Origin of the sequence: Actinocorallia longicatena, assembly GCF_039534125.1 — a bacterium.
Classification (GTDB): Bacteria; Actinomycetota; Actinomycetes; order Streptosporangiales; family Streptosporangiaceae; genus Actinocorallia; species Actinocorallia longicatena.
In genome coordinates this window covers 1-55,163 of the sequence record NZ_BAAAUV010000004.1, presented here as the reverse complement: position 1 = coordinate 55,163, position 55,163 = coordinate 1, and the positions used below count along the sequence as shown (strand labels likewise).

Genomic DNA, 55,163 nt, shown 5'->3' with positions numbered 1-55,163 from the left:
ACCGGGCTCGCGCATGATCCCGCCGACGACGCCGAAGAACCCGGTGAGGCCCTTGGTGAGCACGGGGAGGTTGCCGAGCTGGGCGTTGAGCACCGCGGCGGCGCGGGATCCGGTGTCGACGACGGCCGCGGTGTTCCTCCTGTTGTCCCACAGGAAGGTGCTCGTGCGGTCTCCGAACCCGGAGGCCTGGTCGAGGAGGTCGGTGTAGCGCTCGGGATGGGCGCCCGCGACGTCCAGGAGGCCGCTCGCGTCGGTCGCGGTGGTGGCGAGTCTCCCGCCCTTGCCGCCGAAGGTGTCGCCGAGCGCCGCGGTGTCCTTGATCAGGCCGCTGGTGACGTCCCGGCCGCCGACGAACAGGTCGAGGAGCTTCGCGGAGTTGTCGACCGTCCGCGAGAGCTGCTTTCCGCGCCCGGACACGACCTGGGAGAAGGTGTCGAGGAGCTGGCCCATCTCGACCGGGTCGAAGGCGTCGGCGAGTTCGTAGGCGGGCGACGCGGTGTCGGCGGGGTCGATCGGGTCGACGGTTCTGGAGATCGCGGTGCCGTCGGCGAGGAAGGGCCCCGTGCCCTCGGCCGCGCCGGGCTCGATGACCACGTCCTTGGGCCCGAACACCGACACCGCCTCGACGGTCGCCTCGGCGGTCGCCGGGACCCTGACCCCGTGGTCGATGCGCAGCCCGACGACGGCCCTGCCGTCCCGGTCGAGCGCGACGGAGACGACCCGGCCGACCCTGATCCCCCTGATCTTCACCTCGGAGTGGGTGTCGAGGCCCTGCCCGGCCCGGCCGAAGGTGGCGTGCAGGGTGCGCGCTCCGCCGTCGTCCGGGGTGGCCGCGAGGACGCCCGCGGCCACCGCCGCGGCCATCAGGGCGAACCCGCCCGCGGCGAAGGCCGACTTGGCGCGGAGCGAGAGATCTTCCTGGCTCATCCGGTCAGCCTCACCGTTCCGCCGTCGCCCCAGAAGATGAAGGACAGCGCGAGATTGATCATGACGATGGCGACCATCGACTCGCGGATCGCGCGGCCGGTGGCCTGGCCGACCCCGACCGGTCCGCCGCTGGCGAAGAAGCCCCGGTAGCTGTGGATGACCATGACGACCACCGAGAACACCGCGACCTTGACGACGCTGTAGACGATGTCGCGGGTCGGCAGGAAGAGGTGGAAGTAGTAGTCGTAGATGCCGCTCGAGAGACCGAAGAACTGCGTGGTGATGAACTTCGCGGCGAAGAACGTTCCATACAGGCCGATCAGGTAGAGCGGGATCAGGGTCAGCAGGACCGCGGCGATCCGGGTGCAGACGAGGTAGGCGAGGGAGTTGATGCCCATCACGTCCAGGGCGTCGATCTCCTCGGAGATCCGCATCGCCCCGATCTCGGCGGTGAACGCCGACCCGACCTGCGCCACGAGCGCGACCCCCGCGATGACCGGCGAGACCTCCCGGACGCTCGAGAAGCTGACGACGAGCCCGGTGAACGACTCGATGCCCAGCCGCTGGAGCCCGGGGAAGCCCTGGAGCCCCACCTCCGCCCCGGTGGCCATCGACAGGAAGAACATCACGAAGACCATGCCGCTGCCGAGCACGACCGCCCCGACGCCCATGGTCAGGTCGCTGACGTGCCGCATCACCTGGGAGAGGTACTTCCGTCTGAGGACGAGCTCGACGACCAGGAAGTAGGACAGCCGCCCGAGGAACACGGGGAAGCGGAGGGACGGGGCGCGGAACCGGAGTTCGCGGCGGCGCAGGACGCGCAGGGACTGGACGGCGGTCATCAGATCCTCGGGGGGACGAGCACCAGGTACAGCGTGGTGATCACGTAGTTGACGGTGAAGATGAGCAGGGTCGCGGCGACCACGGCGACGTTCACGGCCCGGCCGACGCCGCGCGGTCCCATCTCGCAGGTCATGCCGAGGTAGCAGGCGACCGTCGCGGCGATCATGCCGAACAGCCCGGCCTTGAAGAGCGTCACGAACAGGTCGGTGGGCTGGAGCAGCAGGGTCGCTCCGTCGAAGTAGGCACCGGAGCTGACGCCCTGCCTGACCACGTTGAAGTAGTAGCCGCCGGCGACGCCCGCCAGGATGATCAGTGACACCAGGAGCACCCCGACGACGCTCGCCGCCCACAGCCGGGGCGTGACGAGCCGGTGCACCGGGTTGATGCCCATGACCTCGAGCGCGTCGAGTTCCTCGCGGATGCGGCGGGCGCCCATGTCGGCCGTCATCGCCGAGCCCGCCGCGCCGGAGATCAGCAGCGCCGAGGCGAGCGGGGCGACCTCGCGGACCAGCCCGAGCATGACGGCCGAGCCGGTCGCCGACTGGGCGCCGATCTGCCGGGAGATGTCGCCGACGTGCAGGGCGATGGTCGCGCCGAGCGGCAGGGCGATGAGCAGGACCGGCCAGGCGGTGACCTTGGCGATGAACCAGCACTGCTCGACGAATTCGCGCCACCACTGACGGACGTCCCAGGAGCGGCGCAGCCCCTCGAGCAGGGTCGCGAACAGTTCGCCCGTGCGTTCCAGCGCCCGGTCCCCCATGGACCAGCCCCTGCTGATGGCCTTGTCGACCAGGGCCATCAGCGGGCCCGACAGATCTGTCGGGTAGTTCCACGAGTCATGAGCGCACCTCTCGAGATCGTCTAAGCAGCGTTCGGGAGGCTACTGGGAGGTAAGTCACGTAAGCAAGGGCTTACTTCCGACAAGTGTGTTGGGTAGAACTGGGAGGGACCGGTTCCGCTCGGAGAAGGCAGGACGTATGAGACCCGGGCTCTTCGACGACTCCACCGCGATCCGCGACATCGGCTCCGAACCGTTCGCGATCCTGGGCGGCGGGCCCGCGCTGCTCCTCCAGTTCGCCCACCCGAAGGTGGCGCTGGGCGTGGCCGAGCACAGCGGATTCCGGTCGAGCCCCTTCCCCCGGCTGTTCTCCACCCTCGACTACCTGTCCATGGTCGTGTTCGGCAGCAAGGAGGAGGCCCACCGGGTCGCCTGGTCGGCGATGCGCGCCCATGACGTCGTCCAGGGACCGACCTACTCCGCGCACGATCCCGACCTGCTTCTCTGGGTGCAGGCCACGCTCTTCCAGCTGTCCAGGGAGCTGTACGAGCGCGTGTTCGGCGAGCTGGCGCCCGAGCGGGCGGAGGAGTACTACCAGCAGTCGGTCACGCTGGCCGAGCTGCTGGGAGCCCCGCGCGAGGCGCTCCCCGCCGACTCCCGGGCCTTCGCCGCCTACTGGGCCGGGATGGTCGAGACGCTGGAGGTCGGCGACGTCGCCCGCGAGCAGGCCCGCGCCGTCATGTTCCCCCCGACCCTGCGCTGGCTGCTCTATCCGGCGATGCTCGTCTTCCGCCTGGTCACGACCGGGCTCCTGCCCGAGCCGATCAGGAGGCAGTACGGTTTCCCCTGGAGCCCACGGCGTGAGCTGGTCTTCCGCTACCTGCTGTGGAACGTGCGGCTCGTCATGAACCTGACCCCGCGTCCGCTCCGCAAGCTCCCCGCGAAGCTGGGAGTCCCGCTCGCGCGCCGCCTGCGCTGGAACCGCTACCAGCGGCCGGTGCGCCCCGCCCGGCAGGTTCCCGCCGGGGAAGGAGAGAAGGCAGGATGACCTCAGGCCGCATCCCCGGGCCCGGCTCCCTGACCCACCGCTACGCCGCCGACTGGCGGCTGGGCCTCGTCAGCCGCGCCACCCTCCTGCTGCAGGTGGCGCATCCCGTGGTCGGCGCGGGCGTGGCCGAGCACTCCGACTTCGTCAACGACCGGTGGGGACGGCTCACCCGGACGGTGAACTCGACCCACGCCTTCTTCGGCTTCCACGGCGAGGAGCGGGGCCGCGAGGAGGCCGCCCGGCTCCGCGAGGTCCACAAGCACCTCAAGGGCGTCGACGCCCAGGGGCGCCGCTACCACGCGCTCGACCCGGAGGCCTATCTCTGGGTCCACGCCACCCTCCACCACGGCATGTCCGAGGCCCAGCGCCTGCTCGGCCGCCCCCTCGACCGTGGTGCGCGGCTGGGCCTGTTCTCCGAGTGGCGGGCCCTGGCCCTCGCGCTCGGCATCACCGAACGCCATCTGCCCGCCGATCCCGACGCCTTCGACGCCTACTTCGCGAAGACCGCCTCCGAGCACCTGGAGGACAACCCGACGGTACGGCTCATCATCGCCCTCGACGAGAAGCCCTATCCGCCGCCGCCCTCCTGGCGGCTGCCGTCACCCGTGTGGAACGTCCCGGCCCTGCCGCTGGCCGCGGCGCTGCGCCTGTGCACCGCCGCCGCGCTCACGCCCGAGCTCCGCGAGCGTTTCGGGCTCTCCTGGTCGCCGGCCCGCCGACGCCGCTTCGACCTCTTCGCCGCCGCGGCGCGCAGGCTCCCCGAGCGGGGCGGCCCCCGCCCGCGAACGGACGGGGGCCGCTGACGCGCCCGGCCGAGCGGTGCGTTCCCGGCCGGGAGTCCTCGTTTCGGGCACCGGAGTGCGCGTGCGCCTGAGGAAAGCGTAGACGCGAATTGTCACTCTGCCAAGTATTGTTGGCAACACGCCAATAGTACTTTGCGGTCCTGCGAGGACGGCGGTTCGGCCGCAGGCACTACCGTCATCGGCACGGACTCGAGACGGGGAGCGCATGACGGCACGACCGCGCGAGCGCAAGGACGGCGACGAGCGCCGGGAGCAGATACTGGCCTGCGCGCGCGAGCTCTTCCGGGAACGCTCCTACGCGGACGTGTCGTCGGTGGAGATCGCGGCCGCGGCCGGGGTCAGCCGGGGCCTGCTCAACCACTACTTCGGCACGAAGCGCGACCTGTACCGGGCCGCGGTCGAGGAGATGCTGAAGATCCCGCCGATCCCGGTGCCGGCGTTCGTGGCCGGTGCCAGCGTGCGGGACCGGATCGCCGAGAGCCTCGACGGCTGGCTGGAGCTGCTGGAGCGCAACGCCGAGACCTGGCTGGCCGCGCTCGACCGCTCGGCCCCCGGCGGCGACGCCGAGCTCAACCGGCTCCTGGAGGAGGCACGGGAGCGCGCCGTCGAGCGGATCACCGAGGTCGTCGGCCTCACCCGGACCGCGGAGGAGCACCCGCAGGTCAAGGCCGTGCTGCGGGCGTTCGCCGCGATGGCCGAGACGGCCTCCCGCGAGTGGCTGGAACGTGGCAGGCTCACCCGCGAGGAGGTCGGGCTGACCCTGGAGAGCGGGCTGACCCATCTTCTCGAGGTCGTCGTCCCCGCCCTCACCTCCGGGCGAGCACCCCGGTCAGCGCCGTGAGCGCGGGCCCGAAGGCGTGCTCCGGCGGCGTCGCGTAGCCGATGACGAGCCCGCCGGGCGCGTTCTCCGGGTCGGCGTAGTAGCCCGACAGCGCGTCGCAGGCGACCCCCGCGGCGTGCAGCCGCGCCAGGACCTCCTGCTCCCCTTCGGCCAGCCGCACCACGGCGTGCAGGCCGCCCGCCGGCAGCGGCCCCAGCGCCTCGACGAGCCGGTCGTGCCTGCGCCGGTAGCGGCGCCGGGACGCGGCGAGATGGCGGTCGAGCGCCCCGCTGGTGATCAGGTCCGCGAGGACGAGCTGGTCGAGCGCGTTCACCGGCGACTCGTCGTAGCGCATCACCTCGCGCAGCGGGCCGAGCAGTGCGTCGGGAACGGCCATCCACGCCAGCCGCAGCGCGGGGGCGAGGCTCTTGCTCGCGGTGCCGGTGTAGACGACCCGGCCGGGGGCGAGCCCCTGGAGCGAACCGGCCGCCGCCCCGAACTCCCCGTCGTAGTCGTCCTCCACGACGAGGACTCCGGTCGCGAGCAGCGCCGCGCGGCGGCGCGGCGCCAGCGTCACCCCGAGCGGGTACTGGTGGGCGGGCGTGACGACCACGGCGCCGACGTCCTCCGGGAGCGCGCCGACGACCAGGCCCTCCCCGTCGACGGGCACCCGGACGGTCGCGAGTCCCGCGCTCTCGACCAGGTCGGGGAAGTCCGGCGGCGCCGGATCCTCGAACGCGACCGCGGTCGCCCCGTGCCGCCGCAGGACCCGGCCGAGCAGCCGCAGCGCCTGGGTGTACCCGGCGCAGACCACGATGTGGTCGGCGGAGGCGATTACTCCCCTGGCCCGGCCGAGATAGGCGGCGAGCGCCTCGCGCAGGAGGTGGTGACCGGCCCGGTCGCCGTAGCCGAGCGCCGCCGAGGGCACCTCCCTCAGCACCCGCCGGGTCGAGGCCAGCCAGGCGGCGCGCGGGAAGGCCGACAGGTCGGGCATCCCGGGACGCAGGTCGAAGCCGGGGAAGGGCGGCAGCGTGGTCCACGGGGCCGAGCGGACCCGCGCGGGCGGCGCCGGCCGCGCGTCCGCGACGCGGGTGCCCGATCCGCGCCGGGCCACGAGGAGACCCTCGGCGGTCAGGTGCTCATAGGCCCGGGACACGGTGCCGCGCGCCATCCCCAGCTCCGCGGCGAGTTCCCGGGTGGACGGCAGCGGGCCTCCGGGCGCGAGACGTCCCGAGCCGATCGCCTCGCGCAGCGCCCGTTCGAGGCCGTCGCGCAGGCCCAGCGCGGGATCGAGGACGAGGTGCAGGTCCACTCCATGATCATAGGCCGCCGAGCGCCCAGAGCCCGGGGGCGGCCCACTCCCCGACGATCGCCACGTCGGGATCCTGCCCGCGCAGCACGGCGAAACGGGCGGCCAATGACTGGAGCCTGACGGTCATCGGGATCTGGGCGAGCAGCGGATGACCGCCGGAACCGCGCAGCCGGGTCACCGCGAGGCCCTCCCCCGCCGCGGCCCCCGCCAGCCCCTCGGCCAGCCCGTCGGGGTCGGCCTCCGGCGCGAGGACGATCAGCCCGTCGGCGGCGGTGAAGGGGACCGCGCCGCCGTGCAGGAGGTACTCGGAGTCGAATCCCTCGGCGAGGATCCTGGCCCCCTCCCTGATCTTCAGTGCTCCTTCGCGCGCCGTCACCGCGTAGGGTCCCGAGCCGACGATCGCGAGCGCCCTGGCGGGCACCGGGATCCGGTCGACGCGCGGTTCGGCGCTCAGCCCCCGCACCTCGGCGGCCAGCCCGCGGAGCCCGGCGGGATCTCCGAACGGGGCTCCCAGCTCGTGGGCGAGCCTGGCCAGCACCGCGAGCGCGGCGGTGTAGCTCACGGTGTAGGTCTCCGACTCCTCCGCCGCGACGGTCTCGATCGCCTCGGGCCAGCCCCTTCCGATGCCCGTGATCGTGACCAGCGGAAGGCCCCGGTCGAGCGCGGTGCGCCTGACACGGCGCGCGAAGGAGGTCTCGGCCGTGTGGCTGATCAGCACGACGGCCTCGTCCGGGCGGGCGGTCCAGCGCGCCGAGGCCGACCACCGTGCGTCCGTCCCGGCCTCCTCGAGCATGAGCGCCCCGAGCTCCGCCGCGTGCTGGCTGGTCCCGGTCCCCACGACCGCCACCCGCCGGGCTCCCCGCAGGACCGCCGCCTGCTCGCTCACGTCCAGGCCCGCGAGGCGCTCGAGCGCACCGGCCTGCTCATCGATCATCGCTGCAAGTCGCATGAGGAGAACCTAGGAAGACGGGCCGCCGCGTGCGTGGTCCACTCGCCTGCCGGAAGGGTGATCCACCCCGCGCCGGCCCGTTAACCGGATCTTCACACATTCGGGCCTTCCATCGTCATACGTATGATGCGATCTTTCTTTTGCCCGAATGTGTCCCGTTCTGACCCGGTTCCCCCCACCGGGGCGGGACACAGGCAGAAGGAGAAGGCTCGTGAGACGAGTCATCACCGTCCTGTCCGCGCTGCTCCTCACCGCCGGTCTCACGGCCGGCGCGGCGCACGCCACTCCCCCCGGTGTGCCGACCAAGGCCACCGCCACGTCCCAGCTCGCCGCGCTGACCGTGGCGGCCGAGTCCCACTCCACCACCTACGACCGCGCGCTGTTCCCGCACTGGATCACCGTCTCCGGCACCTGCGACACCCGGGAGACCGTCCTCAAGCGCGACGGTTCCGGCGTCGTGACCAGCTCGGCCTGCGCGGCGACCTCAGGATCCTGGAAGTCGCCCTACGACGGAGCGACCTGGACGGCCTCCTCCGACGTGGACATCGACCACATGATCCCGCTGTCGGAGGCGTGGAAGTCCGGCGCCTGGGCGTGGACCACGGCCAAGCGCCAGTCCTTCGCCAACGACCTGGCGAGCCCGCAGCTGTGGGCCGTCACCGACAACGTCAACCAGTCCAAGGGCGACAAGGACCCCGCCGCCTGGAAGCCCCCGCTCAGCTCCTTCTACTGCACCTACGCCAAGAGCTGGATCACGGTGAAGTACAAGTACGCCCTCACCCTCCAGAGCACGGAGAAGACCGCGCTCACCAGCATGCTCGCGTCCTGCTAGGGGATCATCTGAGGTAGCGGACCAGGCTCTCGGCGACGCACGCGGGCCTGGTCTCCCCCTCGATCTCGATGGTGATGGTCCGGGTGATCTGGAGGCCGCCGGGGACCTCGTGGGCCTCGGTGAGCCCGACCCTGCCCCGCACCCGGCTGCCGACGGGGACCGGGGTGATGAAGCGGACCCTGCCGAGGCCGTAGTTGATGCCCATCGCGACACCCCTGACCTCCATGACCTGGAGACCGAGCTGCGAGATCAGGGAGAGGGTCAGGAAGCCGTGGGCGATGGTCCGGCCGTAGGGGCCCTCGGCGGCGCGCGCCTCGTCGACGTGGATCCACTGCTGGTCCTCGGTGGCGTCGGCGAACTTGTCGATGCGCTCCTGGTCGATCGTGATCCAGCCGCTGGTGCCGAGTTCGGTGCCGACCGCGGCGGCGAGGGCGTCCAGGTCTTCGAAGATCACCGGGCTCCTCCGTTGATGTGGAGCGTCTGACCCGAGACATAGGACGCGTCCTCGCTCGCCAGGAACGCGATGACCGAGGCGACCTCCTCCGGCCGGCCGACGCGGCGCAGCGGGGTCCTGGCCGCGACCTCCCGCTGGTAGTCCTCGGGTGTGGAGCCGACCCGGACGGCCGTCGCGTCCGTCATCGCGGTGATGATGTAGCCGGGGGCCACGGCGTTGACGTTGATCCCGAACGGCCCGAGCTCGATCGCGAGGGTCGCGGTGAGCGCCTGGATCCCCGCCTTGGCCGCGGCGTAGTTCGCCTGGCCGCGCGCTCCGAGGGCCGACCGGCTGCTGAGCGAGACGATCTTGCCGGAGCGCTGGGCGACCATGTGCTTCTGGGCGGCCTGACAGCAGTGGAAGACGCCGGAGAGGTTGACCGCGATGACGGCGTCCCAGTCGTCCTCCGACATCTTGAACAGCAGGTTGTCGCGGGTGATGCCCGCGTTGTTGACCAGGACGTCCAGGCTTCCGTGGTCGGCGGCGATCCGGTCGAAGACCTCGGCCACCGCGGCGGCGTCGGTGACGTCGCAGTCGTAGGCATGAGGATGATCCGTGCGTTCCGGTGCGTCCAGGTCGACGACGGCCACGGTCGCCCCCTCCTCGGCGAACCTGCGGACGGTCTCCGCGCCGATGCCCTGCGCGCCGCCGGTGACGACGACGACCTTGCCGGTGAACCTGCCCATGGGGGTCTCCTTAGAACGCGCTGATCCCGGTCAGGGCGCGGCCGATGACGAGCTTCTGGATCTGGCTGGTGCCCTCGTAGAGGGTCATGACGCGGGCGTCCCGCAGCATCTTGCCGACGGGGTACTCGTCGATGTAGCCGTAGCCTCCGAACACCTGGAGCGCGTTGCTCGCCGCCCGCACCGAGGCCTCCGAGGCGAACAGCTTGGCCATCGAGGACTCGGTCGCGAACGGCAGCCCCCGGTCGATCAGGTCGGCGACCCGCCAGACCAGCAGCCGGGCCGCCTCCACGTCGACCGCGATGTCGGTGAGCAGCTCCTGGACGAGCTGGTGCGCGGCGATCGGCTTGCCGAACTGCTCGCGCTCCTTGGCGTACTCCACGGCCACGTCGAGGCAGCCCTGGGCGAGCCCGACGCATCCGGCGCCGACCGACATCCTGCCCTTGGCCAGAGCGGCCATCGCGACGGAGAACCCCTTGCCCTCGTCGCCGAGCCTGGCCGAGTCCGGCACCCGCACCCCGTCGAAGGACAGCTCCGCCGTCGCCTGGCCGCGCAGCCCGAGCTTTCCGTGGATCTCCCGCCGCTCGATCAGGCCGGCCGGGACCAGGAACGCCGTGACGCCCTTGGGTCCCGGTCCGCCGGTCCTGGCGAAGACCAGCGCGACGTCGGCCCAGGTGCCGTTGGTGATGAAGATCTTCGTTCCGGTGATCAGCCAGTCCGAACCGTCGCGGACCGCCCGGGTCGTGAGGCTGCCCGCGTCGGAGCCGGTGCCGGGCTCGGTCAGGGCGAAGCACGCCAGCGACGCGCCCGAGGTGAGGCGCGGCAGCCACGCGTGCTTCTGCTCCTCGGTGCCGTAGGTCAGGATCGTCTTGGCGACCAGGCCGAGGGTGACCGAGACGATGCCCCGGATCGCCGAGTCACCGCGCCCGAGCTCCTCCAGCACCAGGCAGTAGGCCAGGTGGTCGCCGCCCGAGCCTCCGTGCTCCTCGGGGATCGTGACGCCGAGGAGCCCCAGCTCGCCCATCCGGCCGACGATCTTCCGGTCGACCGACTCGGCCCGGTCCCACTCCGTGACGTTCGGCAGCACCTCGCGGTCGATGAAGCCGGCCGCCATCTTCCGCACGGCGGCCTGCTCATCGGTCAGTTCCAGGTTCATGGCGTCCTCACACGGCCGGGCAATAAACTAGCAATGCCAGTTTTAGCCCACGGAAACTAGCAGTGCAAGTTTCTTGGGCGCTGGCACAATGACCGGATCCCTGGACGTCAGCGACCGTGAAGGAGCCCCTCCGTGGCCCGGCCCCGCCATCCCCTGCTCAGCCGCGAGCGCATCGTCGCGGCGGCGCTCGAGCTCGCCGACGCCGAGGGGCTCGAGGCCGTCTCGACCCGGCGGCTGGCCACCGAGCTCGGCGTCAGCGGCCCCTCGCTCTACAACCACGTGGCCACCAAGGAGGAGCTCCTCGACGCGGTCGTCGACGCGGTGATGGGCGAGGTCGACCTGTCGATGTTCGCCTCGCCGTGCACCGACTGGCGGGCCGCCCTGGAGGGCTGGGCCCGCTCCTACCGCGCCGCCCTGGCCGGGCATCCGAACGTGGTGCCGGTGCTGGCCCGCGGTCCCGGCCGCCGCCCGAACGCCCTGCGCCTGGCCGACGCGGTCTTCGGCGGCCTGGTCGAGGCGGGCTGGCCGCGCCGCGAGGCGACCAGCGTCGGCGCCCTCATGCGCTGGTTCATCACCGGCTCGGCCCTCGGCTCCTTCGCGGCCGGGTTCCCCGCCGACTCCGCGCTCTACGACGGCGACTATCCCCACCTCGCCCCCCAGGCCCATCTCCTGGCCGAACGCCGCCAGCGGATCGACACGACCGCCTTCGAGACCGGGCTCGAGGCCCTCCTCGACGGCCTCGCCCTGCGGTTCGCTTCCTTCTAGCGCCGGAGTTGCGCAAAGCACGGGTGTCGGCGCGTTCGCCTCGCCGTCCGCCGGGCAAGGTGCTCGAGTGGATCAGCTCGCGCTCATTTTCCTGCTGGCCGTGGGGGCCGTCGCATTCGTTCCCGTCGGCAAGCGTTTCGGGGTGCCCGCGCCCGTTCTCATGACGCTCGGCGGGATCGTCCTCGCGCTGCTGCCGTTCGTGCCCAACGTCGCGATACCGCCGGACTTCATTCTTCCCCTGGTCCTGCCGCCGCTGCTGCACGCGGCCGTCCAGCGGACGTCATGGCGGCAGTTCCGCGACAACGCGAGGCCGATCCTGATGCTCGCGGTCGCCCTGGTCTTCGTGACGACGGCCGCGGTCGCCTGGACCGCCCACCACATCATCCCCGGCCTGCCCGTCGCCGCGGCCGTCGCCCTCGGCGCGCTGGTCGCCCCGCCCGACCCGGTGGCCGCCACCAGCGTGGCGGGCACGCTCGGGCTGCCGCGCCGGATGGTCTCGATCCTCGAGGGCGAGGGCCTGTTCAACGACGTCACCGCGATCGTGATCTACCACGTGGCCGTCGTCGCCGCGATGACGGGCGAGTTCTCCTGGGCCAAGGCGGGCGGGGACTTCGTGCTGTCCGCCGTGGTCGCGGTGGTCGTCGGCGCCGGCCTGGGCTGGCTGACCCAGCGGTTCATGAACTGGCTGGGCGAGCCGACCCTCCAGACGGCGCTCTCGCTGCTCGTCCCCTTCCTCAGCTACACCCTCGCCGACGAGCTGCACGGCTCCGGCGTCCTCGCCGTCCTGGCGACCGCGCTGTTCCTCTCGGAGCGGGGATCCGACCCCGACGACGTCCAGGGACGGGTCATCGGGGCGAGCTTCTGGGAGGTCATCGACACCCTCGTCACCGGCATCGCGTTCGGAGTGATCGGCCTCGAGCTCGCGACCGTGCTGCGCTCCCTCGACGGCGACGACCCGTGGGAACTGCTGCGGCACGGCCTCGTCGTGACCCTGGTGGTGATCCTGGTCCGGCTGGTGTGGATGCTGCCCGTCTCCTGGCTGAGCCGGTGGCTCCACCGGCGGTCCGGCAACGAGGACGAGGACCTGCCGACGACCTGGCAGGAGACCATGGTCGTGTTCTGGTCGGGGATGCGCGGCGTCGCGACGATCGCCCTGGCCCTGGCGCTGCCGCTGAAGTTCCCCGGCCGCGACGCCATCCTTGTGACGGCCTTCACCGTCATCATCATCACCCTGGTCGTGCAGGGCTTCACGCTGCCGTGGGTGGTGAAGGTCCTCGACGTCCGCAAGGACGCCGAGGCCGAGACCCGCCAGGAGGACGAACTGCGCGGCCGGGCCAGGACCGTCGCCCGGCACCGGCTGCGCGAGCTGATGGACCAGATCGACATGCCCGACGAGGCCGCCCGGATCCTCTACGGCCGGTTCGGCCGCTGGGCCGACGGCAGCCGGATGGACGAGAAGCAGCGCCTCGCGCTCCGCAGAACCGTCCGCAAGGTCCAGGACGAGGTCAACTCGGCCGCCCGCCACGAGATCCTCGGCGCCCGCTCCGAACCGGGCGTCGACCCGGAGATCGCCGACCGGGTCCTCCGCGAACTGGACCTGCGCGGCCTGCACTGACGACCCGGGCCCGGGACCCGGGAATCTAGCGGACGATCCGGGCGGCGGTGGTGGGCAGCGTCAGCGACCACATCTGCTCGCGCGTCTCGTGGGCGAGCGCGCTGTCGTGGTCGCGGCCGTCGCCCGCCAGCCGCAGCGTCTCCTTGGTGCGGCGGACCAGCTCGGGCTCGACGGCGGCCAGCCGGGAGGTGAGGACCGCGGCGGCGTCGAGGAGCCCGGCGTCCGGGACCGCCCGCAGCGCCAGTCCGGCCGCGACCGCCTCGGCGCCGCCGACCCGCTCACCGAAGAGGACCATCGCGGCGGCGGTCTGCGGGCCGACGAGACGGTCCAGCATCCAGGTGTGGCCGCCGCCCGGATGAATGCCGATCTTCAGGAACCGGGTGTCGAACCACGCCGACTCCGCGACGATCCGCACATCGCACGCCAGTGCCAGGTTGAACCCGGCGCCGACGGCCGGGCCGTTGACCGCGGCGATCGTCGGCAGTGGCGACCGGGCGACCCGCAGGAAGCCCTCGTAGACCAGCTCGACCCCACGGGAGTCGCCCCTGGTGGCCGCACGGAGGTCGTCGAGGTCGGCTCCCGCGCAGAACGCCGGTCCCGCGCCGGTGATGACCACGCTGCGGACCTCCGGGTCGGCCTCGACGGCGTCGAAGGCGGCCAGCACCTCCCGGACCAGATCTCCGGAGAGGATGTTGCGTCGCTCGGGGTCGTTCAGCGTCACCCGCGCCGTCCCGCCCTCGACCAGCACGTCCACCAGGCTCATCAGGTCCTCCTCGTTGATCGGCGGCCCACGATACCGGCGGCGGTCGATCCCGCTCCGGGCGCCGTGCCCCGATCCCTACCTGACGTCGTGCGGCCTGAACTGCACGCTGATCCGCGGCCCGGCGGCCCGGACGGACTTGGGAACGGCGTGCTCCCAGGTCCGCTGGCAGGAACCGCCCATCACCAGCAGGTCCCCGTGGCCGATCTCGAACCGCAGCGCCCTGCCGCCACCGCCGCGCGGGCGCAGGAGCAGCGCGCGAGGCGAGCCGAGCGAGACGATCGCGACCATCGTGTCCTGAGTCCTGCCGCGGCCGATGGTGTCGCCGTGCCAGGCGACGCTGTCGCTCCCGTCGCGGTACAGGCACATCCCGGCGGTGACGAACGGCTCGCCCAGCTCCGGCCGGTAGTGAGCGGACAGGGCCTCGCGCATCACCACCAGCTCGTCGTCGGGCAGCGGCTCTCCCGGCTCGTAGAACTTGGTGAGCCGCGGGACGTCCACGACCCGCTCGTACATCGTGCGCCGCTCGGCGTGCCAGGGGACGCCGGCGACGAGCCGGGCGAACAGCGGATCGGCTCCGGAGACCCAGCCGGGGCACAGGTCGACCCAGGCGCCGTGGGACAGCTCGGTCCGCCGCACCGCCGAGCCGAGCGGACCGAGGTCGACGGAGTCGGCGTCACCCATCAGGGATCCCTGGAACATCATGCGCCCCACCATATCAAACACATGTTCGATCATCGAAGACTGTCGGACCCCGACCGTAGGCTTGGGTCATGGCACGGGTGAACGACGAGGCCGCAGAGGCTCTGCAGGAGTACGCCGAGCTCTTCGCGCTGACCGGCGGCGACGCCTTCAGGGTGCGCAGCTACCAGAAGGCCGTCAAAGCGATCGCGGGCTACCCGCACGACCTGCGGCAGGTGAACGTCCGCGAGGTCCCGGGGGTGGGCGAGGCGATCGCCAAGAAGATCGAGGAATTCCTCGAGCGCGGCAGCTTCCGGCAGCTCGACGCGCTGCGCGAGCAGGTCCCCGACGGGGTCAGGCGGCTCACGAAGATCCCGACCCTCGGCCCGAAAACGGCCCTGATGCTCTACACCGACCACGGCATCGACTCCGCCGACTCCCTCGCCGAGGCGATCGGGGCCGGCCGGCTGAAGGGCGTGCGCGGCCTCGGCCCCAAGACCCTCGACAATCTGCTCAAGGGCATCGAGCAGATGCGGGCCTCCGGCGGCAGGGTCCATCTCGGGGTCGCGCTCGGCCTGGCCGAGCAGGTGATCGCCTCGCTGCCGGGCGCCGAGCGGATCACCTACGCGGGCTCCCTGCGCAGGTTCCGCGAGACCGTGGGCGACATCGACGTCCTCGCGGTCGGGCCGGTCGAGCTCATGGAGGTCTTCAGAGCCCAGCCCTACGTGACCGAGATCGTCGCGGCCGGGGACAAGAAGACCTCGGTCCGCACCGACAAGGGCGTCCAGGTCGACCTGCGGGTGGTGCCCGCCGAGTCGTGGGGCGCCGCGCTGATCTACTTCACGGGCAGCAAGGAGCACAACGTCCGGATCCGCGAGATGGCGGTCAAGAAGGGCTGGAAGCTCAGCGAGTACGGGCTGTTCGAGGGCGAACGGGTGATCGCCGCGGCCACCGAGGAGGAGATCTACGCGGCGCTCGGGATGCAGTGGGTGCATCCGGCGCTGCGCGAGGACGGCGGCGAGGTCGCCGCTGCGCTGAAGGGCGAGCTCCCGGCTCTGGTCGAGCTCTCCGACCTCAAGGGCGACCTGCACACCCACACCGATCTCACCGACGGCATCGCCTCACTCGAGGACATGGTCGCCGCGGCGGCCGCCCGCGGCTACTCCTACTACGCGATCACCGACCACGCGCCCGACCTGACCATGCAGCGGATGACCCTCGACAAGGCGCTGGAGCAGCGCGGCCAGGTCGAGGCGCTGCAGAGCCGGTATCCGGCGATGCGGCTGCTGCACGGCACCGAGCTGAACATCGCGCCCGACGGCTCGGTCGACTGGCCGCTGGAGGTCCTGGAGGGCTTCGACGTGCGGGTGGCGAGCGTCCACTCCCACTTCACCCAGTCCAGGGACGAGATGACGCGCCGGTTCATCGCGGCCTGCGAGAACCCGGGCGTCCACATCATCGGCCACCCCACCACCCGCAAGATCGGCAAGCGCCCGGTGGTCGACGCCGACTGGGCCGAGGTGTTCAAGGCCGCCGCCCGCACCGGCACGGCGATGGAGATCGACTCCTTCCCCGACCGCGCCGACCTCCCGTCCGACCTGGCCCGGCTCGCCAAGCACCACGGCGTCCGGTTCTCCATCGACTCCGATGCCCACGCCGTCACCCACCTGGAGAACCCGAAGTTCGGGGTCGGCATCGCCCAGCGCGCCTGGCTCACCCCCGACGACGTCATCAACACCTGGCCTCTGGAGCGCCTTCTGCACTTCCTGGGGCGCACTCCCTAGCATGGGCCCATGGCACAGGCTCTGCTGCGGGCGATGACGGGCAGACGGCAGGACGAGGAGCACCGGGCGGCGACACCGCTCGAGCTGTTCTTCGACCTCTGCTTCGTGGTCGCGGTGGCCCAGGCGGGCACGGCGCTGCACCACGCGGTCGGCGAGGGGCACGTCGCGCACGGTGTGGGCGCCTATCTGATGGTCTTCTTCGCCATCTGGTGGGCCTGGATGAACTTCACCTGGTTCGCCTCCGCCTACGACACCGACGACGTGCCGTACCGGCTCGCGGTGCTCGTCCAGATCACCGGGTCACTGATCATGGCCGCGGGGGTGACCCGCGCGTTCGACCGCGAGGACTTCACGGTCATCGTCATCGGCTACGTCGTGATGCGGCTGGCCCAGATCGCCCAGTGGCTGCGCGCCGCGGCCTCGCACCCCGCCCGGCGCGCGACCGCCCTGAGATACGCCGCCGGCCTGTTCGCCGTCCAGGTCCTCTGGGTGTCGCTGCTCTTCGTCCCGTCCGGCTGGCGGACGGCGGCCTGGGTCGTGTTCGCGCTCGCCGACCTTTCCGTCCCCGCCTTCGCCGAGCGGGCCGGAAGCACGAGCTGGCATCCGCACCACATCGCCGAGCGGTACGGCCTGTTCACGATCATCGTGCTGGGCGAGTCGGTCACCGCCGCGACCCTCGCCTTCAAGGACGCCTTCGACGTCCATGTGACCGCCGCTCTCCTCACCACCCTCGTCGGCGGCATCCTGATCATGTTCTCGCTGTGGTGGCTGTACTTCGGGAAGGACGCCGCCCCCCGGCTCACCGGGAGCCGGGCGGCCTTCGTCTGGGGCTACGGCCACTACGTCGTGTTCGCCGCCGGGGCCGCGGTCGGCGCGGGCCTGTCGGTGGCCGCGGCCCACGCCGTCCACGAGGGCCACGCCGGACGGCTCCTGTCCTCCGCCGCCGTCACCGTCCCGACCGCGGTCTTCCTGCTGATGATCTATCTTCTGCACCGGGAGGGCGGCCGGGGCGCCGTCCTGATCACCACGGCCTGCGCGCTGGTCCTGGCGAGCACCTTCGTGCCCGGTTCCGTCCTGGTCACCGGTGCCGTCCTGGCGGGCGTCGTGGCCCTCACGCAGGTGGAACGGTCACCCGCTTCCTGAGCGTGGCGACCGCCGTCGCGTTGCGGGCGGGCACCAGGGTCACGTGCTTCATCCGGGCCCGTTCCGGGGCCTGTTCGACCGCTTCCAGATCGAGCCTGAGCAGGGTCTCGCGCAGGATCACCCGCATCTCCAGCAACGCGAGCTGGGCGCCCACGCAGTAGCGGCGGCCGCCGCCGAACGGCATCCACGCCTTCGCCGAGCGTGCCGCCTCCTCGCCGAGGAAGCGCTCGGGCCTGAACGCGTCCGGGTCGGGGTAGTGGGCGGGGTCCCGGTGGATGAGGGCGATCAGCGGAGCGGCGAACCAGCCGGGCTCGACCCGGTGGCCGCCCAGATCCAGGGGCTCGTCGACGAGCCGGGGGGCGTCCCAGATGACGGGCCGCGACCGCAGCGCCTCCTTGACGGTCGCCTCCAGGTACTCCTGGGACTCCCCCGTCTCGATCTCCTCCCGCAGCCGTGCCAGGACCCCGGGGTTGCGCAGAAGCCGCTCGAAGGTCCACGCCAGACCCGTCGCGGTCGTCTCGTGCCCGGCCTCCAGCATCGTGATGAGCTCGTCGCGCAGCTCCTGGTCGGACAGCGGCTCGCCCGCCTCGTCGCGGGCGTCCAGCAGCCGGGCCAGGACGTCGGTGGCCTCCCCCGCCGGTTCGCTCCTGCGCCGCTCGATCTCGGCGAACAGCAGGGCGTCGACCTCGTCGCGGACGTTCGCGAACCGGGTGGAGGGCAGGAAGCGCAGCGACCGGGCGATCCGGCTGGTCTCCAGCCTCCGCCGGATCCCCTCCGGCGTCATCATGAGCACGTTCGAGCCGCCGACCTCCATGAGCGCGGGCAGCAGCACCCGCAGCCGTTCGAGATGGGCGCCGTCCCTGATCCCGAAGACCAGGCGCAGCATGACCTCCAGCGTGACGGCCTGCATGTGGTCGCGCAACGCCACCGGCCTGCCGAGGGGGATCCGGTCGACCTCGGCGATCGCGATCTCCGCGATCTCGTCGGCGTAGGAGGCGATGGCCCGGGCCCGCAGCGGCGGGGTCAGCACCTTGCGGTGCCGCTGCCAGGGGTCGTGGTCCAGGCAGAGCAGCGAGTTCTTGCCGACCACCGGCTCGAGGAAGCGCCGCCGCAGCTCTCCCGCCCGCCCGCCCGACGCGTCCAGGCCGTAGACCTTCTCCGCCAGTTCGATGGTGGTCACGAAGACCTCGGGCGGGAAGCCGAGGAACCTGAGGGCGAACACCGGCCCGTGCCGCCGGTGCATCCCCTCGAGGAGCCTGCCGGGATCACGCAGGAACCGGACGGTCTGGACGATCGACGGGACTCGGGTACCGGGGGGACGCATCGAACCTCCAACGATCTATACTTTTGTGTAAGACGTTTGTATACATGGGTATCATGACCGACGTGACAAGTCCACAGGCCGTCGGCGGCCATCGCGAGAGGCTCCTGGCCGGAGCGCTGGAATGCCTACGGGAGAAGGGCTACGCCAAGACCACCGCCCGGGACATCGTCGCCGCCTCCGGCACCAACCTCGCCTCCATCGGCTACCACTACGGCAGCAAGGAGGCCCTGCTCCAGGAGGCCGTCGCCGAGTGCTTCCGCGCCTGGACCGCCCGGGTCGAGGAGGCCGTCTTCCGCGGTGAGCTCGCCACCCCGCGCGAGATGCTCGAACGCGCGCTGGTCGCGCTGATCGACGTCTTCGCCGAGGTCAGGCCTCTCATGGACGCCTTCGTCGAGGCCTACGCCCCCGCGCTGCGCGACGAGGAGCTGCGGGCCAAGCTGGCCGCCGCCTACGCCGAGACCAGGGCCGCGGGGGTCGATCTGCTGCTGCGGGCGGCGGCAGCGGCGGACGCCGAGCCGCCCTTCGATCCGGCGGCGTTCGTCTCGGTCCTCATCGCCATCTCCGACGGCCTGATGCTCCAGTGGCTGGCCGACCCCTCCGCCACCCCCGACGCCCACCAGGTCATGGACGTCCTGGCGGGCCTGTCCGCCTTCCTCCGGTAGCCCGGATCAGCGGATCTGATCAGTAGAGCGGGGCCTTCGAGCCCAGATCCCCCGAGCGGTAGTGGCGGCGGCACAGGACCTGGTAGCGGACGGGCGCCTCATCGGTGTCCGCTATCACGACCTGCTCCCCGGCGCGCTGGAGCTCCCCGCCGGTGGTCCTGGCGTTGAGCTGCCCCGGACGGCCGCACCAGCAGAGCACCTCGACCTGGAGCCGGAAGACCTCGTCGGCCAGCTCGAACAGCCGGCGGGTGGCGGGGAACAGCTCGGACTTGAAGTCCGAGGCGAGGCCGAAGGCGTAGACGTCGACGTCGCAGTCGTCGACGAGATCCGCGAGCTGCTCGATCTGCCGGACCGTGTAGAACTGGGCCTCGTCGCAGATGAGGTAGTCGAGCCGGGGCATGGTGCCACGGACCAGCGTTTCGATGTCGAGGTCGTCGACGACCTCCAGGGCGTCCCCGCCGAGCCCTATACGGCTCGTGACACGGGGACCTCCCGACCTGTCGTGCTTCGTGAGCACCATGCCCTTGCGGCCCTGGCGGGCATGGTTGTAGTTGGTCTGCAGCGCCAGGGTGGACTTTCCGCAGTCCATGGGGCCGTAGAAGAACTTCAGTACCGCGTCCCGGTGCAGGCCGCTGACGCCTGCTGGAGGCACGGAAGACAACGCCGACAAATCACTCACGGGTGACCACTCTAGAGTGAACAGCGATGATCGCGTCGGCGTCCGGGGCGTGACGAGCGCCGCGTCAGGCCGTCAGGGCCTTCCACGTCGGGCCGTCGACGATTCCGTCGACCTTCAGTTTGCGGGACTTCTCGAAGTCGCGCACGGCGCCGTCGGTGTTCTTTCCGAACACTCCGTCCACGTCCAGATTCGCTCCGTGGACGTTGAGCAGGCCCTGGAGCCGCTCGACGTCGTGACCGCGCATCATCGGATCGGCCAGCTTGAGGGTCCGGCCGAGGGGCGTCTCGACGTCGGTGCCGAGGATGTGCGCGATCTCCGGGACGATCTCGTTGCGGTACTGCTTCAGCCGGACCGCGCCGGGGCAGGTGTGGGAGGCCTTGTTCCAGGCCTTGAACTGGGAGTGCCAGCCGAAGCCCTTCTCGTCGGTGTCCGTCACGATCCGGGCCGGGTTGCCCGTGGTCCGGCACCACCAGACGCCCAGCTTGATGATCGCGTCGACCTGGCGGGCGGTCCACGGGACGTTGCTCTTGGCCCCGTCGGAGGTCTCGACGGAGGTCGCGATCCGGTTGCCCGCGTACTGGGCGTCGGCGGAGTGGGCGAGGTCCTGCCACTGCCAGATCGCGCCGTCGCGGGCCTTGCCGTCCCACGAACCGCCGATGCCGAAGTGGGACTCGGTACCGCTGTAGCCCTGCTTGCGGAACATCGCCTCGGTTCCGGCGAGGTAGCCGGCCATGGTGTGGATGATGAAGACCCGGGGGACGATCTTCTCCTCGGTCTGCTTCGTACTCAAGGGCCGCTTGTCGGCGAACGGGCACCAGAGCTGCATGGGGGACTCCCGGTGAGGGTGCGAGAAATGTTGATCATCCAAGCACACCCGACTGAACGGAATTTGTCGCGAGTATCCCCATACTCGGTCTATCGCCCCTGATACCGCTCCCGCGCCTCGGCCACCTCGGGCATCCGGCTCTCGAGCCAGTGGATCAGCGGCACGAGCCGGTCGGCGGCCTCGGCGCCCAGCGGGGTCAGGCTGTACTCGGACTTCGGCGGGATCGTCTGCTCGACGACGCGCAGCACCATGCCGTCGCGCTCCAGCGCCTGGAGGGTCTGCGACAGCATCTTGTCGCTCACCCCGTCGACACGCCTGCGCAGCTCGTTGAAGCGGTAGGTGCCCTCCGACAGCGCCGCCAGCACGAGGATGCCCCACCGGCCGGTCAGGTGCTCCAGGGTCTCCCGCGACGTGCACCGCTTGGCGAACACGTCATACACGATCCGCTCGAACTCTTCCACGACCGCAGCTTACTCGCCGGGTTGTACTTTCTAGAAGTTAGTACTAACCTTTGATCTGTCAGATACTTCGGCTTGAGGAGAGTTCGATGATCGTTGTGACCGGTGCCACCGGACAGCTGGGCCGCCTCGTCGTCGAGGGGCTGAAGGAGAAGGCCGGAGCCGACCGGGTCGTCGCCGCCGTGCGGGCCCCGGAGAAGGCCGCCGATCTGGGCGTCGAGGTCCGTGAGGCGCACTACGACCGGCCCGAGACCCTGAAGGCCGCCTTCGCCGGCGCCGAGGTCGTCCTGCTGATCTCGGGAACCGACCACGGCAACCGGGTCCGCCAGCACTCGGCCGTGATCGACGCCGCCAAGGAGGCCGGCGCCCGCGTCGTCTACACCAGCGCCCCCTACGCCGACACCACGACCGCGAAGCTGGTCGGCGAGCACCGGGCCACCGAGACCTATCTGAGGGCCTCGGGCGTCCCCTTCACCATCCTGCGCAACAGCTGGTACCACGAGAACTACCAGGCCTCGATCGCCCACGCCCCGCAGGCGGGCGCGATCTTCGGCGCCGCGGGCGAGGGCCGGGTGGCCAGCGCCGCCCGCGCCGACTACGCCGCCGCCGCGGTGGCCGTCCTCACCGGCGAGGGCCACACCGGCGAGACCTACGAGCTGTCGGGCGACACCGCGTGGAGCCTCACCGAGCTGGCCGCGGCGATCTCGGCCGCCTCCGGCACGGCGGTGACCTACACCGACCTCCCGGAGGCCGAGTTCGCGAAGGTCCTCGCGGCCAACGGCCTCCCCGAGGCCGTCGCGGGCCTCCTGGCCGACGTCGACACCCACATCGCACAGGGCTGGCTGGAGCGCACCCCCGGCACCCTCGCCGCCCTCATCGGCCGCCCGACCCAGCCGATCGGCGACTACATGAAGACCGTGATCTAGGCCTCTATGCGGGCGGGGACGCGCGCAGGGACGAGGGGGCTGAGCAGGTCGGCGGCGTCCAGCAGCCTGACCTTGGAGGCGTCCAGGCGCCAGGGATAGAGGGCGTAGACCTCGGTTCCCCCGGGGAGGTCGAGGTCGGCCTTCACCAGGGCGGCGAAGCCGGGGTCCGGGGGCGGGGGCCGGACGTCGTCGGGCTCCCCGCCCGCGAGCAGCCGTCCGGTGAAGGCGTCCGCGTCCTCCCCCGCGCCCCTCACGTACCGGACGAGCGAGCCGTTCCCGCTCCTGACCGTGACGTTCGAGGCCCTGGCCCCCGCGTGCCAGCAGGCCAGCTCCCACAGGGTGACCCGGCCTCCCTCCCCGTACACCTGCTCGACGGCCTGCGCCAGCCGGCCGAGCCTGAGGCTGTAGCCGTGCACGTTCAGCCCGTGCCCGACCCCCGACAGGTCGAGGTCGACCCAGCGCATCCGCCGAGACCACAGGTCGGCCACGAACGGCACCAGCACCTTGGCCGGGCCCGCGAGGTCGAAGCGCTGTTCCACCGCGACCGGGTCGAACTGCCGTCCGGGAGAGCTCATCAGCCCGGCGAAACCGCGCCGCAGCCGGTCGAACGGCACCGTGTTGTAGGACAGCACGACCGGCACCGCGTAGCGGCCGCCCAGCATCCGCAGCGCGCGCAGGTCGAGATCGACGTACTCGGTCGCGCCGAGCGGGGCGGGCGCGGACGTCAGGTCACCGGAGTGGACCGCCGCGCCGTCCCCGAGCCTCAGCCCGGTGTAGTCGCACACGCCGACGAAGGCCCAGGACTCGTCGAAGACCGCCACCGACAGGTCGAGGTCGATGCGGGCGCCGTCCTGCTCCATCCAGTGCAGGAACAGCCGCAGGGGCCCGCGCGGGATCGGCTGGACGCTGCCGCGCGGCATCCGGACCAGCGCCGCCGACGCCGTCCTGTCGCTGGTGGGGGCCACGAGGTCGGCGAGGCCCGCGTCGAGCAGAGCCGATCCGACCCCGGGCAGTTCACGGGCCCGTGCCCGCAGCTCACCGGCCAGCAGCCCCGTCAGCGCCGCCCGGCGCTCCTCGCCGATGGGCGGGCGCCGGTCGGGGGCGATCCAGGTGGTCCCCCCGCGCGGGAAGAACACCCTCCTCCCGCCCTCCGGCGTGCGGATCTGCCCGAGCGCGGCGACGAGCACCCCGGGCGCGACCCGGGGCACGGCCTCGGCGACGGCCGCCTCCAGCGCCGGGGTCTCGAGCCTGGCCAGCCTGCCGAGCCTGCGGACCAGCTCGCCCGGCCGCTGGGCCAGCAGCCCGGCCGCGGCCCCGCCGTGCCGCATCGCCCGCTCGGTGTGGCCGGCGAAGGTCGTGACGCGCAGCCGCTCCCCGTCGAAGACGAAGGTCGCGGGGTGTTCCGCGGCCCGCTCCAGCACGGTCCCGCCGAACGCGGTGGCCGGGTCGAGCCGGGTGCGGCGCAGCGCCGCGAAGGCGGTCGCGACGCCCGGATGCCGCCGGTGGGACGCGAACGGATGCAGGACCTCGGCCGCGTGCTTCCACTTCTCGCCGTGCCGCCGCAGATCCTCGGCCAGCAGCGGGAGCGGCAGGCGTTCCATCCGGTCGAGCAGCGCCCGGCGCAGCCACCGGGGCGGTGAGACACGGCGGGGCGGCAGAGCGTCGAGCGCGGGGTCGCCGCCGGACAGCGCGAACAGCAGCCTCAGGACGTCCGTGGCCGTGTCCACATGCGCCTCGAGCAGCGGCGCCGGGTCGTCCACTGCGGGCAGCAGGACGGCCAGCGCCGCCGCCCTGGACGCACGGACCGGAACGCGCGGGGGCAGCCAGCCGGCCGAGGCGGGCAGGTTCTCGCCGAGCAGGACCGCGACGTCCGCCCGGTCGCGCTCCGACAGCGGGGTCTGCCGCGTCAGCAGCGACCGCAGCAGGTCGCGCGAGAGGCCGGCGGCGTCGGAGCCGTGGGCCAGCAGGATCGTCCGCCGGGCCGTCCCGGACGGCGCCCGCCCGGCCCGCTCCCTCGTGGGCCGCAGGAAGGCGTCCTTGGGATCGACGCGGCGGTGGCACAGCGGGCAGGCGGTGTACTCCCCGCCGTCCCAGCAGTTGCGGCAGACCAGATGGGCGCAGGGCCGGACCGGATGGACCGAGCGGCGATCGCCGCACAGCGCGCACGGCTGCTCGCGCTCCTGGACCAGCCGGGTGAACATCCGGCGCACGTACAGCTCGAGGGTGTCCTCGGGGACCGACTCGGGAAAGTGGCGGAACAGCGGCACGTGCAGGACGTCGGCGCCGACCTCCCGCTGGGCCAGGTCCACCAGCCTGCGGCCCGCGACGGCGAGCTGGTCGCCGGTCAGGGCTCCGAGTGCCGCGCGCAGATCGGCGGCGACCACGAATCCGAGCTCCACGAGGTCGGCCTCGAGGGCCATCAGCCCGTTGGCCACCTCGGCGCGCCTGCCCCTGCGCCCCCTGGCGGGCGGCACGGCCCCGTCGAGGAGCGTCTCCGGCACGACGACGCGCAGCCTGCGCATGAGCACCCCGGCCAGCCGATCCACCGAGTCTCATCACCTCATGTCGTCCAGCGCGCGATCGAGCGGTCGAGGGGCGGAGAGCGGACGCGCTGGATTCACGCGGAGAAGAAGGAAGCACGTCCAGGAGCCGCCCCTCGCGACCACCGTACCTCCTAGACTGTTGTCCGGGAGGGGGCGGTGAGAGCAGGAGAAAGGGCGCGGACGACGATCCGTCCACGCCCCGTCCGCGGCCTATTCCTCAGGCATCCGCTCCCCGCGGTCCCTGATGGCCCGTTTCTCCTGCTTGGCGGCGCGAGTGGCCTTGAGCGAGGCCTTCTTCGCCTTACCGGTGGTCTTCGCCGGCTTCTTCCTGGTGTCGCCCATGAGATCCCCCTGAATCGTCGGGCGCGCCCGTCGCGGGCACAGGGTCCACGCTGCCCGGCGCTCCACGGAAAAGAAACCCGAAAGACCCCCGAAACCGACAAAGAGGGATTCAAGTGAGCGATCTACAGTGTTCCGCCAAGGACTGCCGCGAGGCGGCGGACTGGGGGCTGCGCTGGAACAACCCGAAGATCCACACCCCGGAGCGCCGGAAGGTGTGGCTGGCCTGCGACGGGCACAAGGACTCGCTGACGTCCTTCCTCGACCGGCGCGGCTTCTTCAAGGACGCGGTGCCCGTGGGGGAGCTCAGCCCGTCGGACGGCTAGCCAGTTCCGACAGCCGGGCCGCCAGCTCCTTCGGGTCCCCGCCGCGGCCCACGGCCACGCCCAGGAGGTAGGCGGTCAACGGCGCGGCGGGCCTAGCCACGCCGTGGGCGACGTCCCTGGCCATGTCGAGGATCAGGTTCCGGTCCACGTCGGCGGGGTCGAGGCCCAGTTCGGCGCAGGCCGTCGCGATCCACTCGTCCATCAGCTCTCCTCGACGATCTTCCTGGCGTGCGCCAGGTCCTGCGGGGTGTCGCAGTCGAACCAATCATCGGGCACCGGCACCCGGACGGCCGCCAGGGGCTCCAGCAGGCCGCGCAGCGACGCCCCCCGGTAGGCCGCCAGGGCCTCGCGCAGCGCGTCCGCGGGCCAGACGCCCGTCAGCCACTGGTCGCGGCCGTCGCGGTCGACCAGGACGGCCCGGTCGTGGCGGCGCAGCCCGTCGATCACTCCGGCGGTCAGGAACGGCAGATCGGCGGCCAGCAGCGCCACGGCGGGCGACCGTACCTCCTCCAGCCCGGCCCGCAGCGCGGGGACCGGCCCGCCGCCCCGAGGCTCCTCCCGGACGAACACCGCGCCGGGCAGATCGTCGCGCGCCGGCCCGACGACGACCAGACGGCCCGCGTCCGCGACGGCCCCCGCGACCCTGACGATCAGCGGTACCCCGCCGACCAGGGCGCCGGGCTTGTCCCCGCCGCCGAACCTGCGACCCTCTCCCCCGGAGAGGATCACCGCGTCGTAGTCCACCGGCATGTGATCAGTCCCTGTTCAGCGGCCCGTAGTCGCGCTCGTAGGCGCTCAGGTTCTGTTCGAGGGCCTTCATCAGCTCCCACACCTGTGCGGGCGGGATCCGGATGCGGGAGACCACCCGCGCCGGGATCTGCACGTACTCCTCGCCCGTCGCGGTGTCCTCGAGCCGTTCCGACAGGCGGGTCTCTATCGCGAAGTCCAGGACGAAGGCCTCCTGGGTGCGCCAGACCGAGGCGAACCCCGCGAACACCCCCGCTTCCTGGTCCTCTCCGACGACGATCTCGACCCGATGCTCCAGCGACTCCTCGTTCACGGGACCATTGTCGCCCCCCGGTGGAGGAAAGGGTGTGATCACCCGCCGATCGCGGACATCGGCCTGTCGGGCTGGAGGAAGGCGGGGTCGTTGATGCCGTGCCCCGGCAGCTTGGCGGTGACCGAGGCGGCCCAGCGTCCGGCGATCTCCTCGTCGGAGATCCCGGCGCGCATGGCGTCGCGCAGGTTCGACTCCTCGCGGGCGAACAGGCAGTTGCGGATCTGGCCGTCGGCGGTGAGCCTGACCCGGTCGCAGGCCCCGCAGAACGGGCGGGTCACCGAGGCGATGATCCCGATCCTGGCGCCCTCGACGACGAAGGCCTGGGCCGGGGCGCTGCCGCGCAGTTCCGACGGTTCCGGCTCCAGCTCGAACCGCTCACTGAGCAGCGCCAGGGTCTCGTCCGCGGTGATCATGTTCTCGCGGGTCCAGCCGTGCTGGGCGTCCAGGGGCATCTGCTCGATGAAGCGGAGCTCGTAGCCGCGGTCGAGGCAGTACCGCAGGAGCGGCACGGCCTCGTGCTCGTTGACGCCGCGCAGCAGCACCGCGTTGACCTTGACGGGAGTGAGCCCGGCGGCGGCGGCCGCCTCGAGCCCGGCGAGGACGTCGGCCAGCCGGTCGCGGTGGGCGAGGGTCTTGAAGGTGTCCCGGTCGAGGGTGTCGAGGGAGACGTTGACCCGGTCGAGCCCGGCGTCCTTGAGCGGCCGCGCGAGCTTGGCCAGGCCGATGCCGTTGGTGGTCAGGGAGACCTCCGGCCGCGGCGACAGCGCCGTGGTCCGGGCGACGATCTCCGGCAGGCCGCGCCTCAGCAGCGGCTCTCCCCCGGTGTAGCGCACCTCGGTGATGCCGAGCGTCTCGACGCCGATCCGGACCAGGCGCAGCACCTCGTCGTCGGTGAGCAGCGACGGCTTGGGCAGCCAGTCCAGCCCCTCGGGGGGCATGCAGTAGCCGCACCTCAGGTTGCACCGGTCGGTCAGGGAGACCCGCAGGTCCGTTGCCTGACGCCCGTACGCGTCGACCAGTCGCACCCGCACCCTCCTCGCAGAATCGGCCCGTTCACCGGAAAAACCGGAATACGGCCAGCTTATTCCCTCCCGTTTCGCCGGTTCGCCGTATCGGCGCCCGATCAGCCCGCGAGTTCGCGGCGCCGTGCCCGGTAGGCGGCCACGTGCGCCCTGTTCCCGCAGGTCTTGGAGTCGCAGAATCTCCGGCAGCGGTTGCGGGAGAGGTCGACCAGGACCCGGCCGCAGCTGTCGGCGGCGCAGGTCCGCAACCGCTCGATCTCACCGGCCGACGCCACCTGGGCCAGGGCCATGCCGACCTCGGCCGCCAGGTGCTCGGTGATCCTGCTGCCGGGCACGTGGTGGTGGATGTGCCAGCCGTAGCCGTCGTGGTTCGTCAGCTGGGGCGCCGTCCGCACCTTGGCCAGCAGCAGGTTGACCAGCTCGACGACGGCCCCGGTCTCCTCGGCGCCGAAGACCTCGTGGAGATGCCCGCGCAGCCGGCGCACCTCGGCGAGGTCGGCCGGGGTGAGGGCGGGCACCCCGCTCATGTGGGCCTCGTCGATGAACCGCTGGAGGGCGTCCAGGTCGGGCAGCCCGTCGGCCCCGTCCGCGGAGGTGTTCACCAGGCCCACCGCGATGCCCAGGGCCCATTCAGTGTCGTGGGAGAAGATCACATCGCACCTGACGCGGGTCTTTGATACCGATCGCTGCCCCGGACAGTACCAGGCGGGGCGGTGCGGGGAATCCGTCAGCCGGCGACGCTGTAGTGCGGGTCGGCGACGACCGGATAGGCCGCGCCCTCGTGCTGGACCCGCATCACCAGGATGCTTCCCTCGATCTCGTAGAAGGCGCGGATCGGCCGGAAGAGGGAGTCACACGCCCAGGGGCTGTAGAACCGGCCGACCGTGGCGCCGTAGCGGAGGTTGACCACGTCGAATCCGCCGGAGGGCATCGGGTCGAGGGCGAGGCCGTCCGAGAGGGTGAGGGGGAAACGGAAGGCCGTGGGGGCCTCGGGACCGTGCACGACGGTGACCAGGCGGATCCCGTCGGAGGTCGTCTGGGCGACGATGTCGGTGTCGACGTCGACCCCGACGAACACCCGCAGGCTGGGGCGCAGCACCGTCGCCGCGCGGTCGCCCGCGGCGGCGTCGATGGCCAGGTGGATCTTGTTGCCGTCCTTTGTGGCCGCCCAGACGCCCTCCCGAGCCCGGGCGCCCCACTGGACGCCCTCGTGGTCGAGCTCCTGCGGTTCGACCTTCCCACGTGCCACCAGCACCTGGGAGGCGGCGTTCATCGCCGCGGTCGCCCCGTCACGCGCGTGCCGCATCGGCACTGCCCCCTCGCCTGTTTTCCGAAGCGCCACGACCGAGTCCGGTTGGCGCTGCTTTGGTTTATCACGTGTGTTAACCGGGCGAAGAACTTTGGCCCCTTCCAGCATCAAACCGTGAGGGATCGACCACTTACAGTTGCGGAGGGGCCTCGCCCGGGCCGTCGGGGGTGGTGGAGATCACCCCTCCGACCCCCCGGTCACCATGTGACCGTCCGGGTTCCATAATGGTCTGTCCCGCAGGGACGCGGAACCGAGGGGAGCGACAAAGATGAGCGAGCGACCAGGACTTCATGACGGACCGGACGGGCCTGCCACCGTCCGCATCACCGATCTGCCCGAGGCCGACCAGGAGTTCGTCCGGACCGAGCTGCGCCGCAACACCCCGCTGCACCATCTCCTCGCCCTGGAGATCATCGAGATCGGCGCACGGCACGCGATCGTCTCGATGCCGGTCCGGGAGGAGGCGTTCAACAGCACCGCCAACCTGCACGGCGGCGCCATCGCGACCCTCATCGACGTCGCCGCGGGCACCGCGGCCGCCCGCGGCTCGGGATTCCGTCCCGGCGAGCAGTCCCTCGTGACCGCGGACCTGCACGTCCGCTACCTCGGCCGACCGCACGGCGAGATGGTCTACGCCCGCGCCGAGGTCATCAAGGTCGGCCGCCAGCTCGTCATCGTCGACTGCCGGGTCACCGACGACGAGGAGCGGATCATCGCCTCGGCGGACTTCAGCATGATGATCGTCCCGCAGCGTGAGGCGCTCCGCCCCCTCGCCGACGCCCAGCCGCACGATCCCGATCTGTAATCACCGATAAATGGTTTGAATCGGCCGCGCCTTTTCTGGCTTCATTGTCCCGGCACCACCCGGCGACGAGAAAAGGAGACGGTGTTGCCTTACGAGATTTTGCGGGGCCGCACCGTTCCGATCCGGATGTGGACCGACCCCGCCGGCGTGGAGGACAGCGCGCTCCGCCAGCTGGAGAACGTGGCCTCCCTTCCCTGGGTGCACGGTGTGGCCGTCATGCCCGACGTGCACTACGGCAAGGGCGCGACGGTCGGTTCCGTCATCGCGATGAGGGACGCCGTCTCCCCCGCCGCGGTGGGCGTGGACATCGGCTGCGGCATGACCGCGGTGCGGTCGGACCTCACGGTGAACGACCTTCCCGACGATCTGGGAACCTTGCGGTCCAGGGTCGAGAAGACCATTCCGGTGGGCCGGGGAATGCACCGGAATCCGGTGGATCCCTCGACGGTCCCGCATCTGAGGGAGCGGGGCTGGTACGAATTCTGGAAAGGATTCGACGACCTCCATCCGGGCGTCAAGGTCAACCTCGGCCGGGTCAGGTCGCAGATGTCGAGCCTGGGCGGCGGCAACCATTTCTGGGAGTTCTGCGCCGACGACGACGGCTCGGTGTGGATCGTCCTGCACTCCGGTTCCAGGAACGTGGGCAACGTCATCGCCGAGCACCACATCGAGGCGGCCAAGAGGCTTCCGCACAACCAGGACCTGCCCGACCCCGATCTCGCGGTCTTCCTGTCCGGGACGGTGAAGATGGAGGAGTACCGCAGGGACCTGTTCTGGGCTCAGGAGTACGCGCGCCGGAACCGGGCGATGATGCTGGCGATGAGCCAGGGGGCGATCGAGGCGGCCTTCGCGGGCCGCAGGATCTCCTGGGACCGGCCGATCTCCTGCCACCACAACTACGTGGCCGAGGAGACCTACGACGGCGTCGATGTGATCGTGACCCGCAAGGGCGCGATCCGGGCCGGCCGGGGCGATCTGGGGATCATCCCGGGATCGATGGCGACCGGCACCTACATCGTCCGGGGTCTCGGCAACCCGCAGGCCTTCAACTCCGCGTCGCACGGCGCGGGCCGGCTCATGAGCCGCACCCAGGCCCGCAAGCGGTTCACCGTCGCCGACCTCGAGGAGCAGACCAGGGGCGTCGAGTGCCGTAAGGACTCCGGGGTGATCGACGAGATCCCCGGCGCCTACAAGGACCTGGAGTCCGTCATCGAGGCCCAGCACGACCTGGTCGAGGTCGTCGCCCACCTCAAGCAGCTGATCTGCGTCAAGGGATGAGCGCCCGCCAGGCGAGGCAGCGGCCCGGGAACGCCCGGGCCCCCGCCGACGGCATGAAGCTGCACCGGCGGTCCCTGCGCCTGGACGGACGGCCCTACACGGTCGTCACGCCCCGGCCGGGGACCACCGCCCGGTTCAGCACGAACTTCTTCCACGAGACCTGGCACGTGCTCTCCGACGATCGTGGAGCCCGCCTGTTCGGGCGGCTGCTGTGGGGCCTGGCCTACCAGGCGCGGCCGGGCACGGTCGTGGCGATCGGACCCGCGTTCCTCGACCCGACCCCCTTCGACGCCGATCCCGCCGACCCGATCGTCCTGCTGCCCGCCTGGCACACCGGGCTGACCCCGCGGGCGATCAAAGATCTGCGGACCGGGCTGCGCCGGGGCGGCTCCGACGGGACCGTCAGATGGCGCACCCCCGGCCTCGACGCCGCTCTCGCCGACGTGCGGGGCTGGTACCGGCGCACGGTCCCGGCGCACCACCACCGGGACTCAGGAGACGTGACCAGGGCGGGCGGCGCCATCGTCCTCCGCCCGGGCAGCGCCCTCGAGGCGCGGACGTGGGCGGTGTCCGCGGCAGACCTGGACTCGGCCCGGTACGGCACGGACCACGCCTACCTCGGCGAACACGGCCGGTGGCCGACCGGCGAGGTGCAGATCTTCCGGAACTACCGCGAGAAGATCGGCACGGCCCGCAGGGCACGGGCCGAGGTGCTGCGGCGACCCGGGACCCCGGCCGGCCCCGACGCGCTGCGCCGGGCCGTCTGGGACCAGGTCGCGGTGATCCGCGCCCGGTAGCGCGCACGGCCGGAGCGGGCAGGTGACCGCTCCGGACCGGCGGGTGCCCCGCTACCAGTGATCGGTGCCGAACTCCTCGCCGCTGGAGCCGTCCAGGAGCTTCAGGTCGGACTCGACCATCATCGCCACGAGTTCCTCGAAGGTGACATCGGGCTCCCAGCCGAGCTGCTCGCGCGCCTTCTTCGGGTCGGCGCAGAGCAGGTCGACCTCGGCGGGCCGGTTGTACTTGGGATCGAGGACCACGTGGTCCTCCCAGTTCAGCCCGACGGTGTCGAAGGCGAGCTTCACCAGGTGCCGGACCGACTGGGTGACGCCGGTGCCGATCACGTAGTCCTCGGGCGTGTCCGCGACCGTCATCATGTGCATGGCGCGGGCGTAGTCCCCGGCGAAACCCCAGTCCCTGCGCGCGTCGAGGTTGCCCAGGCGCAGCTCGGTGGCGAGACCGAGCTTGATCCGTGCCGCGCCCAGGGTGATCTTCCTGGTGACGAACTCGGGGCCGCGCCGGGGCGACTCGTGGTTGAACAGGATCCCGCTGACGGCGAACATGCCGTAGGACTCACGGAAGTTCTGGGTGATGAAGTGCCCGTAGGCCTTCGCCACCCCGTACGGGCTGCGCGGGTGGAAGGGCGTCAGCTCGTTCTGCGGGGTCTCGCGGACCTGGCCGAACATCTCCGAGGAGGACGCCTGGTAGAACCGGATCTGCGCGCGCGGATCCGGGGTGCGGGACTGGCTGATGCCGCTCACGACGCGGATGGCCTCCAGCATGCGCAGCGGGCCCATGCCGGTCACCCCCGCGGTGAGCTCGGCCTGCTGCCACGACAGCGGCACGAACGAGATGGCGCCCAGGTTGTAGACCTCGTCGGGCTGGACCCGCTCGACGGCCGAGATCAGGGAGCCCTGGTCGAGCAGGTCCCCCGCAGTGATCTTGATGTCGCCGATGTGTTTCCGGAGCCGCGCGACGTGCGGATTGGCCTGGCCGCGCACCAGGCCCCAGACCTCGTAACCCTCGGCGAGCAGGTGCTCCGCTAGGTACGACCCGTCCTGGCCGGTGATGCCGGTGATGAGCGCTCGCCTGGTCAGCGGAACCCCCCTCTGATGTGCCTGAAGGCACGGCCAACAAAAACCACGTACAAAACGTGTGAAAGACGAGGTTATCGACCTTGCGGTACTCCTGAGTAGTCCGGGGCACAGGAAGACCCGAACGGGGTTCGACTCGCCTGGAAGATCAGGGTGTGTGACGCTCCTCCAATGCACGAGGACAGGCCGCTCGTGGCGGTGTGCGCGACCGGTGAGATCATGCCGGGAGAGATCCGTCCGGTACCGGGATTCCCGATCCTCGTCTGCCGGTCCGGTGACTCACTGTATGCGGTCGCGGCGGTGTGCCCCCATTCCGGGGCGCTGCTCAAGAAGGGGAGCGTGGTGGAGGACTGTCTGGAATGCCCGCTGCACGGGGCCAGGTTCGCCCTGGCGGACGGGCGGATCCGGCGGGGACCGTCGAGCAGGCGCCTCGCCACGTATCCGGTGATCGTCACCGAGGGTGATATCTTCGTCTCCACCCGCCCGCACCCCCGGCGGACGTGGTGGAGCCGGTGAGCCTGCGCCTGGGCCGGCGCGTCCTGCCGGAGTTCTCGGTGATGGCCGTGGTCAACCGGACCCCCGACTCCTTCTTCGACAAGGGCGCGACCTTCGGCTTCGACGCCGCGATGGCGGCGGTGGACCGGGCCGTCGCCGAGGGGGCCGACCTGATCGACATCGGCGGGGTGAAGGCGGGGCCCGGCGACGACGTCGACGTCGCGGAGGAACTGCGCCGGGTCGTGGACACCGTGGCCGCCGTGCGCGACCGGCATCCCGACATCGTGATCAGCGTCGACACCTGGCGGGCGGAGGTCGGCGCGGCCGTGGCCGCCGCCGGGGCCGACCTGCTCAACGACACCTGGGGCGGCCCCGATCCCGAGCTCGCGGTGGTCGCCGCCGAGCACGGCCTCGGCCTGGTCTGCGCGCACGCGGGCGCCCAGGAGCCGCGCACCCGGCCGCACCGGGTCGCCTACGGTGACGTCCTGGCCGACGTGATCGGCCATGTGACGGCCGAGGCGGAGCGGGCCGTGGCGCTCGGCGTGCGCCGCGACGGCATCCTGATCGATCCGGCGCACGACTTCGGCAAGAACACCCGCCAGTCGCTGGAGATCAGCCGCCGCCTGGACGAGATGGTCGCGACCGGCTGGCCGGTCCTGGTGGCCGTCTCCAACAAGGACTTCATCGGTGAGGCGCTCGGCCGTCCGGTGGACAAGCGGGGCGTGGGGACGATGGCCGTGCTGGGCGTCTCGGCCTGGCAGGGGGCACGGGTCTTCCGTGTCCACGACGTCGCCGGGGCCCGGGCCGCCCTGGACCGGGTGGCCGCAATGCGCCGCGCGGCGCCCTGACCCACCTGGGCCCATGCCGGGAGGGCATGGAACGGACGGAACGGGTCTTGGCCGGGACCGTGAGCCCGATCACACCATGGGCGGGTCCCTCCCCTCCCTCCCCGAGGTGATCCGTGAAGCTCCGCGCCGCAGCCCTCAGCCTGGTCCTGCTCCCGATCGCGGCACCCGCCGCCCCCGCGCAGGGCAGGGCCCCGCGCTCCCTCCGCATCCTGCTGACCAACGACGACGGCTACGCCGCGCCGGGCCTGGCGGCCGTCCGGGAGGCCCTCACCGCGGCGGGTCACCGGGTGACGGTCGTGGCCCCGCTGACCGACCAGAGCGGTGTCTCCGCCGCGGAGACCCTGAGGTTCGGGCAGCCGATCTCGGCCCGGCAGCAGTCGCCCGGCGTCTGGTCGGTGGCGGGGACGCCCGCGGACTCGGTCATGTTCGGCGTCCAGGTGGTCTTCGGCGCGGCACCGCCCGATCTGGTGGTCTCGGGAGCGAACTTCGGCCAGAACACCGGCGCCATCGCCAACCACTCGGGAACGGTCGGCGCGGCCGTGACCGCCGACGAGCTCGGCGTCCCCGCCCTGGCCGTCAGCACCGAACTGGATCTCGCGGCGGGCCAGGAGGCGACGGTCCGGGCCTTCCCCGCCACCGCCTCCTATGTGGCGTCCCTCGTCGGACGTCTCGCCGCCGCGAGCAGGGGCCGGGTCCTCCCCGCCCACCTCGTGCTCAACGTCAACTACCCCATCGGGACCCCGAAGGGCACCCGGATCACCCGGCTGGGACGCACCTCGTTCGTGGTTCCGAAGTACGTCCCGGCCGGTCCCGACAGCTACGTCATCGCGCCGGACTTCCCCGCCGTCCCTGAGCCGGTCAAGGGCGCCGACACCACGGCCCTGGCCGCGGACCACGTCAGCGTCACGCCCCTGGACGCCGACTGGACCCTGGACGGCTCCGCCGCGCTCCTCGGTCTCCTCCCCTGAATCCTCTTCTAAGCGCCGGCCTCCTTGGCGAAGGCCAGGAACTCCCGGGCCAGCGCCGGGAGCGGCCGGTGGGCGTGGACCAGGCCGATGGTCCGGGTGATCGGGGGGATCAGGGACCTCAGGCTGAGCCCTTCGACGTCCTCGACCTGGTTGCGGTACCAGAGCAGGGAGCCTCGCCCGGCCCGCACCCAGCCGAGCCAGGCGCCCCGCTCGTCCGACTCGACGGCCACCACCGGGGTGGCGCCGATCCGGACGAGCATGGCGTCCATCTCGGCGCGCCGGGCGGTGCCCCTGGTCGGCATGATCAGGCGCAGCCCGTCGAGTTCCTTCAGCGGGACGGGGTCGCGCAGCTTGAGCCCGGGGGGCGAGATGAGGACCACCTCCCGCTGCTCGAAGGGGTGGGCCGCCAGGTCGCCCGGGACCGGAAGGTCGGTGACCGCGAGGTCCGCCCGGCCCGCCCGGATGGCGGCTCCGACGGCCTCGCGGCCGTCGCACCGCACCACCCGGACCCGGACGGCCGGCTGGTCCCGGGCGAACCGGGGCAGAAGCCTCCCGGTCAGCTCGGGCTCCAGCGTCGGCGTGGTGGCGATGCGCAACTCCGCGCCCCGCCCGTTCCCCCGTGTGACCGCCTCGATCGCGTCGACCGCCTCCAGCGCGATCCGGGCCTGGCGGACCACCTGCTCCCCCGCTACGGTCAACACCACCCCCCGTCCAGACCTGGCGAACAGCTCGATGCCCAACTCCCGCTCCAGTTCCCGTACCGCTCGTGAGAGCGCGGGCTGGGCGACGTAGAGCGCCTGTGCCGCCGACGTCATCGTGCCGTGGTCGGCGGTGGCCACGACGTAGCGCAACTGCCGCAGATTCATGCTTCGACGGTATGGCAGAAGTTCGTCACGGTCCGGGACATGACGGAAAGCCACCGGTTGTAACTAGTTACGTCGGAGGTTCACGAACGGTCGGGCAGATCCGCTGCGTAGGACTCCTTGACGACGTCGAGCACATGCCAGGAGTCGAGGTGCTGCACCCCGGACACCGAACGGACGGCGTCGAGGACGTCGACGAGCGAGGACGGAGACGACGCCTCCGCTCGTCCGACCAGGTCGAAGCGGCCGAACCCGGACGCCAGGTAGCGGACGCCCTCCAGCGCCCCCAGCTCCTGCGCGACCCGGCGGACGGCGCTCCCCGCGACGACCCCGAAGGCCGCCAGCTCCAGGCTCCCCAGCGCGGCCGGATCGGCCAGCCCGGTCACCTGGATGACGCCGGAGCGCATCAGGCGGACGACGCGGGCGCGCGTGGCGGCCTGCGAGAGCCCGATGATGCCGGCGAGACGGGTGTAGGGGGCGCGGCCGTCGCGCTGGAGCTCCTGCAGGAGTCTCCAGTCGATGTCGTCGAGGGCGACGTCGCCCAGCGGGCGGACGACCGAGTGGGCGTCCTTGGCGACCTCGACGGCCCGGAACACCTCGACGGAGTGGACCCCGCCGAGCTGCCGGATGTCGTCGACGACGGTGGCGAGCGCGCTGTCGTCCTTGGCCCTGGCCTCGGCGACGACGGCGTGCGGGCCGGTGGTCAGTCCCGCGAAGCACAGCGCGGGATGTTTGGCGAGCTCTCGGGCCACTTCCCTGGCGGGGCCGCTACTGGCGATGGACAGATGCCCCACCGCGCTGGCGCCGATCACCTGGGCGTGGACGATGCCCACGACGCGGACGACGCCGTTCTCCAGCAAGCTCTGCACTCGGGCCCGCACCGCGGTGCGGGAAAGTCCTACGCGGTCGGCGAGAGCCTGAAAGGTCGCCCGGCCGTCCCGTTGGAGTTCGCGGACCAGCACGGAGTCCACTGCATCCAGCACGGAAGTTCCTCCTGTCGTGGGGGGTGCCAGGCCGGTCGTGACCTGCTGTCATCAGACGCAAGATCCTTACATTTTCCGCCCCTCGGGGGGAAATTATGATCTTGCTCGTGTTTGTCCCGTTCCACGACACGTGATGTGTTCGCGTAACGGGAGGAGACCGGCGAATGAACGGCGACGCGAAAGCCCTGCACTTTCGTACGTCGGTGTTCACGGGCCCGCCTCCTCTGTCGCGTTTCCCACTTCTGTCCTGATGGACAGGCCACGTGCGAAAGCACGGACCAGACCGGGCTGACGGAAACGCATCCGTCCGCTGTCATCGCAACGGACCGCCTCCAGCAGCCGTGCGTCCACCAGTTCCTCGATGAGATCGTCGGTTTCCTCGCGAGTGAATGACCCATCCGCGAGCCGTGCGAAAACGGTGCGCGCCGGCGCGGAGAGGCCCGCGAGGCTCGCGGCGATGCCGCGCCGGACGTCGAGGTCGCCGTGGGCGAGCTCGGCCAGCCGGTGCTGGTCATCGGACAGGCGGGCCACCAGGTCGGCGATCCGCCAGTGCGGTTTGCCCGCCAGCCGGGCCCCCGCGGCCCGGACGGTGAGCGGCAGACGATCACAGAGGTCGACGAGCCGGGCGGCCGCTTCGGGCTCGGTCCGGATCCGGCCGGGACCGGCGATCCTGGCCAGCAGCGCCAGCGCGTCGCTGACAGGGAGCGGCGCGAGGTCGAGATGCAGCGCTCCGGGCAGCGCGGTCAGCCGGGTCCGCCCGGTGACCACCACCGCCGACCCTCCGGCGCCCGGGAGCAGCGGAAGGACCTGGCTCTCCGCGGCGGCGTCGTTGAGCACGAGCAGGATCCGGCGGCCGTTCATGCGGGCCCGGTAGAGCTCGGCCCGCTCCGCCCTGGCCCGCGGCGGCACAGGGACGCCGAGGAAGCGCAGCACCCGCCCGAGCACCTCGCCCGGATCCGCGGTGAAGTGCAGGTCGGCGTACAGGCAGCCGTCGGGGAAGCGGGAGCGCAGCCGGTGGGCGGCGTGGACGGCCAGCGAGGTCGCGCCCGCGCCGGGCCGTCCGCTGATGGCGACGATCGGCGCGGAACTCGCGGCGAGCACTCCGACGATCATCTCGGTCTCGGCGATCCGGCCGGTGAAGTCGGCGACGTCCTGGGGCAGCGTCGACTCCGGGACGGGCGCCGCCGCCAGAACGTCACGCTGCAGCCGCTGCAGTTCGGAACCGGGCTCGAGGCCGAGGTCGGTCACGAGGGTGCAGCGGATGCGCTGGTAGGCCTCCAGCGCCTCGGGCCTGCGCCCCGACCGGGTCAGGGCGACCATGAGCTGGGCGTGGAAGCGTTCGCGCAGCGGATGGTCGGCGCACAGCGCGGCCAGCTCGGGCAGCAGCTCGGCGGCGCGGCCACGGCCGAGGTCGGCGGTGATGCGCTCCTCCACGGCGGCCAGCCGCTGCTCCTCCAGCACGGAGGCCTCGGCGTGCAGGCCGGGCACCCCGTCGAGGGCCGAGCCGCGCCATCCCCGCAGCGCCTCGCGCAGCAGCCGGGCGGCGCTGTCGTCGTCGCCGCCGCGCACGGCCCTGCGCGCCTCGCGCACCCTGGCCCCGAATCCGAGGGCGTCGATCTCCTCCTCGCCCATCTCCAGCAGGTAGCCGGGCCCCGAGGTCACCAGCAGGCCGCGCGATTCCCCGAAGGCGCGCCGAAGACTGGAGACGCACCCCTGGATCTGGGTGGTCGCCGTCGCGGGCGGCGCCTCCGGCCACACCGTGGCGACCAGCCGTTCCACGCTGACGGGCCGCCCGGCGTCCAGCGCCAGGGCGGCCAGTACCGCCCGCGCTCTCGGGCCGATCGGAACCGAGCCGCGCGCGTCGCACAGCTCCACCGGGCCCAGGAGCCTCACCTGCATGGCTCGCTCTCCGTCATCCACCCCGTGTCCCCCGAGGACCCTCCAGCAAGGTCCATGTAAGAAAAGTGCAATGATCTAACAAAGGAAGTCAAGTAGCCACGGCGGAATTTCCCATTACCCCCAAACCCATCGAACGGGGCACTCCTGGGTATGGATCATCATGGAGTGTTCCCGACGATTGGTACGACCTTGCAGCTCCTGAACGGTGACCGGATCGCTCACGACCTCACCTACAACGACGTCTTCATGGTTCCGGCGCGCTCCGCGATCGGCTCCCGGATGGGCGTGGATCTGTCCACCTCCGACGGCACCGGCACGACGATCCCGCTGGTGATCGCGAACATGACGGCCGTCTCGGGCCGCCGGATGGCCGAGACCGTCGCCAGGCGCGGGGCTCTCTCGGTGATTCCGCAGGACATCCCGGTCGAGGTCGTCGCGGATGTCATCTCGTGGGTCAAGAGCCGCGATCTGGTGTTCGACACGCCGATCACGCTCGGCCCGGGATCGACCGTCGGGGAGGCGCTCAGCCTGCTGCCCAAGCGGGCCCACAACGCCGTGATCGTCGTCGAGGACGGCAGGCCCGCCGGCATCGTGACCGAGGCGGACTGCCAGTCGGTCGACCGGTTCTCCCAGCTCCGGGACGTCATGACCCGTGATCTGGTGACCCTGCCCGACACCGTCGGCGCGAAGGAGGCGTTCGAGACGCTGCACGCGCGCGGCCACCGGATCGCCCCGGTCGTCGGCGCCGACGGCAGGCTCAAGGGCGTCCTGACCAAGACCGGAGCGCTGCGCGCCACCCTCTACCAGCCCGCCGTGGACGCCTCCGGCCGGCTGCGGATCGCGGTGGCCGTCGGCGTCAACGGCGATGTCGCGGGCAAGGCGAAGGCCCTGCTGGAGGCGGGTGCCGATCTGCTCGTGATGGACACCGCGCACGGCCACCAGGACAAGATGATCAGCGCGTTGAAGGAGGTCAGGGGCCTGGACCCGCAGGTTCCGGTCGTGGCCGGGAACGTGGTGACCGCCGAGGGCGTCCGCGACCTGGTCGAAGCGGGCGCCGACATCGTCAAGGTCGGGGTCGGGCCCGGCGCGATGTGCACCACCCGGATGATGACCGGCGTGGGCCGTCCGCAGTTCTCCGCCGTCCTGGAGTGCGCGGACGAGGCCCGCAGGCTCGGCCGGCACGTGTGGGCGGACGGCGGCGTCCGGCACCCCCGGGACGTCGCCCTCGCGCTCGCGGCGGGCGCGTCCAACGTGATGATCGGGTCCTGGTTCGCCGGGACGTACGAGTCTCCCGGCGATCTCCAGAGGGCCGCCGACGGCCGGCTCTACAAGGAGTCCTTCGGCATGGCCTCGGCCCGCGCGGTACGGAACCGTACCGCCGAGGACAGCCCCTTCGACAGGGCGCGCAAGGCGCTGTTCGAGGAGGGGATCTCCACCGGGCGGATGTTCATCGACCCCCAGCGCCCCGGCGTCGAGGACCTGATCGACTCGATCATCGCGGGCGTGCGCAGTTCCTGCACCTACGCCGGGGCCGACAGCCTCGAGGAGTTCCACGCCAACGCCGTCGTCGGCGTGCAGAGCCATGCGGGCTACGCCGAGGGCCAGCCGCTGCAGACCAGCTGGTAAAGCGGTGCGACACTCCGTGACGGTGCTGGCACGGAGTGCGCCCTGACCTCACTCTGATCACATGAGTGTGCAGCAGCAGGTCAGGGCCGGCGAGGAACCTCCGGCGTCGGCCGTCCCCGGTCCCGACGTCGGCGGGCTGGGCCAGGCGCTGCTCGTCACGCTGGTGTCGGTGTTCGTCCCCGGCCTGGCGCACCTGCGCGGCGGCCGGACCCGCACCGGGACCGTCCTGCTGCTGTCGGCGGCCCTGGGGCTGACCGGGCTCGTGCTGGCCGCCGCGGTGGCGGGCGGGTCGCTGGCCGCCCTGGCGGTCTCGCCCGGCTGGCTGCTCACCTTCATGATCGTCGGCGTGGCCTGGGCCGCGGCCTGGGCACTGCTGATCGTCAGGTCGTACGCGGCGGTGCGCCCGGCGCGGCTCGGCCCGGCCGCCGAGCTCGCCGGGGGCACCGCCGTCGCGGTCCTGTGCCTGCTCGTGGCGGTGCCGCCGCTGGCCCTCGCGCGTTACGGGCAGGTCCAGCGCGACGTGGTCACCACGGTCTTCCAGGCCTCCGCCCCCGAGCCGCTCCCCCGGCCCTCCGGATCCGCCGGGACGGCGCGACCCCCCGGGAGCCCGCGGGCCGGCGATCCGCTGGGCGGAGTGGCCCGGCTCAACCTCCTGCTGCTGGGCGGCGACGCCGACACCGGCAGGCCGGGGGTGCGCACCGACTCGATGACGCTCGCGAGCGTCGACACCCGCACGGGCGCGACGGTCCTGCTGAGCCTGCCGCGCAACCTCCAGCACGTCCCGGTCTGGGACGGCGACCGCCGGGTCCCGTTCCCGCGCGCCGGTCTGCTCAATGCGGTGTACCAGCAGGGCGTCGCCCATCCGGGGGCCCTGCGCGGCCACCGCAGGCCGGGAGCCGAGCTCCTCAAACGGACAATCGGACACATATTGGGTATTCCGGTCCACTATTACGGTCTGGTCGATATGCGCAGTTTCCGGCAGATCGTCGAGGCGATGGGCGGCGTCGACGTCTGTGTGGACCGGCCCGTCCCGGTCCCGCGCGAGCAGGTCGCCGCCGGGGTCATCCGCAAGGGCTGCCGCCATCTGACCGGCCGCCAGGCGCTGTGGTTCGGGCGCTCGCGCACCGGCAGCAGCGACTACAGCCGGATGAGCCGCCAGAAGTGCCTGCTGTGGGCCATCTCCCGCCAGGCCACCCCGCTGACGGTGCTGCGCAGCTTCCAGCGCCTGGCCACGGTGTTCAAGGCCTCGGTCCACACCGACCTGCCGCGCGACCTGCTGCCCCGCCTGGTCGGGCTCTCCGCCCTGACGCGCACCGCCCGCGTCACGAGCCTGCAGTTCATCCCGCCGCTCGTCGGCACCGCGAACCCGGACTTCGTCATGATCCGGCGCCTGACGTCACAAGTCCTTAACAGCGACTCTGGCAAGATCCCCTTCCGTGACGTGCATAATTTGGGCAGAACCTGCTCCTGATCGGAGTTTGCCCGTTTCTTGGGCAACCTCCCCCGCCCATTCGCGCGTCCAAAATGGTGGAAGAGGGACCTGTCCCTCGCTCGGGGGAACGGAGTCTCCATGCAGAACGATCAACCGCAGGACGAAGATCAGCCGAAGGCGCTGATGCGCACGCTGGGTCTCACACTCGCTTCGGCATTCCTGTGGGGGGTGGCCCACGTCTGGGCGGGCCGCCGCGTCACCGGCGCGCTCCTGGCCGCCGCCTTCGCCGTCATGATCGCCGTCCTGGTGGTGCTCGCCACCGGGTTCCGGCACGACCTCCTCGAACTCGCGCTCCAGCCGGAGTGGCTGACCGGCATCATCTTCGGCAGCATCGCGCTGGCCGGCGTCTGGGTCGGCGTGGTCGTGCGGTCCTACACGCTGGTCCGCCCCCGGGCGCTGGCCGCGGGACCGCGCGTGGCGGCGGTGTCGATGGTCGCCGTGCTGTGCCTGGCGATCTGCGCGCCCTTCGCGCTCGCCGCGCATCGCACCTATGTCGCCCGCGACCTCATCAACTCGACCTTCGCCGACGGCGACCACAACGGCAAGAAGATCAAGAAGAGCGATCCCTGGAAGGACCGGCCGCGCCTCAACGTGCTGCTGCTGGGCGGCGACGCGGGCCACAACCGGGTCGGTGTCCGCACCGACAGCGTGACGCTCGCCAGCATCGACACCCACACGGGCGACACCGTGATGCTCGGCCTGCCCCGCAACCTGGAGCGGATCCAGATGCCCGCTGGCCCGGCGGCCGACCGCTTCCCCGACGGCTTCACCGGCGAGGGCCCCGAGACGCCCGGCCTGCTCAACGAGATCTACGAGTACGCGGAGGAGCACCCGGAGATCACGCCGGGCAAGCCGAAGGGCCAGCGCGGTCCCGCGCTCCTCGTGCCGACCGTCTCCCAGATCCTCGGCCAGCCCATCGACTACTACATCCTGGTCGACATGCGCGGATTCGCTCAGCTCATCGACGCGATGGGCGGCGTGTACCTGAAGGTCCCGGAGAACATCACCTTCGGCAAGTACAACGAGGGCACCCTCCAGGCGGGCTACCGCCGGCTGTCCGGCACTCAGGCGCTCTGGTACGGCCGCTCGCGCACCTACAGCAACGACTACGTGCGGATGGGCCGGCAGAAGTGCCTGCTGCGCGCCATCGCCCGGCAGGCCGACCCGCAGAAGCTCCTGCTGCGTTTCAACAAGCTCGCCGACGCGGCCAAGAACACCATCTCCACCGACCTGCCCAGGGAGCTGCTGCCCGCACTCCTCAAGCTGTCGGAGAAGATGAAGAACGGCGACGCGAAGATCAACAGCCTTCAGTTCGTGCCGCCGCTGATCAGCACGGCGCATCCGGACTGGGCGCTGATCCGGCACCGGTCCGCGCAGGCGATCGCCGACAGCGGGCGGACCCCGGTCAAGACCGACCCGCCGGCCACCGCCTCCACCACGACCGCGAAGAAGAACGCGTCGAACCCGGCCGGCGCGGAATCCGACGAGCCCGACACCACGAAGGCCGTGTCGCTCGACGCGACCTGCCCGTCCTGACGGATTGGCGGCGGAGCCGGGCGGGCATGCCGCAAGCATGCTTCCGCGACACCGGCTCCGCCAGATCGTGAACTGGCTGAACCTGTCGACCCCCCTCGGCCTCCTCATCGTGCTGGCGGGAGGCTGCGGCGGGGTCCGCAGGGCCCCGGACGGCCTCCTCATCGCCGACGGCTACCGGCCGCCGGTCCCCATCGGGGCCGCGTTCACGGTCGGGAACGTCATCGTCTTCCGCGACATCGAACGGCACTCGGGGGATCTCGGGCTGATCGTCCACGAGGCGCGGCACTCCACCCAGTACTCCTGGTTCCTCGGCGTGCTGATGCTCGTCCCCTATTTCGGTTCCGTCCTGTTCTCTATGGCCGTCTGCGGGGACCACGCCTCCTACAACCCGTTCGAGCGCGGAGCCGTCCTGGAGGACGGGAACTACGTCAAGAGGCCCCCGTGGTGGCGCAGAGCGCCGTCCACGGGGGCCTGAGAGTTCCGGAGAGGAGAATCTCCCTCAGAGGCGCTCGATGATGGTGACGTTCGCCTGGCCGCCGCCCTCGCACATCGTCTGCAGTCCGTAGCGTCCGCCGGTGCGCTCGAGCTCGCCCAGCAGCGAGGTCATCAGCCGGGCTCCGGTCGCGCCGAGCGGGTGGCCCAGGGCGATCGCGCCGCCGTTGGGGTTGGTCTTCGCGGGGTCGTAGCCGGTGTCCTTCAGCCAGGCGAGCACGACGGACGCGAACGCCTCGTTGATCTCGACGGTGTCGATGTCGCCGATCGCCATGCCCGCCTTCTTCAGCGCGTGGAACGTCGCGGGGATCGGCGCCGACAGCATCTTGACCGGGTCCTCGCCGCGCACCGACAGGTGGTGGATGCGGGCGCGCGGGGTCAGCCCGTGGTCGCGGACGGCCTGCTCGGAGGCGATCAGCAGCGCGGCGGAGCCGTCGGAGATCTGCGAGGCGAGCGCGGCGGTCAGCCGCCCGCCCTCGACGAGGGTCTTCAGCCCGCGCATCTTCTCCAGGGTGGTGTCGCGCCGCGGGCCCTCGTCGTGCTCGACCCCTTCGAGCGGCGCGATCTCCTTGGTGAAGTAGCCGTTGTCGATCGCGTTGAGGGCTCGCTGGTGGGAGGCGAAGGCGAACTCCTCCATGGCCTCGCGGGAGATGCCCCACTGCTCGGCGATCATCTCGGCGCCGCGGAACTGGGAGATCTCCTGGTTCCCGTAGCGCGCCTCCCAGCCCTTGGACCCGGCGAAGGGCCCGGCGAACCCGTACTGGACGCCCACGATCATCGCCGCGGCGATCGGGATCTTCGACATGAGCTGGACGCCGCCGGCCACGACCAGGTCCTGGGTCCCCGACAGCACGCCCTGGGCCGCGAAGTGGACGGCCTGCTGGGAGGAGCCGCACTGACGGTCGATGGTCGTCCCGGGCACCTCCTCGGGCAGCCCCGCGGCCAGCCAGGCGGTGCGGGCGATGTCGCCGGCCTGCCCGCCGATGGTGTCCACGCAGCCGAACACGACGTCGTCCACCGCGCCGGGATCGATGCCGGTTCGCTCGACCAGCGACTTCAGGACGTGCGCGCCGAGGTCGGCGGGGTGCACCTCGGCCAGCCCGCCGTTGCGCCGCCCGACGGGGCTGCGGACGGCGTCGACGATGTAGGCCTCTGCCATGTCAAAACTCCTTTTACGCGTGCTGGCTGCTGACCGAGACGACTTCGCCGGTCATGTAGGACGAGTACTCGCTGGCGAGGAAGATGATCACGTTGGCGACCTCCCACGGCTCGGCGTACCGGCCGAAGGCCTCGCGGGAGGTGAGCTCGGAGAGCAGTTCCTCGCTGGTCACCTTCACCAGGTGGGGGTGCATCGCCAGAGACGGGGAGACGGCGTTGATCCGCACGTCGTGCTCGGCCGCCTCCAGCGCCGCGCAGCGGGTCAGCGCCATGACCCCGGCCTTGGCGGCGGCGTAGTGGCTCTGGCCCTTCTGGGCCCGCCAGCCGATGACCGAGGCGTTGTTCACGATCACGCCGCCGGTGCCCTGGTCCCGCATGATCCGCAGGGCGGCCCTGGTGCAGCGCATGGTGCCGTTGAGGGTGATGTCGATGACCCTGTCCCAGCGGTCGTCGGGCATGTCGACCAGGTCGTCGGTGCCGCCGAGACCCGCGTTGTTGACCGCGACGTCGATGCGCCCGAAGGTCGCGAGCGCGTGCGCGTACAGGGCCTGGACCTGCTCCTCGTCGGTGACGTCGCAGGGCAGCGCGGAGACCCGGCCGGCGCCGAACTCGGCGGCGAGTTCCTCCGCCGAGGCCTTGAGGCGTCGCTCGTGGGCGTCGCTGATGACCACGCTCGCGCCCTCCTCCAGGCAGCGGCGTGCGGTCGCGCCGCCGATGCCCGCTCCCGCGGCGGCCGTGATGACCACGATGGTGTCGGTGAGAAGGCCACGGGCACGGGGGTAGGAAGGAACCGTCATGCCCGCAGGTTACCAAGCACTTGTTTGGTTAACGAGGGGTGGGTCCGGTCGTGAGATCATGGCTGGTGGAGGGAGGGCACCGTGCCGGACATCGTGGAGTTCCGCGCCCATCGCGTCGCGCTGCACCGCGGCCGCAGGCCCGAGAGCATCCTGGTCGCGCTCACCGACGAACTGGGCACCGTCGGCTGGGGCGAGACGGCCCTGTCGGACGAGAAGGCCTGGGACGATCTGGAGCACAGGATCGGGCCCGCGCTGCCCGGTCTCGAGTGGGAGCACCCGGAGGACCTGGGCGGGCTGTCCGCGCTGGGCGTGCCCTCCGCCGTCGCCGCCGTGGAGACCGCCGCCTGGGATCTGTGGGGCCGCCGCCACGGCGTCCCCGTCGCGCACGCGCTCGGCGGCACCCGCACCTCGATCGTCACCGGCGCCCGCGTCCCCTGCCAGCCCACGCTGGAGAGCCTGGCCCCGACCGTCAACCGCTACATCGGCGCGGGCTACAGCCGGATCACCCTGGAGGTCCGTCCCGGCTGGGACGTCGAGGTGGTCCGCACCGTCCGCACCGCCTACCCCGCGCTCGCCCTCCAGATCGACGGGGTCTGCGCCTACACCGACTCCCCCGAGCACCTGGACGCGCTCGAGGCGATGGACGGATACGACCTCACCGCCATCGAGCGTCCCTTCCGCGACCTGGCTCCGCACGCATCGCTCCAGCGGTCGGTCCGCGCCGCCGTCGCCCCGGACGTCACCGATCTCGACACCCTGCACGCCGCCATCGACCAGCACGCCGGCCGCGCCCTCAGCCTGCGCATCGGCAAGCTCGGCGGCCTCACCGCGGCACGCGGCGCCCACGACCTCGCCTACGCCTCCGGCTGGGACGTCTGGTGCGGCGGCTCGGGAGTCTTCGGCATCGGCAAGGCCGCCTCCGTCGCCCTGGCCAGCCTCCCCGGCTGCTCCCTGCCCAGCGACATCACCGAGTTCGCCGGCGGGCCCGAGTACGTCACGCCCCCGGTGCGCTCCAGCGGCGGCGTCGTCGCCGTCCCTCTCACCCAGCCGGGCCTCGGCCACGAGGTCGAGTCCGCGAGGCTCACCCGCCTCGCCACCGCCGACCTCCGCTTCACCCGCGGCTAGAGCGGCGGGTATCGGGGCGGCCGCCGGGTGTCGCGGATCCTGTCCAGGCCCTCCTGGCCGAACGCGACCGCGTACCGGCCACCATCGGCGGTCAGGGCGGCGACGCGCTGGAACGTCTGCCCGGGCACCACCGAGGTGCCGGCGGCCCGGTCGGCGAGATTGCGCTGGCCCGAGCCCAGTGCGGGCAGCGCGTACGCCCAGAAGGCCACCACCGCCGCCAGCCAGACGAGGACCGAGAGCCCTGCCTCCAGGCGCAGCAGCAGAACGCAGGCGAGGCAGAAGATCCCGCTCTCCGCGGTCGCGGTGACGGCCGCCCGCCGCACCGACGCGCCCAGCGAGGGCCGCGCCCCGCCCGACAGCACCCGCAGGTCGAAGGCGGCCTTGCCGAACGTCCGCCCGGTCAGCCGGACCGCCGCGACCAGATAGAGGAAGTGGAGCACCGGCAGGGCGGCGAGCGCCAGGACGTACGGCAGCGCCACGTAGTCCCACTGGTCGGCCACCGCCCCGCCGACGGTCTCCCCCACCCCTCCGCCGCCGGGCCTGACCGCCTCGTAGGTCAGGGTCAACCCGAGGTGCCCGGCCTGGCCCGCGATCCCCGACGAGCGCAGGCCGGCCACGTAGTAGGCCATCACCAGCAGGACACCGGCCACGACCCCGACGATGACGAGGTCCAGCACCCAGGCGAGGATCCTCCGCCAGGCCGGCGCCGCCGCCACTTCCGGCACGGGGTACATGCGCCTCCCACCTCCGCCGCGGACCCGACGAACGAAGATCGTAGAGATCCGCGGCGACCACGGGAAGGCCTCCCCGGGAAACGCTCCGTTACGGACGCGAACGGACGGCCGGAAACCCGCTAATAGGACTTCGGCAGCCCCAGCGAGTGCTGGCCGACGAAGTTGAGGATCATCTCCCGGCTGACCGGGGCGATGCGCAGCAGCCGCGTCGAGGTGACCATCGCGCCGATGCCGTACTCGACGGTCAGCCCGTTACCGCCGAAGACCTGCACGGCCTGGTCGACGCAGTGGTTGGCGGCCTCGCCCGCCGCGTACTTCGCCATGTTCGCGGCCTCACCGGCACCGAAGTCGTCGCCCGCGTCGTAGAGATAGGCGGCCTTCTGCCCCATCAGCCTGGCCAGCTCCAGCTCGATCTTCGCCGCGGCCAGCGGATGGGCCAGCCCCTGGTGGGCGCCGATCGGCGTCTTGAACACCTGGCGGGAGCCGGCGTACTCGACCGCCCGGCCGAGCGCGTACCTGCCGATGCCGCCCGCCATCGCCGTCGCCATGATGCGCTCGGGGTTGAGGCCCGCGAACAGCTGGAGCAACCCCGCGTCCTCGTCCCCGACCAGGGCGTCGTAGGGCAACCGGACGTCGTCGAGATGGCAGATGAACTGCTTCTCCGGCGACACGATCTCCATCGCGATCTCCGACCAGGTGAAGCCGGGAGTGTCGGTCGGGATGACGAACAGGGCGGGCTTCAGGGTGCCCTTCTGGTCCTCCATCCGGCCGACGAACAGAACGGCGTCCGCCTCGTCGACACCGGAGATGAAGGTCTTCTGCCCGTTCAGCACCCAGCCGTCGCCGTCGCGGCGGGCCTGCGTGGTGATGCGGTGGGAGTTCGAGCCCGCGTCCGGCTCGGTGATCGCGAAGGCCATCTTCAGGGAGCCGTCGGCGAAGCCCGGCAGCCACCTGCGCTTCTGCTCCTCCGTACCCGAACGGGCGATGATCGTCGCGCAGATGGCGGGCGAGACGACCATCAGCAGCAGCGGGCTCCCCGCGGCCGCCAGCTCCTCGCAGACCACCGCGAGGTCACCGATCCCGCCGCCCCCGCCGCCGAACTCCTCGGGCACGTTGACGCCCAGGTAGCCGAGGCGGCCCGCCTCGGCCCACAGCTCGTGCGTCTTCTCACCGCTGCGCGCCTTCTCCGCGTAGTAGGCGGCGCCGTACTTCCGGCCGAGCTCGGCCACGGCCGCCCGCAGCGCCTTACGCTCGTCGCTCTCGATGAAACTCACTTCAGGAACTCTCCTCAATGACGGCGAGGACCGCACCGGCCTCGACCTGTTGTCCGGCGACGACGTTCAGTTCCGCGACCGATCCCGCGGTCGGAGCCGTGATGCGATGCTCCATCTTCATCGCCTCCAGCACGACGACGACGGCGCCCTCCCCGACCGTTCCGCCCACCTCCGCGGCGACCCGCACGACCGTCCCCGGCATCGGGGCCAGCAGCGCGCCGGGGGCCGTCCGCAGGCTCGGGTCGGCGAACCTCGGGACGGCCGTCAGCGTGACGGGACCCAGATCGGAGTCGACGAACACCCGGCCGTCCGCGGCGGCGACGGAGAAGGTCCTGCGGATCCCGGCGACGTCCAGGACGACCCGGTCCGGCTCCGCCTCGACCAGTCCCGCCCCCGCGGCGGTGCGCAGGCCGTCGCGGGTCAGCCGGTAGGCGACCTCGACCTCACCGTCCGGACCCTCGTAGACCTTGCGCTGCGGCTGCGACGGCAGGTTCCGCCAGCCGGAGGGCAGCCCGCCGAGCACCCGCGCCGTTCGCCGGTTGGCCTCGGCGTCGGCGAGCGCGGCGGCCAGCGCCGACAGTTGCACGGCCGCGGAACCGGCGAGGGGAGCGCTCAGGACGTCCAGGCCGATCTGGTCCAGATAGCCGGTATGGGTCTCCCCCGCCCCGAAGGCCCGTTCCTCCAGAACCCGCACCAGCAGATCCCGGTTGGTCGTGACGCCATGGATCCTGGCCCCGCGCAGCGCCCTGGCCAGACGCCGGATCGCCGCCTGCCGGGTCGGCCCGTGGGCGATGAGCTTCGCCAGCATCGGGTCATAGTGGACGCCCACGACGCTGCCGGCCTCCACCCCCGCGTCCAGCCGGAGCCCCGCCGTCTCGAACGCCGCCTCCGCACCGGGGACCTCGAACGCGTGGAGCGTCCCGCTGGCGGGCCGCCAGTCCAGCGCCGGATCCTCCGCGTACAGCCGGACCTCGATCGCGTGCCCGGACGGCACCGGCGGAGCGGCGGGAAGCGCGTCCCCCTCCGCGATTCCCAGCTGGAGCGCGACCAGGTCGAGGCCGTAGATCGCCTCGGTCACCGGGTGCTCGACCTGGAGCCGGGTGTTGACCTCGAGGAAGAAGAACCTGCCGTCCTCGGCGAGCATGAACTCCACCGTGCCGGCGCCGACATAACCGATCGCCCGCGCCGCCTCCACCGCCGCCTCGCTCAGCCGGGCCCGCAGCTCATCGTCGACCGCGGGAGAGGGCGCCTCCTCGACGATCTTCTGATGCCTGCGCTGAATCGAGCACTCGCGCTCGCCGAGCGCCCAGACCGTCCCGTGCGAATCAGCGAGGATCTGCACCTCGACATGGCGGGCCCGCTCCAGCAGCGGCTCGCAGAACACCGCCGGATCCCCGAACGCCGACTGCGCCTCGCGCCGCGCGGACGCGACCTCCTCGGCCAGCGCGGAGAGCTCCCGGACGGTCCGCATCCCGCGCCCTCCACCGCCCGCCGACGCCTTCACCAGGATCGGCAGATCCGCCTCCACCACCCGGTCCGGATCGAGCTCGGGCAGCGTCGGCACGCCCGCCGCCGCCATCAGCTTCTTGGCCTCGATCTTCGAGCCCATCGCCTCGATCGCCGAGGGCGGCGGACCCACCCAGGTCAGGCCCGCCGCGACGACCGCACGGGCGAATCCCGCGTTCTCCGACAGGAAGCCGTACCCGGGATGGACCGCGTCGGCCTCCATCGCGAGCGCGGCCTCGATGACCAGGTCACCGCGCAGATAGGTGTCGGCGGGAGCGGAGCCGGGCAGCGCCGCCGACGCGTCGGCCTCCACGGCATGCGGCGCCCCCGCGTCGGCCTCGGAGAAGACCGCCGCCGTCGCGATGCCCAGGCTCCGCGCCGAACGGAACACCCGCCGGGCGATCTCGCCCCGGTTGGCGACCAGTACACGTGTGATCAAAGCGCTCACATCCTGAAGACGCCGAAGCCGCCGGCTCCGCGCACGGGGGCGTTGTGGATGACCGACAGGCACAGCCCGAGAACGGTCCTGGTGTCGCGCGGGTCGATGATCCCGTCGTCGTACAGCAGGCCCGACAGCACGTACGGCAGCGACTCGGCCTCGATCTGGCTCTCGACCATGCCGCGCATCGCCGCGTCCTGCTCCTCGTCGAACGGCAGCCCGCGCGAGGCGGCCGACTCCCGCATGACGATCGACAGCACCCCGGCGAGCTGTGCCGGGCCCATCACCGCCGACTTCGCCGACGGCCAGGCGAACAGGAACCGCGGATCGTAGGCGCGTCCGCACATCCCGTAGTTGCCCGCCCCGTAGGAGGCGCCCATCACGACGGTCAGATGTGGAACTTTCGAATTGGAAACCGCATTGACCATCATCGCGCCGTGTTTGATCATTCCGTTCTGCTCGTACTCCGCTCCGACCATGTATCCGGTCGTGTTCTGCAGGAACAGCAGTGGAATATCTCGTTGGTTGGCGAGCTGGATGAACTGCGCGGCCTTCTGGGCCTCCGCACTGAACAGGACGCCCTGCGCGTTGGCGAGGATCCCGATCGGGTAGCCGTGCAGACTCGCCCACCCGGTGACGAGGCTGGTGCCGTACAACGGCTTGAACTCGTCGAAGTCGCTGGCGTCCACCAGCCGGGCGATCACCTCGCGTGGATCGAACGGGATCTTCAGATCCTCGGGGACCACGCCCAGCAGCTCGTCCTCGTCACAGACCGGCGGCACCGCGACGGGCGGCGGGTCCTTCCGCACGTTGAGCCGCCTGACGATGGCCCGGCCGATCCTGATCGCGTCCTGCTCGTCGGCCGCCATGTAGTCGGCGAGACCGGACCTGCGGGCGTGCATCTCCGCCCCGCCCAGCGACTCGTCGTCGCTCTCCTCACCGGTGGCCATCTTCACCAGCGGCGGACCGCCCAGGAAGACCTTCGCGCGCTCCTTCACCATCACCACGTGGTCGCACATCCCCGGGATGTAGGCCCCGCCCGCGGTCGAGTTGCCGAACACCAGCGCGACGGTCGGGATGCCCTCGGCGGACGCCCGCGTCAGATCGCGGAACATCCGGCCGCCCGGGATGAAGATCTCCTTCTGGGTCGGCAGGTCGGCACCGCCCGACTCCACCAGGTTGATCACCGGCAGCCGGTTGGCGCGGCTGATGTCCGAGGCGCGGAAGCTCTTGCGGAGCGTCCAGGGGTTGCTGGCGCCGCCCTTGACCGTCGGATCGTTCGCGACGATCAGGCACTCGACCCCCTCGATCACCCCGATCCCGGTGATGACGCTCGCCCCGACGGGAAAGGCGCTCCCGAAGCCGGCCAGCGGCGACAGCTCCAGGAACGGGGAGTCCGGATCGAGCAGCAGCTCGATCCGCTCCCGGGCGAGGAGCTTGCCGCGCCCGTGGTGCCGGTCGACGTACTTGCGGCCGCCGCCCTCGAGCGCCTTCGCGTGCTCGGAGTCGAGCTCGGCGAGCTTGCCGAGCATCGCCTCGCGGCGCTCCCGGTACTCCTCGCTCCTGACGTCGAGCTTGGACCTGATCACCGTCACAGAAGGCTCTCCGGAATGTCGATGGGACGCGACCGCAGCCACTCGCCCAGGCCTTTGCCTTGCGGATCGAACTTGGTGGAGGCCGAGACGCCCTCCTGCAGCACTCCTTCGATGACGAAGTTCAGCGCCCTGAGCCGGGGGAAGGCGTGCCGTTCCACCGCGAGATCGCCGATGTCGGGCAGCAGCTCACGCAGCCGCTCGACCGTCAGGGTGCGGTGCAGCCACCGCCAGCGCTCCTCCGAGTCCACCCAGACGCCGATGTTCCCGTCGCCGCCCTTGTCACCGCTGCGCGCTCCGGCGACCCGTCCGAGCGGGACGGTCCGCGCCGGCCCGGGCGGCCCGGGCGGCTCGGCCTCCGCACCCGGTGGCTCCTCGACGGGAGTTCCGCCCGCCCCTCCGCCCCAGGTGATCGACGGTTCGATCTCCCTGCGGCTGCCGTCGGGGAGGACCGCGGTGTGCACGACTACCGTGTTCGGCACGTAGGCGGGGAGGTAGACGCCGAAGGGGCTGCCGTTGCCCGGCGGGGCCGTGAGATGGAATCCGGGGTAGCTGGCCAGGGCGAGCTCGATCGCGGCGGCCGAGAAGGGTCGGCCGACCACGGCCGGGTCGGCGTCGCGGGCGCAGCCCCGCAGGAGCGCCGAGGCCCCCGCCTCGTCGGTGGCCTCCGGGTCGGGACGCCCGATGAGCGACCATTCCAGCCGCTGCGGACGCCGCTGGAGCGACGCCTCGAACTGCTCGCGGACGAACTTCTCCTTGGCCTCGAGGTCCAGGCCCGTCAGCACGAAGACGACCTCGTTACGGACGCCGCCGAGATGGTTGTTGCACACCTTCAGGGAGTCCGGCGGCGCCTCACCCCTGACCCCGCTGATCCGGACGCGGTCCCGGCCGTCCTGCGCGAGCTCGATCGAGTCGAAGCGGGTGGTCACGTCCGGGCCCAGGTAGCGATGGCCCTGGATCTCGTAGAGCAGCTGGGCCGTCACGGTGCCCGTGCTGACCACTCCCCCGGTGCCGGGGTGCTTGGTGATCACGGACGAGCCGTCGGCGTGGATCTCCGCGAGCGGAAAACCCAGCGCCTTTACGTTGTAGATCTCTTCCGCGAAGAAAGCATAGTTTCCGCCGGTCGCCTGGGGTCCGCACTCGAGGACGTGCCCCGCGACGGTCGCGCCGGCGAGGGCGTCCCAGTCGTCGCGGGCCCATCCGAAGTGCGCCGCAGCGGGACCGATCACCAGGGAGGCGTCGGTCACCCTGCCCGTGACGACCACATCGGCCCCCGCGTTCAGGCACTCCACGATCCCCCACGCGCCCAGGTAGGCGTTGGACGTCAGCGGCGGCCCGTACGGCGTCCGGCCGAAGCCGAACTCCCCTGCCCTCGGCAGCAGATCGTCGCCCTCGACATGGGCGATGCTCACCTCGAGGCCCAGGCGCTCCGCCAGCTCACGCAGCTTCGCCGCGAGACCCGCGGGGTTCAGCCCACCCGCGTTAGTGACGATCTTCGTGCCGTTCTCGACGGCCAGGCCCAGGCTCTCCTCCATCTGGCGGACGAACGCCGAGGCGTAGCCCGCTCCCGGATCCTTCATCCGGCCCCTGCCGAGGATCAGCATGGTCAGCTCGGCGAGATAGTCGCCGGTGAGGACGTCGAGCGGGCCGTCCTCCAGCATCTCCCGGACGGCCGAGAACCGGTCCCCGTAGAAACCGGACGCGTTGCCGATCCGCAGAGGGTCACGTGGCTGCATAAGTGCAGCCTGACAGCCATCCAAAGAAAAATCAAGCACGCTTGATTGTTTTAAGCGTATGCTGGTCACCATGACGACACCGACCCGCGAGCCGCAGCAAGACCGCAGCCGCGCCACCAGGCAACGCCTCCTGGAGGCCGCGATCGACTGCCTGGCCACCGCGGGCTGGGCCGGCACCACCGTGGCGGTCGTCGCAGAACGCGCCGGAGTCTCCCGAGGCGCCGCCCAGCACCACTTCCGCACCCGCGAAGAACTCGTCACCGCCGCCGTCGAGTACGGCACCGACACCCGGGTCGCCCACGCCCGCGACCTGCTCACCCTCGCCGACGGCAGAGCCGGCACCCTCGACATCCTGAGACTCCTCGCCGACCTCTACACCAGCCCCCTGTTCCGCGCGGCACTCCAGCTATGGGTCGCCGCGAGTTCCGACCCCGCCCTCCGCGACCAGGTCCTCCCCCTCGAAGCCCGCTTCGGCCGCATCGCCCACCACCTCGTCGTCGACGCCCTCGGCGCCGACGAGACCAAACCCGGCGTCCGCGAGACCATTCAAGCCACCCTCGACCTGGCCCGCGGCCTCGGCCTCGCCGACCTCCTCACCGACGACAGCGCCCGCCGCGAAAACCTCCTCCACCAGTGGGCCGCCATCCTCGACGCCATGCTCAACCAATAAACGTGCGGGTATGCGAAAGGCCCCGGACATTTGTCCGGGGCCTTTCAGCATGTTGATTGCGGCGGTGTCCTACTCTCCCACACAGTCTCCCGTGCAGTACCATCGGC

The 55,163-nt window shown here is 71.5% G+C and carries 56 protein-coding genes (1 of these 56 running past the window's edge); 23 read left to right on the top strand and 33 right to left on the bottom strand.

The genetic code is table 11. The features are described 5' to 3' along the window. The 3 genes in view from ABD785_RS08530 to ABD785_RS08520 are tightly spaced (each overlapping or abutting the next) and all read right to left on the bottom strand, a layout consistent with a single transcriptional unit that may run on beyond the window. On the bottom strand, window positions 1-927 hold the 5' portion of the coding sequence (locus tag ABD785_RS08530) for an MlaD family protein (RefSeq protein ID WP_344824311.1). It extends 96 nt beyond the left edge of the window; only the first 927 of its 1,023 coding nucleotides appear in the window; its start codon is at window positions 925-927; its stop codon lies beyond the left edge, outside the window. Beyond that, on the bottom strand, window positions 924-1,769 hold the full coding sequence (locus tag ABD785_RS08525) for an ABC transporter permease (protein ID WP_344824308.1): 846 nt from the start codon (window positions 1,767-1,769) through the stop codon (window positions 924-926). The genes ABD785_RS08530 and ABD785_RS08525 overlap by 4 nt, the downstream gene beginning before the upstream one ends. Beyond that, window positions 1,769-2,569 carry an MlaE family ABC transporter permease gene (locus tag ABD785_RS08520; protein ID WP_425547749.1) on the bottom strand — a complete coding sequence of 267 codons (801 nt, stop codon included), beginning with the start codon at window positions 2,567-2,569 and terminating at the stop codon, window positions 1,769-1,771. Before ABD785_RS08520 ends, ABD785_RS08525 begins: the two co-directional genes overlap by 1 nt. A 178-nt stretch (window positions 2,570-2,747) precedes the next feature. Here ABD785_RS08520 and ABD785_RS08515 point away from each other — a divergent pair, with 178 nt between their 5' ends. The 3 genes from ABD785_RS08515 (at window position 2,748) to ABD785_RS08505 (ending at window position 5,240) form a co-directional block, all read left to right on the top strand. Continuing rightward, window positions 2,748-3,596, top strand: a complete 849-nt coding sequence (locus ABD785_RS08515) for an oxygenase MpaB family protein (protein ID WP_344824305.1) — start codon at window positions 2,748-2,750, stop codon at window positions 3,594-3,596. After that, on the top strand, window positions 3,593-4,399 hold the full coding sequence (locus tag ABD785_RS08510) for an oxygenase MpaB family protein (protein ID WP_344824302.1): 807 nt from the start codon (window positions 3,593-3,595) through the stop codon (window positions 4,397-4,399). The genes ABD785_RS08515 and ABD785_RS08510 overlap by 4 nt, the downstream gene beginning before the upstream one ends. Before the next feature lie 205 nt (window positions 4,400-4,604). Then, window positions 4,605-5,240 carry a TetR/AcrR family transcriptional regulator gene (locus tag ABD785_RS08505; RefSeq protein WP_344824299.1) on the top strand — a complete coding sequence of 212 codons (636 nt, stop codon included), beginning with the start codon at window positions 4,605-4,607 and terminating at the stop codon, window positions 5,238-5,240. Here the strand turns inward: ABD785_RS08505 and pdxR are convergent. Both pdxR and ABD785_RS08495 read right to left on the bottom strand, forming a co-directional pair. Then, the gene (gene pdxR, locus ABD785_RS08500) at window positions 5,206-6,531 is read right to left on the bottom strand and encodes a MocR-like pyridoxine biosynthesis transcription factor PdxR (protein WP_344824296.1); all 1,326 of its coding nucleotides are present in this window, start codon (window positions 6,529-6,531) and stop codon (window positions 5,206-5,208) included. The two genes, ABD785_RS08505 and pdxR, sit on opposite strands and share 35 nt — an antisense overlap. Before the next feature lie 7 nt (window positions 6,532-6,538). Next, complete coding sequence (locus tag ABD785_RS08495) at window positions 6,539-7,480, bottom strand: hypothetical protein (protein WP_344824293.1); 942 nt, start codon at window positions 7,478-7,480, stop codon at window positions 6,539-6,541. Between the two features lie 211 nt (window positions 7,481-7,691). On the opposite strand from ABD785_RS08495, the gene ABD785_RS08490 reads away from it, so the two are divergent. Further along, entirely contained in the window at window positions 7,692-8,312 is a 621-nt protein-coding gene (locus tag ABD785_RS08490; protein ID WP_344824290.1) for an HNH endonuclease family protein, read from the top strand. A 4-nt stretch (window positions 8,313-8,316) separates the two neighbouring features. On the opposite strand, the gene ABD785_RS08485 is transcribed toward ABD785_RS08490, so the two are convergent. From ABD785_RS08485 to ABD785_RS08475, 3 genes are read right to left on the bottom strand one after another with little or no spacing between them, the layout of a single operon-like run. Then, window positions 8,317-8,766: a MaoC family dehydratase gene (locus ABD785_RS08485; RefSeq protein ID WP_344824287.1), complete on the bottom strand. Its 450-nt coding sequence runs from the start codon at window positions 8,764-8,766 to the stop codon at window positions 8,317-8,319. Then, entirely contained in the window at window positions 8,763-9,491 is a 729-nt protein-coding gene (gene fabG / locus ABD785_RS08480; RefSeq protein WP_344824285.1) for a 3-oxoacyl-ACP reductase FabG, read from the bottom strand. The genes ABD785_RS08485 and fabG overlap by 4 nt, the downstream gene beginning before the upstream one ends. A gap of 10 nt (window positions 9,492-9,501) precedes the next feature. Next, the gene (locus ABD785_RS08475; RefSeq protein WP_344824282.1) at window positions 9,502-10,644 is read right to left on the bottom strand and encodes an acyl-CoA dehydrogenase family protein; all 1,143 of its coding nucleotides are present in this window, start codon (window positions 10,642-10,644) and stop codon (window positions 9,502-9,504) included. Between the two features lie 132 nt (window positions 10,645-10,776). On the opposite strand from ABD785_RS08475, the gene ABD785_RS08470 reads away from it, so the two are divergent. After that, window positions 10,777-11,409 (top strand): TetR/AcrR family transcriptional regulator, encoded by a 633-nt coding sequence (locus ABD785_RS08470; RefSeq protein WP_344824278.1) that lies wholly within the window; start codon window positions 10,777-10,779, stop codon window positions 11,407-11,409. 67 nt (window positions 11,410-11,476) lie between these two features. Further along, complete coding sequence (locus ABD785_RS08465) at window positions 11,477-13,024, top strand: Na+/H+ antiporter (protein WP_344824275.1); 1,548 nt, start codon at window positions 11,477-11,479, stop codon at window positions 13,022-13,024. A gap of 25 nt (window positions 13,025-13,049) precedes the next feature. Here the strand turns inward: ABD785_RS08465 and ABD785_RS08460 are convergent, their stop codons facing one another. Both ABD785_RS08460 and ABD785_RS08455 read right to left on the bottom strand, forming a co-directional pair. After that, window positions 13,050-13,787, bottom strand: coding sequence for an enoyl-CoA hydratase (locus tag ABD785_RS08460; protein ID WP_344824271.1), 738 nt, complete (start codon window positions 13,785-13,787; stop codon window positions 13,050-13,052). Window positions 13,788-13,862: 75 nt separating this feature from the next. Beyond that, entirely contained in the window at window positions 13,863-14,489 is a 627-nt protein-coding gene (locus ABD785_RS08455; RefSeq protein ID WP_344824268.1) for an alpha-ketoglutarate-dependent dioxygenase AlkB, read from the bottom strand. A gap of 68 nt (window positions 14,490-14,557) precedes the next feature. On the opposite strand from ABD785_RS08455, the gene polX reads away from it, so the two are divergent. Continuing rightward, complete coding sequence (gene polX, locus ABD785_RS08450) at window positions 14,558-16,249, top strand: DNA polymerase/3'-5' exonuclease PolX (protein WP_344824266.1); 1,692 nt, start codon at window positions 14,558-14,560, stop codon at window positions 16,247-16,249. A gap of 9 nt (window positions 16,250-16,258) precedes the next feature. Beyond that, the gene (locus tag ABD785_RS08445; RefSeq protein WP_344824263.1) at window positions 16,259-17,392 is read left to right on the top strand and encodes a low temperature requirement protein A; all 1,134 of its coding nucleotides are present in this window, start codon (window positions 16,259-16,261) and stop codon (window positions 17,390-17,392) included. Here the strand turns inward: ABD785_RS08445 and ABD785_RS08440 are convergent. Then, the gene (locus tag ABD785_RS08440; RefSeq protein WP_344824261.1) at window positions 17,361-18,716 is read right to left on the bottom strand and encodes a cytochrome P450; all 1,356 of its coding nucleotides are present in this window, start codon (window positions 18,714-18,716) and stop codon (window positions 17,361-17,363) included. The two genes, ABD785_RS08445 and ABD785_RS08440, sit on opposite strands and share 32 nt — an antisense overlap. 62 nt (window positions 18,717-18,778) lie before the next feature. Between ABD785_RS08440 and ABD785_RS08435 the strand changes: the two genes are divergently transcribed. Further along, complete coding sequence (locus ABD785_RS08435; protein WP_344824258.1) at window positions 18,779-19,378, top strand: TetR/AcrR family transcriptional regulator; 600 nt, start codon at window positions 18,779-18,781, stop codon at window positions 19,376-19,378. A gap of 19 nt (window positions 19,379-19,397) precedes the next feature. On the opposite strand, the gene ABD785_RS08430 is transcribed toward ABD785_RS08435, so the two are convergent. The 3 genes from ABD785_RS08430 to ABD785_RS08420 all read right to left on the bottom strand — a co-directional run bounded on the left by ABD785_RS08430 (window position 19,398) and on the right by ABD785_RS08420 (window position 21,344). Beyond that, the gene (locus tag ABD785_RS08430) at window positions 19,398-20,057 is read right to left on the bottom strand and encodes a thymidine kinase (RefSeq protein WP_344824255.1); all 660 of its coding nucleotides are present in this window, start codon (window positions 20,055-20,057) and stop codon (window positions 19,398-19,400) included. A 64-nt stretch (window positions 20,058-20,121) separates the two neighbouring features. Beyond that, window positions 20,122-20,883, bottom strand: coding sequence for a peptidoglycan recognition protein family protein (locus tag ABD785_RS08425; RefSeq protein ID WP_344824252.1), 762 nt, complete (start codon window positions 20,881-20,883; stop codon window positions 20,122-20,124). Between the two features lie 89 nt (window positions 20,884-20,972). Further along, the gene (locus ABD785_RS08420) at window positions 20,973-21,344 is read right to left on the bottom strand and encodes a winged helix-turn-helix transcriptional regulator (protein WP_344824249.1); all 372 of its coding nucleotides are present in this window, start codon (window positions 21,342-21,344) and stop codon (window positions 20,973-20,975) included. 86 nt (window positions 21,345-21,430) lie between these two features. Here ABD785_RS08420 and ABD785_RS08415 point away from each other — a divergent pair, with 86 nt between their 5' ends. Continuing rightward, complete coding sequence (locus ABD785_RS08415) at window positions 21,431-22,267, top strand: SDR family oxidoreductase (protein ID WP_344824247.1); 837 nt, start codon at window positions 21,431-21,433, stop codon at window positions 22,265-22,267. Here the strand turns inward: ABD785_RS08415 and ABD785_RS08410 are convergent. Together ABD785_RS08410 and ABD785_RS08405 are read right to left on the bottom strand one after the other, a co-directional pair. Next, window positions 22,264-24,813 carry an MXAN_6230/SCO0854 family RING domain-containing protein gene (locus ABD785_RS08410; RefSeq protein ID WP_344824244.1) on the bottom strand — a complete coding sequence of 850 codons (2,550 nt, stop codon included), beginning with the start codon at window positions 24,811-24,813 and terminating at the stop codon, window positions 22,264-22,266. The genes ABD785_RS08415 and ABD785_RS08410 overlap by 4 nt on opposite strands. 207 nt (window positions 24,814-25,020) lie before the next feature. Then, entirely contained in the window at window positions 25,021-25,152 is a 132-nt protein-coding gene (locus tag ABD785_RS08405; RefSeq protein ID WP_344824241.1) for a hypothetical protein, read from the bottom strand. Between the two features lie 113 nt (window positions 25,153-25,265). Here ABD785_RS08405 and ABD785_RS08400 point away from each other — a divergent pair, with 113 nt between their 5' ends. Beyond that, window positions 25,266-25,475, top strand: coding sequence for a hypothetical protein (locus tag ABD785_RS08400; protein WP_425547748.1), 210 nt, complete (start codon window positions 25,266-25,268; stop codon window positions 25,473-25,475). Here the strand turns inward: ABD785_RS08400 and ABD785_RS08395 are convergent. From ABD785_RS08395 to ABD785_RS08370, 6 genes are all read right to left on the bottom strand, one after another. Then, entirely contained in the window at window positions 25,456-25,677 is a 222-nt protein-coding gene (locus ABD785_RS08395) for a DUF6457 domain-containing protein (RefSeq protein ID WP_344824239.1), read from the bottom strand. The genes ABD785_RS08400 and ABD785_RS08395 overlap by 20 nt on opposite strands. Then, window positions 25,677-26,225: a molybdenum cofactor guanylyltransferase gene (gene mobA / locus ABD785_RS08390; protein WP_344824237.1), complete on the bottom strand. Its 549-nt coding sequence runs from the start codon at window positions 26,223-26,225 to the stop codon at window positions 25,677-25,679. Before mobA ends, ABD785_RS08395 begins: the two co-directional genes overlap by 1 nt. Window positions 26,226-26,229: 4 nt before the next feature. Then, window positions 26,230-26,535: a DUF3467 domain-containing protein gene (locus tag ABD785_RS08385; protein ID WP_344824233.1), complete on the bottom strand. Its 306-nt coding sequence runs from the start codon at window positions 26,533-26,535 to the stop codon at window positions 26,230-26,232. Between the two features lie 38 nt (window positions 26,536-26,573). After that, window positions 26,574-27,566, bottom strand: a complete 993-nt coding sequence (gene moaA, locus ABD785_RS08380) for a GTP 3',8-cyclase MoaA (RefSeq protein ID WP_344824230.1) — start codon at window positions 27,564-27,566, stop codon at window positions 26,574-26,576. A gap of 92 nt (window positions 27,567-27,658) precedes the next feature. Further along, entirely contained in the window at window positions 27,659-28,210 is a 552-nt protein-coding gene (locus ABD785_RS08375) for a CGNR zinc finger domain-containing protein (RefSeq protein WP_344824228.1), read from the bottom strand. Between the two features lie 74 nt (window positions 28,211-28,284). Further along, window positions 28,285-28,863, bottom strand: a complete 579-nt coding sequence (locus tag ABD785_RS08370; RefSeq protein ID WP_344824225.1) for a hypothetical protein — start codon at window positions 28,861-28,863, stop codon at window positions 28,285-28,287. Window positions 28,864-29,134: 271 nt separating this feature from the next. Between ABD785_RS08370 and ABD785_RS08365 the strand changes: the two genes are divergently transcribed. From ABD785_RS08365 to ABD785_RS08355, 3 genes are all read left to right on the top strand, one after another. Continuing rightward, entirely contained in the window at window positions 29,135-29,671 is a 537-nt protein-coding gene (locus ABD785_RS08365; protein WP_344824222.1) for a PaaI family thioesterase, read from the top strand. A gap of 126 nt (window positions 29,672-29,797) precedes the next feature. After that, window positions 29,798-30,949 carry an RtcB family protein gene (locus ABD785_RS08360; protein WP_425547755.1) on the top strand — a complete coding sequence of 384 codons (1,152 nt, stop codon included), beginning with the start codon at window positions 29,798-29,800 and terminating at the stop codon, window positions 30,947-30,949. Further along, window positions 30,946-31,746: a hypothetical protein gene (locus ABD785_RS08355; RefSeq protein ID WP_344824216.1), complete on the top strand. Its 801-nt coding sequence runs from the start codon at window positions 30,946-30,948 to the stop codon at window positions 31,744-31,746. The genes ABD785_RS08360 and ABD785_RS08355 overlap by 4 nt, the downstream gene beginning before the upstream one ends. Before the next feature lie 51 nt (window positions 31,747-31,797). On the opposite strand, the gene ABD785_RS08350 is transcribed toward ABD785_RS08355, so the two are convergent. Continuing rightward, window positions 31,798-32,808, bottom strand: coding sequence for a GDP-mannose 4,6-dehydratase (locus ABD785_RS08350; protein WP_425547754.1), 1,011 nt, complete (start codon window positions 32,806-32,808; stop codon window positions 31,798-31,800). A 186-nt stretch (window positions 32,809-32,994) separates the two neighbouring features. Here ABD785_RS08350 and ABD785_RS08345 point away from each other — a divergent pair, with 186 nt between their 5' ends. From ABD785_RS08345 to surE, 3 genes are all read left to right on the top strand, one after another. Further along, the gene (locus tag ABD785_RS08345) at window positions 32,995-33,339 is read left to right on the top strand and encodes a Rieske (2Fe-2S) protein (RefSeq protein ID WP_344824213.1); all 345 of its coding nucleotides are present in this window, start codon (window positions 32,995-32,997) and stop codon (window positions 33,337-33,339) included. Window positions 33,340-33,380: 41 nt separating this feature from the next. Continuing rightward, on the top strand, window positions 33,381-34,166 hold the full coding sequence (gene folP / locus ABD785_RS08340) for a dihydropteroate synthase (protein ID WP_344825608.1): 786 nt from the start codon (window positions 33,381-33,383) through the stop codon (window positions 34,164-34,166). A 113-nt stretch (window positions 34,167-34,279) separates the two neighbouring features. Next, window positions 34,280-35,134: a 5'/3'-nucleotidase SurE gene (gene surE / locus ABD785_RS08335; RefSeq protein WP_344824210.1), complete on the top strand. Its 855-nt coding sequence runs from the start codon at window positions 34,280-34,282 to the stop codon at window positions 35,132-35,134. Window positions 35,135-35,142: 8 nt separating this feature from the next. Here surE and ABD785_RS08330 read toward each other — a convergent pair whose 3' ends face one another. The 3 genes from ABD785_RS08330 to ABD785_RS08320 all read right to left on the bottom strand — a co-directional run bounded on the left by ABD785_RS08330 (window position 35,143) and on the right by ABD785_RS08320 (window position 38,879). After that, a complete protein-coding gene (locus ABD785_RS08330; protein WP_344824207.1) occupies window positions 35,143-36,000 on the bottom strand; it encodes a LysR family transcriptional regulator in 858 nt (285 codons plus the stop codon). Window positions 36,001-36,080: 80 nt separating this feature from the next. Beyond that, window positions 36,081-36,980: an Lrp/AsnC family transcriptional regulator gene (locus tag ABD785_RS08325; RefSeq protein ID WP_344824204.1), complete on the bottom strand. Its 900-nt coding sequence runs from the start codon at window positions 36,978-36,980 to the stop codon at window positions 36,081-36,083. Between the two features lie 207 nt (window positions 36,981-37,187). Further along, window positions 37,188-38,879: an AfsR/SARP family transcriptional regulator gene (locus tag ABD785_RS08320; protein WP_344824202.1), complete on the bottom strand. Its 1,692-nt coding sequence runs from the start codon at window positions 38,877-38,879 to the stop codon at window positions 37,188-37,190. 189 nt (window positions 38,880-39,068) lie between these two features. Between ABD785_RS08320 and ABD785_RS08315 the strand changes: the two genes are divergently transcribed. From ABD785_RS08315 to ABD785_RS08300, 4 genes are all read left to right on the top strand, one after another. Continuing rightward, the gene (locus ABD785_RS08315) at window positions 39,069-40,505 is read left to right on the top strand and encodes a GuaB1 family IMP dehydrogenase-related protein (RefSeq protein ID WP_344825606.1); all 1,437 of its coding nucleotides are present in this window, start codon (window positions 39,069-39,071) and stop codon (window positions 40,503-40,505) included. Window positions 40,506-40,566: 61 nt separating this feature from the next. After that, on the top strand, window positions 40,567-41,976 hold the full coding sequence (locus ABD785_RS08310) for an LCP family protein (RefSeq protein ID WP_344824199.1): 1,410 nt from the start codon (window positions 40,567-40,569) through the stop codon (window positions 41,974-41,976). Window positions 41,977-42,075: 99 nt separating this feature from the next. Then, window positions 42,076-43,533, top strand: coding sequence for an LCP family glycopolymer transferase (locus ABD785_RS08305; protein WP_344824196.1), 1,458 nt, complete (start codon window positions 42,076-42,078; stop codon window positions 43,531-43,533). Window positions 43,534-43,570: 37 nt separating this feature from the next. Beyond that, complete coding sequence (locus ABD785_RS08300) at window positions 43,571-44,008, top strand: hypothetical protein (RefSeq protein ID WP_344824193.1); 438 nt, start codon at window positions 43,571-43,573, stop codon at window positions 44,006-44,008. Window positions 44,009-44,032: 24 nt separating this feature from the next. Here the strand turns inward: ABD785_RS08300 and ABD785_RS08295 are convergent, their stop codons facing one another. Beyond that, window positions 44,033-45,184 carry an acetyl-CoA C-acetyltransferase gene (locus ABD785_RS08295; RefSeq protein ID WP_344824190.1) on the bottom strand — a complete coding sequence of 384 codons (1,152 nt, stop codon included), beginning with the start codon at window positions 45,182-45,184 and terminating at the stop codon, window positions 44,033-44,035. 13 nt (window positions 45,185-45,197) lie between these two features. Beyond that, window positions 45,198-45,980, bottom strand: coding sequence for an SDR family oxidoreductase (locus ABD785_RS08290; RefSeq protein ID WP_344824187.1), 783 nt, complete (start codon window positions 45,978-45,980; stop codon window positions 45,198-45,200). Window positions 45,981-46,061: 81 nt separating this feature from the next. On the opposite strand from ABD785_RS08290, the gene ABD785_RS08285 reads away from it, so the two are divergent. Beyond that, window positions 46,062-47,105 carry an enolase C-terminal domain-like protein gene (locus tag ABD785_RS08285; protein WP_344824184.1) on the top strand — a complete coding sequence of 348 codons (1,044 nt, stop codon included), beginning with the start codon at window positions 46,062-46,064 and terminating at the stop codon, window positions 47,103-47,105. On the opposite strand, the gene ABD785_RS08280 is transcribed toward ABD785_RS08285, so the two are convergent. The 5 genes from ABD785_RS08280 to ABD785_RS08260 all read right to left on the bottom strand — a co-directional run bounded on the left by ABD785_RS08280 (window position 47,102) and on the right by ABD785_RS08260 (window position 54,386). After that, a complete protein-coding gene (locus ABD785_RS08280) occupies window positions 47,102-47,839 on the bottom strand; it encodes an RDD family protein (protein ID WP_344824181.1) in 738 nt (245 codons plus the stop codon). The two genes, ABD785_RS08285 and ABD785_RS08280, sit on opposite strands and share 4 nt — an antisense overlap. Window positions 47,840-47,958: 119 nt before the next feature. Next, window positions 47,959-49,113, bottom strand: a complete 1,155-nt coding sequence (locus ABD785_RS08275; RefSeq protein ID WP_344824178.1) for an acyl-CoA dehydrogenase family protein — start codon at window positions 49,111-49,113, stop codon at window positions 47,959-47,961. A gap of 1 nt (window position 49,114) precedes the next feature. Then, window positions 49,115-51,058, bottom strand: coding sequence for an acetyl/propionyl/methylcrotonyl-CoA carboxylase subunit alpha (locus ABD785_RS08270; RefSeq protein ID WP_344824175.1), 1,944 nt, complete (start codon window positions 51,056-51,058; stop codon window positions 49,115-49,117). A gap of 5 nt (window positions 51,059-51,063) precedes the next feature. Beyond that, complete coding sequence (locus ABD785_RS08265) at window positions 51,064-52,653, bottom strand: acyl-CoA carboxylase subunit beta (protein WP_344824172.1); 1,590 nt, start codon at window positions 52,651-52,653, stop codon at window positions 51,064-51,066. Beyond that, on the bottom strand, window positions 52,650-54,386 hold the full coding sequence (locus tag ABD785_RS08260; protein ID WP_344824167.1) for an acyclic terpene utilization AtuA family protein: 1,737 nt from the start codon (window positions 54,384-54,386) through the stop codon (window positions 52,650-52,652). Before ABD785_RS08260 ends, ABD785_RS08265 begins: the two co-directional genes overlap by 4 nt. Window positions 54,387-54,456: 70 nt before the next feature. On the opposite strand from ABD785_RS08260, the gene ABD785_RS08255 reads away from it, so the two are divergent. Beyond that, the gene (locus tag ABD785_RS08255) at window positions 54,457-55,056 is read left to right on the top strand and encodes a TetR/AcrR family transcriptional regulator (protein WP_344824166.1); all 600 of its coding nucleotides are present in this window, start codon (window positions 54,457-54,459) and stop codon (window positions 55,054-55,056) included. Window positions 55,057-55,163 lie beyond the last annotated feature (107 nt).

Bases quoted from the DNA above. Each gene is read 5' to 3' on its own strand.
- ABD785_RS08525 (WP_344824308.1), bottom strand. From the start codon at position 1,769: ATGACCGCCGTCCAGTCCCTGCGCGTCCTGCGCCGCCGCGAACTCCGG.
- ABD785_RS08520 (WP_425547749.1), bottom strand. From the start codon at position 2,569: ATGGCCCTGGTCGACAAGGCCATCAGCAGGGGCTGGTCCATGGGGGAC.
- ABD785_RS08515 (WP_344824305.1), top strand. From the start codon at position 2,748: ATGAGACCCGGGCTCTTCGACGACTCCACCGCGATCCGCGACATCGGC.
- ABD785_RS08510 (WP_344824302.1), top strand. From the start codon at position 3,593: ATGACCTCAGGCCGCATCCCCGGGCCCGGCTCCCTGACCCACCGCTAC.
- ABD785_RS08505 (WP_344824299.1), top strand. From the start codon at position 4,605: ATGACGGCACGACCGCGCGAGCGCAAGGACGGCGACGAGCGCCGGGAG.
- ABD785_RS08495 (WP_344824293.1), bottom strand. From the start codon at position 7,480: ATGCGACTTGCAGCGATGATCGATGAGCAGGCCGGTGCGCTCGAGCGC.
- fabG (WP_344824285.1), bottom strand. From the start codon at position 9,491: ATGGGCAGGTTCACCGGCAAGGTCGTCGTCGTCACCGGCGGCGCGCAG.
- ABD785_RS08475 (WP_344824282.1), bottom strand. From the start codon at position 10,644: ATGAACCTGGAACTGACCGATGAGCAGGCCGCCGTGCGGAAGATGGCG.
- ABD785_RS08460 (WP_344824271.1), bottom strand. From the start codon at position 13,787: ATGAGCCTGGTGGACGTGCTGGTCGAGGGCGGGACGGCGCGGGTGACG.
- ABD785_RS08455 (WP_344824268.1), bottom strand. From the start codon at position 14,489: ATGATGTTCCAGGGATCCCTGATGGGTGACGCCGACTCCGTCGACCTC.
- polX (WP_344824266.1), top strand. From the start codon at position 14,558: ATGGCACGGGTGAACGACGAGGCCGCAGAGGCTCTGCAGGAGTACGCC.
- ABD785_RS08445 (WP_344824263.1), top strand. From the start codon at position 16,259: ATGGCACAGGCTCTGCTGCGGGCGATGACGGGCAGACGGCAGGACGAG.
- ABD785_RS08440 (WP_344824261.1), bottom strand. From the start codon at position 18,716: ATGCGTCCCCCCGGTACCCGAGTCCCGTCGATCGTCCAGACCGTCCGG.
- ABD785_RS08425 (WP_344824252.1), bottom strand. From the start codon at position 20,883: ATGCAGCTCTGGTGCCCGTTCGCCGACAAGCGGCCCTTGAGTACGAAG.
- ABD785_RS08415 (WP_344824247.1), top strand. From the start codon at position 21,431: ATGATCGTTGTGACCGGTGCCACCGGACAGCTGGGCCGCCTCGTCGTC.
- ABD785_RS08405 (WP_344824241.1), bottom strand. From the start codon at position 25,152: ATGGGCGACACCAGGAAGAAGCCGGCGAAGACCACCGGTAAGGCGAAG.
- ABD785_RS08395 (WP_344824239.1), bottom strand. From the start codon at position 25,677: ATGGACGAGTGGATCGCGACGGCCTGCGCCGAACTGGGCCTCGACCCC.
- mobA (WP_344824237.1), bottom strand. From the start codon at position 26,225: ATGCCGGTGGACTACGACGCGGTGATCCTCTCCGGGGGAGAGGGTCGC.
- ABD785_RS08370 (WP_344824225.1), bottom strand. From the start codon at position 28,863: ATGCGGCACGCGCGTGACGGGGCGACCGCGGCGATGAACGCCGCCTCC.
- ABD785_RS08365 (WP_344824222.1), top strand. From the start codon at position 29,135: ATGAGCGAGCGACCAGGACTTCATGACGGACCGGACGGGCCTGCCACC.
- ABD785_RS08360 (WP_425547755.1), top strand. From the start codon at position 29,798: ATGTGGACCGACCCCGCCGGCGTGGAGGACAGCGCGCTCCGCCAGCTG.
- ABD785_RS08355 (WP_344824216.1), top strand. From the start codon at position 30,946: ATGAGCGCCCGCCAGGCGAGGCAGCGGCCCGGGAACGCCCGGGCCCCC.
- ABD785_RS08345 (WP_344824213.1), top strand. From the start codon at position 32,995: ATGCACGAGGACAGGCCGCTCGTGGCGGTGTGCGCGACCGGTGAGATC.
- folP (WP_344825608.1), top strand. From the start codon at position 33,381: ATGGCCGTGGTCAACCGGACCCCCGACTCCTTCTTCGACAAGGGCGCG.
- ABD785_RS08330 (WP_344824207.1), bottom strand. From the start codon at position 36,000: ATGAATCTGCGGCAGTTGCGCTACGTCGTGGCCACCGCCGACCACGGC.
- ABD785_RS08320 (WP_344824202.1), bottom strand. From the start codon at position 38,879: ATGCAGGTGAGGCTCCTGGGCCCGGTGGAGCTGTGCGACGCGCGCGGC.
- ABD785_RS08310 (WP_344824199.1), top strand. From the start codon at position 40,567: ATGAGTGTGCAGCAGCAGGTCAGGGCCGGCGAGGAACCTCCGGCGTCG.
- ABD785_RS08305 (WP_344824196.1), top strand. From the start codon at position 42,076: ATGCAGAACGATCAACCGCAGGACGAAGATCAGCCGAAGGCGCTGATG.
- ABD785_RS08300 (WP_344824193.1), top strand. From the start codon at position 43,571: ATGCTTCCGCGACACCGGCTCCGCCAGATCGTGAACTGGCTGAACCTG.
- ABD785_RS08295 (WP_344824190.1), bottom strand. From the start codon at position 45,184: ATGGCAGAGGCCTACATCGTCGACGCCGTCCGCAGCCCCGTCGGGCGG.
- ABD785_RS08290 (WP_344824187.1), bottom strand. From the start codon at position 45,980: ATGACGGTTCCTTCCTACCCCCGTGCCCGTGGCCTTCTCACCGACACC.
- ABD785_RS08280 (WP_344824181.1), bottom strand. From the start codon at position 47,839: ATGTACCCCGTGCCGGAAGTGGCGGCGGCGCCGGCCTGGCGGAGGATC.
- ABD785_RS08260 (WP_344824167.1), bottom strand. From the start codon at position 54,386: ATGCAGCCACGTGACCCTCTGCGGATCGGCAACGCGTCCGGTTTCTAC.
- ABD785_RS08255 (WP_344824166.1), top strand. From the start codon at position 54,457: ATGACGACACCGACCCGCGAGCCGCAGCAAGACCGCAGCCGCGCCACC.